The sequence below is a fragment of the Fodinibius sp. GM108 genome, from assembly GCF_058386985.1.
In genome coordinates, this window is sequence record NZ_JBYEIR010000007.1 from 115,344 (window position 1) to 173,014 (window position 57,671).

At 44.4% G+C, this 57,671-nt stretch carries 50 protein-coding genes (2 of these 50 cut by a window edge); 30 read left to right on the forward strand and 20 right to left on the reverse strand.

From position 1 onward, the window contains the following. A protein-coding gene (locus ACT3ID_RS13935; protein WP_491542659.1) for a SusC/RagA family TonB-linked outer membrane protein crosses the window boundary here: on the reverse strand, positions 1 to 1,992 show its 5' portion. Its footprint begins 1,263 nt before the window's first position; 1,992 of the gene's 3,255 nt are visible here — the first part of the coding sequence; its start codon is at positions 1,990 to 1,992; its stop codon lies off the left edge, out of view. Between the two features lie 397 nt (positions 1,993 to 2,389). Here ACT3ID_RS13935 and priA point away from each other — a divergent pair, with 397 nt between their 5' ends. The 9 genes from priA (at position 2,390) to ACT3ID_RS13980 (ending at position 16,663) form a co-directional block, all read left to right on the forward strand. Then, a complete protein-coding gene (gene priA, locus ACT3ID_RS13940) occupies positions 2,390 to 4,819 on the forward strand; it encodes a replication restart helicase PriA (RefSeq protein ID WP_491542660.1) in 2,430 nt (809 codons plus the stop codon). 223 nt (positions 4,820 to 5,042) lie between these two features. Continuing rightward, on the forward strand, positions 5,043 to 7,001 hold the full coding sequence (locus tag ACT3ID_RS13945; protein WP_491542661.1) for a CBS domain-containing protein: 1,959 nt from the start codon (positions 5,043 to 5,045) through the stop codon (positions 6,999 to 7,001). Further along, positions 6,979 to 7,932: a succinylglutamate desuccinylase/aspartoacylase family protein gene (locus ACT3ID_RS13950; RefSeq protein WP_491542662.1), complete on the forward strand. Its 954-nt coding sequence runs from the start codon at positions 6,979 to 6,981 to the stop codon at positions 7,930 to 7,932. Before ACT3ID_RS13945 ends, ACT3ID_RS13950 begins: the two co-directional genes overlap by 23 nt. Before the next feature lie 72 nt (positions 7,933 to 8,004). Then, positions 8,005 to 8,853: an SMC-Scp complex subunit ScpB gene (gene scpB / locus ACT3ID_RS13955; RefSeq protein WP_491542663.1), complete on the forward strand. Its 849-nt coding sequence runs from the start codon at positions 8,005 to 8,007 to the stop codon at positions 8,851 to 8,853. Next, complete coding sequence (locus ACT3ID_RS13960; RefSeq protein WP_491542664.1) at positions 8,837 to 9,628, forward strand: pseudouridine synthase; 792 nt, start codon at positions 8,837 to 8,839, stop codon at positions 9,626 to 9,628. Before scpB ends, ACT3ID_RS13960 begins: the two co-directional genes overlap by 17 nt. A 209-nt stretch (positions 9,629 to 9,837) precedes the next feature. Next, positions 9,838 to 10,713 (forward strand): alpha/beta hydrolase family protein, encoded by an 876-nt coding sequence (locus ACT3ID_RS13965; protein ID WP_491542665.1) that lies wholly within the window; start codon positions 9,838 to 9,840, stop codon positions 10,711 to 10,713. Positions 10,714 to 10,744: 31 nt separating this feature from the next. Then, on the forward strand, positions 10,745 to 11,908 hold the full coding sequence (locus ACT3ID_RS13970) for a tetratricopeptide repeat protein (protein ID WP_491542666.1): 1,164 nt from the start codon (positions 10,745 to 10,747) through the stop codon (positions 11,906 to 11,908). Positions 11,909 to 12,138: 230 nt separating this feature from the next. After that, on the forward strand, positions 12,139 to 15,252 hold the full coding sequence (locus ACT3ID_RS13975) for a SusC/RagA family TonB-linked outer membrane protein (RefSeq protein ID WP_491542667.1): 3,114 nt from the start codon (positions 12,139 to 12,141) through the stop codon (positions 15,250 to 15,252). Between the two features lie 22 nt (positions 15,253 to 15,274). After that, on the forward strand, positions 15,275 to 16,663 hold the full coding sequence (locus tag ACT3ID_RS13980) for a RagB/SusD family nutrient uptake outer membrane protein (protein WP_491542668.1): 1,389 nt from the start codon (positions 15,275 to 15,277) through the stop codon (positions 16,661 to 16,663). A 108-nt stretch (positions 16,664 to 16,771) separates the two neighbouring features. Here the strand turns inward: ACT3ID_RS13980 and ACT3ID_RS13985 are convergent, their stop codons facing one another. Then, the gene (locus tag ACT3ID_RS13985; protein ID WP_491542669.1) at positions 16,772 to 17,476 is read right to left on the reverse strand and encodes a DUF4412 domain-containing protein; all 705 of its coding nucleotides are present in this window, start codon (positions 17,474 to 17,476) and stop codon (positions 16,772 to 16,774) included. A 197-nt stretch (positions 17,477 to 17,673) separates the two neighbouring features. On the opposite strand from ACT3ID_RS13985, the gene ACT3ID_RS13990 reads away from it, so the two are divergent. Next, on the forward strand, positions 17,674 to 20,808 hold the full coding sequence (locus ACT3ID_RS13990) for a VPS10 domain-containing protein (protein WP_491542670.1): 3,135 nt from the start codon (positions 17,674 to 17,676) through the stop codon (positions 20,806 to 20,808). A 74-nt stretch (positions 20,809 to 20,882) separates the two neighbouring features. Beyond that, complete coding sequence (locus ACT3ID_RS13995) at positions 20,883 to 21,371, forward strand: metallophosphoesterase (RefSeq protein ID WP_491542671.1); 489 nt, start codon at positions 20,883 to 20,885, stop codon at positions 21,369 to 21,371. Positions 21,372 to 21,411: 40 nt separating this feature from the next. On the opposite strand, the gene ACT3ID_RS14000 is transcribed toward ACT3ID_RS13995, so the two are convergent. The 9 genes from ACT3ID_RS14000 to ACT3ID_RS14040 all read right to left on the reverse strand — a co-directional run bounded on the left by ACT3ID_RS14000 (position 21,412) and on the right by ACT3ID_RS14040 (position 29,658). After that, positions 21,412 to 22,410, reverse strand: coding sequence for an isocitrate/isopropylmalate dehydrogenase family protein (locus tag ACT3ID_RS14000; RefSeq protein ID WP_491542672.1), 999 nt, complete (start codon positions 22,408 to 22,410; stop codon positions 21,412 to 21,414). A 589-nt stretch (positions 22,411 to 22,999) separates the two neighbouring features. Next, entirely contained in the window at positions 23,000 to 23,992 is a 993-nt protein-coding gene (locus tag ACT3ID_RS14005) for a zinc-dependent alcohol dehydrogenase family protein (protein ID WP_491542673.1), read from the reverse strand. 6 nt (positions 23,993 to 23,998) lie between these two features. Continuing rightward, positions 23,999 to 24,997, reverse strand: coding sequence for a YncE family protein (locus tag ACT3ID_RS14010; RefSeq protein ID WP_491542674.1), 999 nt, complete (start codon positions 24,995 to 24,997; stop codon positions 23,999 to 24,001). 20 nt (positions 24,998 to 25,017) lie between these two features. After that, positions 25,018 to 25,455: a DoxX family protein gene (locus ACT3ID_RS14015; protein WP_491542675.1), complete on the reverse strand. Its 438-nt coding sequence runs from the start codon at positions 25,453 to 25,455 to the stop codon at positions 25,018 to 25,020. 11 nt (positions 25,456 to 25,466) lie between these two features. Further along, positions 25,467 to 26,606 (reverse strand): PQQ-dependent sugar dehydrogenase, encoded by a 1,140-nt coding sequence (locus ACT3ID_RS14020; protein ID WP_491542676.1) that lies wholly within the window; start codon positions 26,604 to 26,606, stop codon positions 25,467 to 25,469. 206 nt (positions 26,607 to 26,812) lie between these two features. Continuing rightward, positions 26,813 to 27,412 (reverse strand): DJ-1/PfpI family protein, encoded by a 600-nt coding sequence (locus ACT3ID_RS14025; RefSeq protein ID WP_491542677.1) that lies wholly within the window; start codon positions 27,410 to 27,412, stop codon positions 26,813 to 26,815. 57 nt (positions 27,413 to 27,469) lie between these two features. Then, positions 27,470 to 27,940 (reverse strand): NUDIX hydrolase, encoded by a 471-nt coding sequence (locus tag ACT3ID_RS14030; RefSeq protein WP_491542678.1) that lies wholly within the window; start codon positions 27,938 to 27,940, stop codon positions 27,470 to 27,472. Positions 27,941 to 27,995: 55 nt separating this feature from the next. Further along, on the reverse strand, positions 27,996 to 28,718 hold the full coding sequence (locus tag ACT3ID_RS14035; RefSeq protein WP_491542679.1) for an SDR family NAD(P)-dependent oxidoreductase: 723 nt from the start codon (positions 28,716 to 28,718) through the stop codon (positions 27,996 to 27,998). Further along, positions 28,711 to 29,658 carry a cobalamin-binding protein gene (locus tag ACT3ID_RS14040; RefSeq protein ID WP_491542680.1) on the reverse strand — a complete coding sequence of 316 codons (948 nt, stop codon included), beginning with the start codon at positions 29,656 to 29,658 and terminating at the stop codon, positions 28,711 to 28,713. The genes ACT3ID_RS14035 and ACT3ID_RS14040 overlap by 8 nt, the downstream gene beginning before the upstream one ends. Positions 29,659 to 29,851: 193 nt before the next feature. Here ACT3ID_RS14040 and ACT3ID_RS14045 point away from each other — a divergent pair, with 193 nt between their 5' ends. Next, entirely contained in the window at positions 29,852 to 30,349 is a 498-nt protein-coding gene (locus tag ACT3ID_RS14045; protein ID WP_491542681.1) for a DUF4168 domain-containing protein, read from the forward strand. Positions 30,350 to 30,409: 60 nt separating this feature from the next. Here ACT3ID_RS14045 and ACT3ID_RS14050 read toward each other — a convergent pair whose 3' ends face one another. Continuing rightward, the gene (locus ACT3ID_RS14050) at positions 30,410 to 31,018 is read right to left on the reverse strand and encodes a DNA-3-methyladenine glycosylase (protein ID WP_491542682.1); all 609 of its coding nucleotides are present in this window, start codon (positions 31,016 to 31,018) and stop codon (positions 30,410 to 30,412) included. Positions 31,019 to 31,024: 6 nt separating this feature from the next. Further along, positions 31,025 to 31,930, reverse strand: coding sequence for a YihY/virulence factor BrkB family protein (locus ACT3ID_RS14055; RefSeq protein ID WP_491542683.1), 906 nt, complete (start codon positions 31,928 to 31,930; stop codon positions 31,025 to 31,027). Positions 31,931 to 32,061: 131 nt separating this feature from the next. On the opposite strand from ACT3ID_RS14055, the gene mutS reads away from it, so the two are divergent. Then, the gene (gene mutS, locus ACT3ID_RS14060; protein WP_491542684.1) at positions 32,062 to 34,746 is read left to right on the forward strand and encodes a DNA mismatch repair protein MutS; all 2,685 of its coding nucleotides are present in this window, start codon (positions 32,062 to 32,064) and stop codon (positions 34,744 to 34,746) included. Between the two features lie 59 nt (positions 34,747 to 34,805). Here the strand turns inward: mutS and ACT3ID_RS14065 are convergent, their stop codons facing one another. Then, positions 34,806 to 35,600 carry a phytanoyl-CoA dioxygenase family protein gene (locus ACT3ID_RS14065; RefSeq protein ID WP_491542685.1) on the reverse strand — a complete coding sequence of 265 codons (795 nt, stop codon included), beginning with the start codon at positions 35,598 to 35,600 and terminating at the stop codon, positions 34,806 to 34,808. A gap of 107 nt (positions 35,601 to 35,707) precedes the next feature. Here ACT3ID_RS14065 and ACT3ID_RS14070 point away from each other — a divergent pair, with 107 nt between their 5' ends. Genes ACT3ID_RS14070 through ACT3ID_RS14080 form a run of 3 tightly spaced genes read left to right on the forward strand, consistent with a single transcriptional unit; the run spans position 35,708 to position 36,586 of the window. Further along, a complete protein-coding gene (locus ACT3ID_RS14070; protein ID WP_491542686.1) occupies positions 35,708 to 35,950 on the forward strand; it encodes a hypothetical protein in 243 nt (80 codons plus the stop codon). Positions 35,951 to 35,987: 37 nt separating this feature from the next. Further along, positions 35,988 to 36,284, forward strand: a complete 297-nt coding sequence (locus ACT3ID_RS14075; protein ID WP_491542687.1) for a hypothetical protein — start codon at positions 35,988 to 35,990, stop codon at positions 36,282 to 36,284. Positions 36,285 to 36,304: 20 nt separating this feature from the next. Then, positions 36,305 to 36,586, forward strand: a complete 282-nt coding sequence (locus ACT3ID_RS14080; protein ID WP_491542837.1) for a helix-turn-helix domain-containing protein — start codon at positions 36,305 to 36,307, stop codon at positions 36,584 to 36,586. A gap of 135 nt (positions 36,587 to 36,721) precedes the next feature. On the opposite strand, the gene ACT3ID_RS14085 is transcribed toward ACT3ID_RS14080, so the two are convergent. Then, positions 36,722 to 37,066, reverse strand: a complete 345-nt coding sequence (locus tag ACT3ID_RS14085; protein WP_491542688.1) for a peroxiredoxin family protein — start codon at positions 37,064 to 37,066, stop codon at positions 36,722 to 36,724. A gap of 302 nt (positions 37,067 to 37,368) precedes the next feature. Between ACT3ID_RS14085 and ACT3ID_RS14090 the strand changes: the two genes are divergently transcribed. The 3 genes from ACT3ID_RS14090 to ACT3ID_RS14100 all read left to right on the forward strand — a co-directional run bounded on the left by ACT3ID_RS14090 (position 37,369) and on the right by ACT3ID_RS14100 (position 41,216). Beyond that, on the forward strand, positions 37,369 to 38,262 hold the full coding sequence (locus ACT3ID_RS14090; protein ID WP_491542689.1) for a GntR family transcriptional regulator: 894 nt from the start codon (positions 37,369 to 37,371) through the stop codon (positions 38,260 to 38,262). A gap of 137 nt (positions 38,263 to 38,399) precedes the next feature. After that, on the forward strand, positions 38,400 to 39,164 hold the full coding sequence (locus ACT3ID_RS14095) for a creatininase family protein (RefSeq protein ID WP_491542690.1): 765 nt from the start codon (positions 38,400 to 38,402) through the stop codon (positions 39,162 to 39,164). Between the two features lie 69 nt (positions 39,165 to 39,233). Then, positions 39,234 to 41,216, forward strand: a complete 1,983-nt coding sequence (locus ACT3ID_RS14100) for a DEAD/DEAH box helicase (protein WP_491542691.1) — start codon at positions 39,234 to 39,236, stop codon at positions 41,214 to 41,216. Between the two features lie 433 nt (positions 41,217 to 41,649). Here the strand turns inward: ACT3ID_RS14100 and mnmC2 are convergent, their stop codons facing one another. Both mnmC2 and ACT3ID_RS14110 read right to left on the reverse strand, forming a co-directional pair. Then, a complete protein-coding gene (mnmC2, locus tag ACT3ID_RS14105) occupies positions 41,650 to 42,432 on the reverse strand; it encodes a tRNA (5-methylaminomethyl-2-thiouridine)(34)-methyltransferase MnmC2 (RefSeq protein ID WP_491542692.1) in 783 nt (260 codons plus the stop codon). Then, positions 42,432 to 43,739 carry a DUF4097 family beta strand repeat-containing protein gene (locus ACT3ID_RS14110; protein WP_491542693.1) on the reverse strand — a complete coding sequence of 436 codons (1,308 nt, stop codon included), beginning with the start codon at positions 43,737 to 43,739 and terminating at the stop codon, positions 42,432 to 42,434. Before ACT3ID_RS14110 ends, mnmC2 begins: the two co-directional genes overlap by 1 nt. Positions 43,740 to 43,890: 151 nt before the next feature. On the opposite strand from ACT3ID_RS14110, the gene ACT3ID_RS14115 reads away from it, so the two are divergent. The 3 genes from ACT3ID_RS14115 (at position 43,891) to ACT3ID_RS14125 (ending at position 47,273) form a co-directional block, all read left to right on the forward strand. After that, complete coding sequence (locus ACT3ID_RS14115) at positions 43,891 to 45,084, forward strand: M20 metallopeptidase family protein (protein WP_491542694.1); 1,194 nt, start codon at positions 43,891 to 43,893, stop codon at positions 45,082 to 45,084. Between the two features lie 62 nt (positions 45,085 to 45,146). Beyond that, complete coding sequence (locus ACT3ID_RS14120; RefSeq protein WP_491542695.1) at positions 45,147 to 46,241, forward strand: NAD(P)/FAD-dependent oxidoreductase; 1,095 nt, start codon at positions 45,147 to 45,149, stop codon at positions 46,239 to 46,241. A gap of 63 nt (positions 46,242 to 46,304) precedes the next feature. Further along, on the forward strand, positions 46,305 to 47,273 hold the full coding sequence (locus ACT3ID_RS14125; RefSeq protein WP_491542696.1) for an isoaspartyl peptidase/L-asparaginase family protein: 969 nt from the start codon (positions 46,305 to 46,307) through the stop codon (positions 47,271 to 47,273). Positions 47,274 to 47,302: 29 nt separating this feature from the next. Here the strand turns inward: ACT3ID_RS14125 and ACT3ID_RS14130 are convergent, their stop codons facing one another. After that, entirely contained in the window at positions 47,303 to 47,974 is a 672-nt protein-coding gene (locus tag ACT3ID_RS14130) for a sulfite exporter TauE/SafE family protein (RefSeq protein WP_491542697.1), read from the reverse strand. Positions 47,975 to 48,108: 134 nt separating this feature from the next. Here ACT3ID_RS14130 and ACT3ID_RS14135 point away from each other — a divergent pair, with 134 nt between their 5' ends. The 4 genes from ACT3ID_RS14135 to ACT3ID_RS14150 all read left to right on the forward strand — a co-directional run bounded on the left by ACT3ID_RS14135 (position 48,109) and on the right by ACT3ID_RS14150 (position 51,220). Further along, on the forward strand, positions 48,109 to 48,324 hold the full coding sequence (locus ACT3ID_RS14135; protein WP_491542698.1) for a hypothetical protein: 216 nt from the start codon (positions 48,109 to 48,111) through the stop codon (positions 48,322 to 48,324). 20 nt (positions 48,325 to 48,344) lie between these two features. Further along, positions 48,345 to 48,863, forward strand: a complete 519-nt coding sequence (locus tag ACT3ID_RS14140) for a cupredoxin domain-containing protein (RefSeq protein ID WP_491542699.1) — start codon at positions 48,345 to 48,347, stop codon at positions 48,861 to 48,863. Further along, a complete protein-coding gene (locus tag ACT3ID_RS14145) occupies positions 48,860 to 50,536 on the forward strand; it encodes a b(o/a)3-type cytochrome-c oxidase subunit 1 (protein ID WP_491542700.1) in 1,677 nt (558 codons plus the stop codon). The genes ACT3ID_RS14140 and ACT3ID_RS14145 overlap by 4 nt, the downstream gene beginning before the upstream one ends. Before the next feature lie 99 nt (positions 50,537 to 50,635). Further along, positions 50,636 to 51,220 (forward strand): hypothetical protein, encoded by a 585-nt coding sequence (locus tag ACT3ID_RS14150; protein WP_491542701.1) that lies wholly within the window; start codon positions 50,636 to 50,638, stop codon positions 51,218 to 51,220. Between the two features lie 197 nt (positions 51,221 to 51,417). Here the strand turns inward: ACT3ID_RS14150 and ACT3ID_RS14155 are convergent, their stop codons facing one another. Continuing rightward, positions 51,418 to 53,802, reverse strand: a complete 2,385-nt coding sequence (locus ACT3ID_RS14155; protein WP_491542702.1) for a heavy metal translocating P-type ATPase — start codon at positions 53,800 to 53,802, stop codon at positions 51,418 to 51,420. Continuing rightward, positions 53,789 to 54,448 carry an NUDIX hydrolase gene (locus tag ACT3ID_RS14160; RefSeq protein ID WP_491542703.1) on the reverse strand — a complete coding sequence of 220 codons (660 nt, stop codon included), beginning with the start codon at positions 54,446 to 54,448 and terminating at the stop codon, positions 53,789 to 53,791. Before ACT3ID_RS14160 ends, ACT3ID_RS14155 begins: the two co-directional genes overlap by 14 nt. A 137-nt stretch (positions 54,449 to 54,585) precedes the next feature. On the opposite strand from ACT3ID_RS14160, the gene ACT3ID_RS14165 reads away from it, so the two are divergent. The 4 genes from ACT3ID_RS14165 to ACT3ID_RS14180 all read left to right on the forward strand — a co-directional run. Further along, a complete protein-coding gene (locus ACT3ID_RS14165; protein WP_491542704.1) occupies positions 54,586 to 55,590 on the forward strand; it encodes an adenosine kinase in 1,005 nt (334 codons plus the stop codon). Positions 55,591 to 55,658: 68 nt separating this feature from the next. Continuing rightward, the gene (rdgB, locus tag ACT3ID_RS14170; RefSeq protein WP_491542705.1) at positions 55,659 to 56,255 is read left to right on the forward strand and encodes an RdgB/HAM1 family non-canonical purine NTP pyrophosphatase; all 597 of its coding nucleotides are present in this window, start codon (positions 55,659 to 55,661) and stop codon (positions 56,253 to 56,255) included. Positions 56,256 to 56,391: 136 nt separating this feature from the next. After that, the gene (locus tag ACT3ID_RS14175; RefSeq protein ID WP_491542706.1) at positions 56,392 to 57,372 is read left to right on the forward strand and encodes an ROK family protein; all 981 of its coding nucleotides are present in this window, start codon (positions 56,392 to 56,394) and stop codon (positions 57,370 to 57,372) included. A gap of 9 nt (positions 57,373 to 57,381) precedes the next feature. Then, positions 57,382 to 57,671, forward strand: partial view of a carbohydrate-binding family 9-like protein gene (locus ACT3ID_RS14180; protein ID WP_491542707.1) — the start only. The gene runs 829 nt beyond the window's last position; 290 of the gene's 1,119 nt are visible here — the first part of the coding sequence; it begins with the start codon at positions 57,382 to 57,384; its stop codon lies off the right edge, out of view.

Genomic DNA, 57,671 nt, shown 5'->3' on the forward strand with positions numbered 1-57,671 from the left:
AACATTTTCGTCTTGCGGCAGACTGGAAGATTTATCCCTCCGGCCGGTAGCTTCAATATTAATGAAGTCATTATAATTAATCGTCAGACTGGCGAAATATCCATTAACGCCTAGCTGTTGGTCTGTTTCCTCAGGATACTCAATAGAGTTGATTGAATTACTTAATGAGTATAATCCTGGAACAACCAATCCTCCATTGGTGCTGGCCGTAAAACCCTGGGTATGATTACGACGGATGTTCATACCAACTACACCACTTAAACGGATACTTTCAGTCAGTTGCTGATTATAGTTCGCGAGTACATCATAGTTAAATTCTGTAAAGTTTTGTTGTTGCTTCTCGTACTGCGAAATCTCAATGCTGGTTTTGTTTATACGCTCCTCGATGAGCTGATTATAACTATCAATACTGATGCGTCCCGTCAAATTCAACCAGTCAAATACCTCGAACTCTGCTTCTACATTACCGAAATAACGATCACGCTCATCAGTAGAGAAGTTTTCATATCGAGTCCAGTAAATATTATCCCAGTAGATAGGACTTTCACCGAGACCACCTTGTGTCCAGTTCCAGGTTTCATTGGTGCGATTGCGGAAGTAAGCTTCTCGCTGTTTCTCAATATCAACATTGGTAGCCCACCATTGTCGAAACTGGCTGAACATTGTTCCGTAACCGGTAGCCGGACGTGCACGGCCCTCAGTTTTAGTGTACTGTATTTTACCGGAAACCGTAAATCGGTCGCTTACATCATAGGCAGCTGAGAAATCCAACCTATTTTTATCAAGTTGACTATTGGGCAGAATACCCGTGGTGTTATTATTATTATAACTCATCGAGTAAGTACCTCTGTCGAAGCCACCGTTAATTTGGATACTGTTGCTAAATTCAGTACCGGTTTCCAGAAAATCTATCGGCGTGTTTTCAGGAGCAACGTATGGGGTTTTTTGCATGAAGTTGGGTCCTCCATCAACAAAAGCATCCCATTGATAAACTTCTTGGCCCTCAAAACGGGGACCATAAGAGGCGTCATCCCATGGATTAGCGATCAGATCTTCGGTACCGTCACCGTCAATATCTTGTCGGGTAAATCCACTGATGCTGTAAATATAGTTCTCTGCTCCGTAATAACCGCTTCCGTATTCCATCTGATGGTCAACGAAGGTGCTTTCATCGACTAGGCTGGCGGTAGCGCTGGAATTAAAAGTGACTTGTACAGGACCTCCTCTTTGTCCGCTTTTGGTTTCAATCACAACAGCACCGTTTGAAGCCCGCGATCCATACAAAGCAGCGGCGGCCGGTCCTTTCAGGACGTTAACGGATGCAATATTATCGGGATTGATATCGACGCCCGTATTACCATAGTCATAGCCGGCAAATCCTGCTTCCACACTGGCGTCATTGAACTCTTGGTTGGCGTAAGGTACTCCATCGACAACGAAAAGCACCTGGTTATCACCGGAAATAGATTTATATCCACGCATTACAATATTGGTGGATCCGCCCATTCCGTTGGTCTGGCTGACTTTCAGTCCGGCTACCCGTCCACTCAAGGAAGTCATAAAGTTATCATTTCGACTATCCGCGATAATATCACCATCTACCTGCTGAGCAGAATACGGCAGCTGATTTAGTTGTTGCTCAACACCGTATGCGGTTACAACAACATCATCAAGTTGTTGCATGGTGGTAGACAGCGAGATGTCAAGCGTTGTTGTAGGTTCATTTATAGTAACTTCTTGTTCAAATGTGTCATACCCAACAAAGCTGGCACGTATGGTATAGGTCCCATACTCAACATCTTCAATTGTAAACTCTCCACTGGCATCTGTAGCGGTTCCCCGATCCAGATCAACAATGAATACATTTACACTGGGCAATGTTTCACCCGTACTTTCATCGGTTACTGTACCTGTTATTGTACCCGTCTGTGCTAATGCGACAGAGGTAAAAAACAGGCATACTGTACATAAAGATAGTAGCTTTTTCACCATAGCCCTGGAGTTTTGATTATGATTGGTCTTAATGAGTATCAAGTGCTGAACCTTGATGTATTTATTTTCATTAAATCGCGCAAATATTCAAATCATACAAATTGTTATTAATGGGTAGCAGATGTTTAAAGAAGCTTGAGATAATATGGTGATAAAAATTTTTCGGAATGCCTGTGTCGCCTTTGTAAGGCAGGTTTTCTTTAGAAAAGGATCTTATAAAATTAATTCGTCGTCTTATTCTAAAACCTTCCAATGTGCGAAAAGCTTTTCCAGATAGGTTTAGGTCAAGAGTTGATGTGACTTTTCTGATTTATTGAAATCAAAAATTGATTCCATTAGGTAAATTGGATATGCTTTTCAGACCCATTGACATTTTTAACTGATAAGATTTTTTCTTTTGTATACAGATATTGTTTTTCCCACTGCTGTACGGCAACCTTTTACTTATTCTCTGCCTGAAGAACATCGGGGTAAAGCCGCAGTAGGTAAGCGAGTGTGGGTACCGTTACAAAAGCATAATGCCATCGGCTTAATCGTTCGGATTCATAATGACGAACCCGATTTTAATACTCGTGCAGTTAAAAAGATACTTGATGAAGAACCAGTTCTTTCTGATGAACTGTTACAGTTAACCCGCTGGATACATCGTTTTTATTATTGTGGATGGGGAGAAACAATACAGGCAGCTCTGCCTGTGGGGCTTAACTTCCGCTCCGAAAAACATCTGAAAGTGATCGGAGAGAGCATTCCGAAGCATTTTGATGAATCAGCGCGGGAAATTATTGAGGATATCCGCCAGGAAAACTCTTATCCCCTGAAAGAAGCCCAGAAAAGATGGGGCGATGAAATAGTAGAGAAACTGATCGGTCAGAAAGTAGTTGAGGTCTGGGAAAAGCCCGTTACAAAAATGGATCCCAGTACAGAAAATTTGTGGCAGTGGACCGAAGAAGATGCTCCTCTAAAAGCACAAGAGATTATTGCTGATCATGAGAAAGCAAATAACAGTTATAAATGGATTCGTGCCCTCAAATTATTGACTGCACTTGAGCTCCCGGAGTTTCAAAGTGAACTAACCAAACACGACCTGCTCGAATATTATACGCTTCAGCGAATTGCTAAAGAGGGACTTATCAAATCCGAAGAAGTAGAGTCAACAAATTTGAGTATGAAGCTGGAGCATGATCCTTCCCAGTTAAAGTCATTAAATGAAGAGCAGGAAGCAGCCTTTGAAGAAATAAATAATGCATTAGATGAGGAGAGATTTAGTAATTTTCTGCTCTATGGTGTTACGGGCAGTGGAAAAACAGAGATCTATATACATGCTCTGAAAAAAGTATTGGAGCAGGGTAAGGGGGGACTCGTGTTAGTACCCGAAATTGGTCTCACGCCTCAGATTGTCAGGCGTTTTCATATGATTTTCGGGGATGATATTGCCGTATTGCACAGTCGGCTGACCGATCGCGAGCGCTATGATGCATGGCGGGCCTTGCAAAAAGGCGAAAAACGTGTTGCTATCGGCGCACGATCGGCGGTTTTTGCTCCTATCCAAAATCTGGGATTAGTCGTAATTGATGAGGAGCACGATACTTCCTACAAGCAAGAAGACCCGGCACCGCGTTATCATGGACGCGATGTGGCGATCATGCGGGCACATATTAATGATGCTACTGTAATTATGGGTTCGGCTACTCCCAGTATGGTATCGCTCTATGGTGCCCGAAATGGGAAAAGTGAGTTTTTGTCGCTTACTCAGCGCCCTTTTGGTGCAAAACTTCCGAAAGTAAATATTTTGGACATGAAACAGTACCGGTCTGCAATGAAGGGACCTATTGCGGTGCCGCTGTTTGAGTCGATACAGGAGGCGCTAAGCAACGACGAACAGGTTATTTTACTGTACAACAGAAGAGGATTCTCCTCATACTTACAGTGTGCCAATTGCGGAGAAATTCCCGAATGCCCCAACTGCTCGGTGAGTTTGACATTTCACAAAGCCAAGAAACAACTGCGTTGTCATTACTGCGGATACTCGGAACGTCAGCCACGGCACTGTAAAGAGTGTGGAGCCAGTGCCGTTGCACCAAGAGGGAGCGGCACGCAACAGCTTGAAGAAGAAATTTCAGACCTTTTTCCCGATGCCGAAACATTGCGCATGGATTTTGATACGACCTCAGGCAAAAGCGCCCACGCCGATATTCTCAAAGCTTTTGGGCGCAAAGAAGCTGATATCCTGGTAGGTACTCAAATTGTAGGTAAGGGACTGGATTTTCCTGATGTCACAGTTGTGGGAGTAATTGATGCGGATACGGAATTAGCTTTTCCTTCTTTCCGGTCGGGGGAACGAATGTATCAGCTGTTAAGCCAGGTGGCGGGACGTTCGGGTCGCTCAGAGAAAGAAGGGAAGGTTTTCTTCCAGACGTGGCAGCCCGATCATCCCGCCGTAAAGATGGCGCGCGAACATGATTACAAGTCATTTGCCCGACAGGAGCTGGCCTACCGGAAAATGCTTCAGTATCCCCCATACTCCCGGATTATACGTTTTATATTTAAAGGGAAACAAGAGAGCAGGGTTCGCAAAGTGGCCGAAGCATATACGTCTTCAATTACCGAAGTGTTAGGCAAATTTGATTCGGTGCTGGGACCGTCGCCGGCAGCTATCGCCAAGATGCAGAATTTTTATCGCTGGGAAAGTTTTATAAAAATAGATCCGGGTAATGGGGCAGGAGCTATTGAAAAGATGCTTGATACAACATTCGAACATTACGACCAGCGAAAGCCAAAAGGAGCCAGTTCAGTACGAATAAATGTGAACGTAGATGCTCTGGAATGACGCGTAATACGTAATGCGTAAGAATTGCTCTTTATCATGAATTTTTTGTTAAGTGATAAAAATAAGAGCAAATATGCATTGATAGGTTCTCATCTGGTAATGGGCAATGAAATTTACATTACGAATTACGCATCACGAATTAATACAGCTTGCATTCTGTTGAATAAATTCGATTATTATATCGGTATAGTTCACCATTATTATTAATCATAAAAAGATTTTTATGGGTGAATCCCGGGTAAAATTAGCCGACAGCCAGGAAGAAGTTCAACGCTTCATGAAGTATGTCTTAAAGGACCTCCGGGCTCTTGATCGGATGCTCAAAGAAGGCGATTGGTTTGAAACTGATCCTATCCGGATTGGAGCCGAACAGGAGCTTTGTCTGGTTGATCAGCAGGCAAAGGCGTGGCCTCATAATATGGAAGTGTTGGAAAAGCTCCAGGAGAGCGATAATGGTTCTTTTACAACGGAGTACGCAAAATATAATCTCGAGATAAATATGGAACCGCTGGAGTTCCATGGAGATTGCCTTTCAAGAATGGAACAAAGTCTGCAGGAGCAGGTCGATAAAGTTCGTTCTGTGACTGAAGAGTTGGGAGGGGAGATCGTTCTGACGGGGATTTTGCCTACCATTCGAAAAGTTGATATCGACCTGAAAAACCAGACCCCGTTGCAGCGCTATCGCGCTCTTACACAGGCTATAAACAAACTGCGCGGCAGTGATTACGATTTGCGTATCCAGGGAATGGATGAACTCCTGATGAAATTTGATTCTCCACTGCTTGAGGCATGTAATACAGGTTTTCAGGTACATCTGCAGGTAGGACCAGACGAATTTGTTCCCAAATACAATATTGCTCAGCTGGTGACGGCTCCGGTGCTTGCTGCTACGGTTGGTTCCCCCATCCTTTTTGGCAAGCGTCTCTGGAGTGAAACGCGTATCGCATTATTCCAGCAATCGGTGGATACCCGCACGGTGGGCGATCATCTTCGCGAAAGCAGCCCGCGCGTGACGTTTGGTAATAAATGGGTGGACGAAAGTATTCTTGAAATCTTCCAGGAAGATACTGCTCGTTACCGCGTGATGCTGAGCTCTGAAGTTACCGAGGATGTTGAAAAGTTGCTGGATGAAGGTACACCTCCGGCCTTAAAAGCGTTGCAGGTTCATAATGGAACGGTATATCGATGGAACCGGCCTTGTTACGGCATAACGGATGGTGAGGCGCATCTGCGTATCGAAAACAGAGTTTGCCCTGCAGGTCCTACGGTTACTGATGAGGTGGCAAATTCAGCATTTTGGTTGGGATTGATGAATAAGATGGAGGATTATCATCCCAATATATCTGAGGAGATGGATTTTGATGATGCTCGGATGAATTTTGTTGCGGCCTCAAAAATGGGACTCGATACCAAGTTTCGTTGGTTTGACGATCAGCGCGTAAATGCGGTTGAGCTGATCACCGAGGAGCTGCTTCCGATTGCGCGGGAGGGGTTGGAGAAAGCAGATGTCGATACCGGAGATATTGATGAATATCTCGGTATTATCCGGCAGCGGGTTGATATTGGACAGACTCCTTCTAACTGGATTATCAGCAACTATTCTGCTCTGATGAAGGAAAGTGAGTCGAAAGAACAGACGTTGGCAGCCATTACCACGGCGATGATTAAAAATCAGAAAAAAGGGGAGCCGATCCATAAATGGGGACGCGTTCGCATGGAAGATCTGGACCACTGGGAGCCGTCGAGTCTGATCGTCGAGGAATTTATGACGACTGATCTGTTTACGGTGCAAAAAGATGATATCCTTGAGTTTGTTGCCGATTTGATGGATTGGCGACGCATACAGTATGTTCCGGTTGAGGATGAAAAAAATCACCTTGTGGGATTGGTGACAATGCGTATGATGTTTAATGAGTACGCTCAGGCAGTTAATCATGATGAGGACGTTGATAAAACGGTGGAAGAGATCATGATCAAAAATCCTATTACTATTCATCCGGAGGCATCGATAATGGAGGCAATGGACATTATGGCCAGCCAACAGATCGGCTGTCTGCCTGTCGTTAAAAATAATCAGTTGGTGGGAATTATTACGGAGCAAAATTACATGAAGACAGTAGCCCGACTGTTGAAGGTTTTGGATTTGAATAAAAGTACGAATGAGCAATCTGGCAACAGCTAAATCACAGACATTAAAATCTTCTGAAAGGATAATCGGATTGCTGGAAGGTGATCCGGACGGCCCTTCTGTAGCTATTCTGGCTGGTATACATGGCAACGAACCTGCCGGTGTTAAGGCTGCCAGAAACATTATAGGGATGCTTCGCAATGCTCCCCGTCCAATCAGTGGCAAGTTAACAGCTATTCGGGCTAATATGCGGGCACTGAGAGAAAGAGTCCGTTTTGTTGATGAGGATATGAACAGGCTGTGGTTTCCGTCGATAATAGAAAAAATACAGGGAACTCCCGAGAGCCGTATAGAGTCGAGTGAACGGCTGGAGATTAAGCGTATTCTGCCGATTCTGGATGAGATTGATGATAGAGCGGATCAGCCTGTGGTTTTGGTTGATCTGCATACTTTTTCAGCAGACGGTTATATGTTTACTATAACCAGCAGCGATCCGAAGCAGCGCAAGCTGCTATCGAATTTACATATACCCATGGTTTTTGGGATTGAAAAGTCATTGCGCGGTACAGCGTTGAGGTATTTTCAAAATAAAGGCTTTACATCATTTGGTTTGGAAGGCGGTCAGCATTTCGATGAGCTAACGGAATATAATATTACCTCGGCCCTGATCATTCTTCTTAAGACGTTGGGATGTATTGAAGAGCAGTATGTGCCTGAAGTCAATGAGTACGAACAGGATTTGAAATCCCAAACCAGTCATTTGCCCATTGAAACTGAGTTGGTTTACCAGCATATGATTGAACCGGGCGACGATTTCAGAATGCGGCCGGGCTATCAAAATTTTCAACCTGTAAAAAAAGGCGAATGGCTTGCCACAGACAAAGATGGAAAAATCATGGCAGTGTGCGACGGATATATTTTGATGCCGCTGTATCAAAGTCAGGGCGATGATGGATTTTTCATAATCAAAGAGCACGAGAGTTAACAAATTTTGTTATTTTAACTTTTTGCGAATTTTTGCAATCCAGAAGCTGAATTCCCATCAATTGTTTTATCTATGCAAGATTACCAATTTGTAGATGGCACACGCCTTTCATCGGTGATAGAAGCACTGATTTTTGCCAGCCCGGAGCCGATTTCGAAAGAAAAGATCTGCGAAATTATTGCCAAAGGCGAAGAAAATCTGGGACTTGAGACCGATGCCATCGAACCGTTTGTGGAAAAGTTGAATCAGCGCTATGAAGAAAATGGATTGGCTTTTAATATTGAATTTGTAGCCGGCGGATATACGTTTTCCACAAAAAAGCGGTATGAGCCGTGGCTGAGCATTTTTCAGCATGAAAGTGCGTATCGAAAACTCTCACAGTCGGCGATCGAAACATTGGCTATTGTGGCGTATAAACAGCCTGTTACCAAACCCGAAGTGGACGATATTCGTGGTGTGGACTCCGGATATATGCTTCGTCAGCTGTTGGAAAAAGTGCTTATTGAAGTGTCGGGACGATTGGATGCGCCGGGGAAGCCGCTGTTGTATCGAACGACCAAACATTTTTTAAAACACTTTGGCATTAACTCTATTGATGAGCTCCCCAAACCTCGTGAAATTGATGAAATCCTTAAAGATGATGATATGGCCGAGCACCGTCAGTTCCTTTTTGACCGCCAGCTGGAGCTGAAAGAACTACAGGAAAAGGTGGATGATGAAGATGCAAAAGACACCGCTCTTTCCCTTATTGAGGCTGTTGAAAAAATTGATGAAGATAATGTCCCCGATCTGGATGAGTACACTGCGGAAGAGTTACAACTGGAGGATGATGATCAAGAAGAAGAAAATGAAGAAACTGAATCAGAAGAATTGGAAAATGAACAGGATCAAAAAGATATTATAAATGGCGAAGAAGAATAGAGGTAGTAAGGAACCGCTGCACGAAGTTGAGCAGGATTACAGAGAAGATGAGGAGATCCGTCTGAATAAATATATTGCCCACTGCGGATTTACCTCCCGCCGAAAAGCAGACGATTATATTGCGGCAGGAAAAGTAAAGGTGAATGGAGAGGTCGTAACACAAATGGGTGTTAAGGTCCAGCGTACCGATAAGGTAGAAGTTGAGGGGCAAACGCTAAGCCTGGAAAAGTTTGTCTACATCCTGCTGAATAAGCCGAAAGATACCATTACAACAACCGATGATCCCCGTGATCGAGATACGGTTATGGATAAGATTGAGGATGCTACTGGTAAGCGGGTATATCCCGTGGGACGGCTTGACCGCCATACGATGGGCTTGCTTATCCTGACCAACGATGGCGATCTGGCGAATCGGCTGATGCATCCCAGTTATGAAGTGCGCAAAACGTATGAAGTAGAAACTGAACGACGGCTTAAAGATGATGAGTTGCAGAAATTAGCTCAGGGTATCGAACTTGAGGATGGTCCTGCCCAGGCGCACAACCTTTCTCGTACACAAGATGGATTTGTGCTCTCTATTTTTGAAGGGCGGAACCGGCTGGTCCGGCGCATGGTAGAATATTTTGATACGGAAGTGACGAAACTTAAACGTATTGAGTACGCCGGCTTGACTTTGCAAGGTGTTAAGATGGGCCGGTGGAGATATCTCCGGAAAGGAGAAATCAACGGTCTGCGCAAGCTGGTAAAATTAGATCCGCTCGATTTTAACAAATGATAATACGATAGCTAAGTGTGATTACCACAAACGTCATCCCGGACTTGATCCGGGATCTCGCGCAGCAGGAACCTTTGATATCGGCACGTGATTCAATCAGCGGTTCTTGCAATCCTAATAGCTTTGACGATGACCCGCGGACTAAGTGGTACAGGTATTTGATCGTTAAACACGTTAAAAAGTTTTAGTAAAGAAAGAGATTGAAGATCATGAAGACAACATCTGTTAATAAGATTTCAGGTTCCATTCCATCATCCGAAGGTCTGCCAATTTATTACGATCTCTATTATCCCGAAGATCAAGCGACACGAAAGCTGCCTGTCATAATTTTTCTGCATGGATTCAAAGGATTTAAAGACTGGGGCGCCTTTCCGGATGCCTGTGCCGAATTGAGTACTGCCGGTTTTGCTGTGATAGCTATAAACTTTTCGCTTAACGGCGTCGGCGAAAGTATGACAGAATTTGATCAACTGGATCTGTTTGCCCGTGAAACGCTAAGTCAGGATCTTGAGGATGTTGGATCGGTTATTAATGGTTTGCAAGAGGGAGAAATCTCAGCTCATGACCTCTCACTGGATACGAACTCCATTGGAATTTTAGGGCACTCCCGCGGCGGACATACGGCCGTTGCGGCAGCGGCAGAGTATGATGAGATTGTCTGTCTGGTAACATGGTCGGCGGTGGCTGATTATAACGAGCGATGGAGCAATGATATGATTTCCGACTGGAAAGAAAAGGGCGTTACTGAAATCAAAAACGGACGTACCGGACAGATGATGCCGGTAAAGAAAGTGGTCTATGACGACGCTCTCGAAAATGCAGGTCGGCTGATGGCCGCCACGCGGGCTGAAGAGTTAGATATTCCGAGCCTTTTCATCCATTCAAAAGGGGATGAAGCCGTTCCATTTTTTGAAGCAGAAAAGTTGTATGACAGCTGTGCATCAAAAGAAAAAGAGATAATGCTGGTTCCCGATTCGGGCCATACCTTCGGAACAGCTCACCCGTTTAATGAAGAAACATTTCCGGGTCCATTTAGTCAGGTAGTTGACAAAACTAGAGAGTGGTTTACCTCTCATCTGCAATAACAGATATTTTAAGCAGTTATGAGGTAAAAACGTGAATATTGGACGACATATCTTACTTTATTTATCCTTGCTGGTTTTTGCATTTTCTGCAGAAGCCCAGGTACCGGAACTGATTAACAATGAACAGTTTCGTCCCGATGCAAAAGCGGCGGTAGACTCTGTCTATAACTTCAATTTCGAGGGAGCCGAAACGGCTGTAGCATCCTGGAAAGATAAATATCCTGACCACCCCCTGTGGAATCTGTTTGAGGGTATACAGTTTTGGTGGCAGGTGCTTTCTGACCTGCAGGATACCTCACAGGATGAGCAGTTTTTCGAGATAATGAAAAAAGTAGATTACCAGGCAGGAAAGCTGCTTCATGAACATTCTGATCATGTCGACGGGCTTATTATTCGGGCCATTGCCAATGGCTATCTGGCGCGTCAGTATGCCAACAGGAATGAATGGATTACAAGTATTAATTACGGGCGAAAAGCTATGAATGCCTATGAGCGCTTGATGGAGATACATCCTGAGCTTCCGGATTTAAAGCTTGCAGAAGGATTGAAAAGCTATTACCTGGCTCACATTCCGCAAGAGTATCCGGTGGTAAAAACAGTAAGCTGGGCGCTACCGAAGGGAGATAAAGAAGAAGGATTAAGGCTGATCCGAGAAGCTTCAGAAAAAGCTATTTTCGCTCGTGCCGAGGCACATTATTTTCTCGGCAATATAAATTATCACTATGAAAAAGAGTTCGATATTGCGGTTGAAAATTTTGAAAAGTTGTATGCCGATTATCCGCGAAACAATTATTATGCGCGGGTGCTGGTTAAAAGCTACTTTCGGCAGTATCAAAATGATAAGGCACTGAGTTTTATAGATCAGACATTACAGAGATGGCAGGAGAATGAGATCCCGTTTCAGAATGTGATGAAGGAAGAGTTATGGACATGGAAAGGTCGTATCCTGGAGAGACAGGGCCAAAAGGAAAAGGCATTGAAATATTTTCAAAAAGCTTTTGAAATCAGCAATGAATTTCCCGATGCAGATCAACGGGCATTTTATGCCGTTTCGGGCTTTTTTGCCGGAAAAGTATTGTATGAGCTGCAGAAGCCGGAAGAGGCAAAGTCATATCTTGAGAAAGCCAGCCGTGCAAATGCTGATAATGTCTTCTCCGACCGCGCAGATGATTTGTTATCCCAAATCAATTCTTAGTCTGCACTTTTTTGCCATTCTTGAAGTTCATTAAAAAAAAGAAAATTATTGTTCTTTTGTACTTTTTTTACTCCTATATTATCTGCAATAAAACAGAAATAGTAACAAATAGTATAAGAGGCGTTGCGGCTTAAAGCGAGAATGTTTGAATGTTAATTCATTCAAGAAGCATATCTAATCTAAGCCAGCCCCTATAAACAGAATAACCACTTCTAACAATTGAGGCTTACATGAATACAAAAGCTACAGCAATTACTATGCTGTTCGTTTTATTGTTTTTTTCAGGTTTTATGTCTGATGCCCAGGCACAGGATCGGAGAATTACTGGTAAAGTAACAGCAGAAAGCAATAACGAACCATTACCGGGTGTAACGGTCATGGTAAAAGAAGCATCAGGAAGAGGTACTGCTACTGATACCCAGGGAAATTATTCTCTTAACGTTCCTGAAGAATATGATGTACTTGTTTTTTCGTACGTTGGATATACGACCCAAGAAGTCACTATCGGGGATCAGACCGAAATTAACGTGCAGCTCAGTGAAGATGTACAACAGCTTGGGGATGTACTGGTTGTCGGGTACGGATCACAGATAAAAGAAGAATTAACGGGAAATATATCTTCGATATCGGGAGATGAAATTTCGCAAGTGCCTGTGAACAGCTTTGAGTCTGCAATTCAAGGGCAGGCTGCTGGCGTTTTTGTAAATGCCAGCAACGGTAAACTAGGACAGGGGATACAGATGCGTATTCGCGGGTCATCATCTATTTCGGCTAGTAATGAGCCGCTGTATGTTATTGATGGTGTACCGATGGTATCATCTAATGAGTCGTTCAATGGAGCTCCTACCAATCCGATGGCGGATTTGAACTATAATGACATCGAGTCGATTAATATCCTGAAAGATGCTTCTGCTTCCGCTATTTATGGATCAAGAGCTTCTAACGGTGTTGTCATTATCACTACAAAAAGCGGAAAAGCAGGACAGACAGAGTTTAATTTAAACTACCAAACTGGTTTCAGCAATCCCACGAGAACCAAGGATTGGTTAAATGCCGAAGAGTATGTGGAGTTATTTACCGAAGCCGCTGAAAATTCTCCCTTTGGAGATCTTTCTGGCAGCTACCTTGAAGGGCAATTTGATGGGTTTTCCGGCGGAACGGATTGGGCAAATGGAGCGGTAGATTCTGACTGGCAGAGCGAAGCTTTTCAGGATGCTACATTAAATAAAATGGACCTAAGTGCTGCCGGCGGGAATGATAAAACCACCTTTTACGTCTCCGGATCTTACAGTGATGAAGAAGGTATCTTGATTCGCAATAGCTTTGAGCGCATAAGCGGTCGGTTGAATCTTGATCATAACGTAAATGATGATCTTAGATTGGGAGCAAACCTGTCTCTGGCGCGCTCGATAAACAATCGGGTTTCTAACGATAATGGCTTTGCTACGCCGATTCAGTTGGTGGCTCTGCCTCCGATTACACCCATATATGAGCCCAATGCGGATGCGCTACCAGAATATCAGAAAACAAATGATCTATATACCGGCACTTTGTACTTCAATAATTTGCTGTACAAAGACAACGTAAAATACGAAGTCACAAACTACCGAAATGTCGGTAACGCTTATGCCGAATATGACCTCCTGAATAACCTGGCTTGGAGATCAGAGTTTGGTATCGATCTTCTGGAACTAAACGGAGAAGAGTATTACAACAGCAAAGTGTCACGAAATACAGGAGCTCCGTTGGGTCTCGGATACAACAGGTTTGTCCGAAGAGGCAACTATAATACGAATCATTATCTAACGCTTGATACTAATCTGTCGCAAAGACAATCTCTGGAAGTTGTTGGTGGTTTTGAATACCAGTATACCCAGCGCGATGAAACGTGGGTACAGGGTGAAAACTTCCCCAATGATGATTTCCAGCAGGTTGAAAATGCAGCGTTGTTAACGGGTGGTACTGCTAATGAAACGGCGTATTCGTTCTTGTCATACTTTACGCGTGCAAACTATGATTACGATGGCAGGTATCTGCTTACTTTAAGTGCGCGTGTAGACGGTTCTTCACGTTTTTCGGATGATAATCGATACGGTTTTTTCCCCGCGGCTTCGGTTGGCTGGATATTGACGGAGGAGCCATTCTTGTCGGATAACAAGTTCCTGAGCTTTTTAAAGCTCCGCAGCAGTTACGGTATTACCGGTAATGCGGAAATAGGAAATTTCCCGTCACAAGGTCTTTTCGGATCTGGTACTTACTCTCGCATAGCGGGAATACAGCCCACACAGATAGAAAATCAAGACCTGAAATGGGAGCAGACCGCTCAATTAGACTTTGGTATTGATTTTGGATTATTCGATGACCGGATCACTGGAGAAATAGATTACTATATCAAAAATACCGATGATCTATTATTGGATGTAAATGTTCCGGGATCAAGTGGATACACCTCACAAACACAGAACCTGGGTAAACTCGAAAACAAAGGATTTGAGTTTCTGATTAATACCGTAAATGTAGTACACAGCGATTTTTCCTGGAATACCAGCTTTAACTTTGCTCTGAACCGAAATGAGGTGACTGATATAGATGGTCAGATTATTGAAGGCGGATATATTAACCGCGCGGTTGAAGGAGAGCCGATAGGCGTATTTTATGCCCGCGAGTTCGCCGGAGCAAACCCAGAAAATGGTGACGCCATTTACTTCCTGAATCGTGATCCATCGCAGGATGAAATCGATAATGGTACAGCATTTCAGGTCGAAGAGATGCATGGTGATCGTTATGTAACATCGAGTTTTAATACTGCAGAACGTGTAGTCATTGGTAATCCCAACCCTGACTTTACGGGTGGATTGAGCAACCGTGTTAATTATAAAGGCTTCGATCTGAACGTGTTACTGCAATTTGTCTACGGTAATGATATATATAATGGCGGGGGACGATTCCAATCTGCCAGCGCCGATTATTTCGATAATCAAACCAGAGATCAGCTCGATCGATGGCAAGAGCCCGGAGATATTACCTATGTGCCGGAAGCTCGCTTATTCGGAGCAAACGGCACAGGCGATTCTTCGCGATATCTTTCCGACGGTTCTTACCTGAGACTTAAAAAGGTAACGTTTGGATATAGTATCCCGAACGAGATCCTGGGAAGAGTGGGATTGTCAAAAGCCAGAGTTTTCGCCTCCGGAGTTAACCTGCTGACCTTTACCGATTATAATGGATGGGATCCTGAGGTAAATACTGATTATCTGGCCGATGGTAATTTGAGTCTGGGTAACGATTTTTATTCTGCACCGCAAGCTCGCACCATCACGCTTGGCGTAAACATTGGGTTTTAAATAAATTTTTAGGATTACTACTATGAGATACAAAATATTAGTTAGCATTTTTGCTATAAGTATGCTGGTTCTTACATCGTGTGATGATCTGCTCGATGTGGATCCAAAGCAGTCTATTAGTGCTGATGAGGCGCTGAATACAGCACAAAAAGTTGAAGCGGCAGTCATTGGAGCATACGACAATTTAAGTGATACGGATCTGCTGGGCGGAACTGTAATTTATGGTTCCGACCTTCTTGGAGATGACGGAACAGTCAGCTGGTTTGGTACATTTTCACAGCCCGATGAGCTCTGGCAAAAAAATATTTTAACGGATAACAGTTTTGTCAGGGATGTTTGGTTGGAAGGATACCAGACTATTGATATCGTTAATAATGCTTTGGCATCACTGGATGTTATTGAAGATCCAGCCGAAAGAGATCGAATTGAAGGTCAGGCAAAATTAATTCGTGGGATCGTCTACTTCGAACTGGTACGTTTCTTTGGAAAAGACTGGGCTGACGGGAATCCAAGTCAAAATCCGGGAGTTCCGATTGTCTTGGATCCCACCAGAGATTTCGAAAATGCACAGGTGCCGCGTAATAGCGTAGAAGAAGTATACAACCAAATCATTTCTGATCTGTCGGATGCCAAAGACTTATTACCCGAAAGTATCGAGATAGATAACACTGTATTAGGCAACACTTATGTAGCTTCTGGTTATCTGTCACGTGTTTATCTTCAGCAGCGAGATTATGAGAATGCTGGTCTAGAGGCTAGTCGAGTGATTGAAAGCAATAATTACTCTTTGACCCCACTGGTTTCGGGTGCATTTAATAATCCCACGAATTCTACTGAGGATATCTTTGCTATTCAGCGGTCTGATCAGGATGGTGACAACGATATGAATACGTTCTATGCCGGATCGCAGTATTCAGGTCGTGAAGATATCGAACTTACAGGGTATTCCGACCTGTTTGAAGGATTATTTGATGCCGCCAGTGATACCCGTGATGACTTCATTCATTTTGGTGCTTCCTTTGGCGGAGCGCTAACCAATAAGTGGATCAATTTCAGAAATGGGAACATCAATATCATCCGACTGGCAGAAATGTATCTAACCCGTGGAGAGGCTAGCTTCCGGACTGGGACAGATATTGCCGGTGTTTCTCCCGAAAATGATTTCAATGTGGTAAGAGCACGTGCCGGGCAGCCGGATATAGGTGCAGCAGATATCGACTTAGATTATATTTTTACTGAACGATATATTGAGCTCGCATTTGAAGGACATATACTGCATGATCGGAAAAGATTCGAACGATCGGCCAGTGGTTATGCCTGGAATGCTCCTCAGCTGATCTTTCCTATACCGCAACGTGAAATTGACGCCAGTGGCGGAAAACTAGAACAAAATGCGAACTACGGTTCATAAAAACTGAGAACTATAGAAGCAAAAAAGGCGTCTTCCTCTTCGGGTGACGCCTTTTTTGTTAATAGCTAGTGGAAGATCGATTAAGAAATCCTGTTTCTGTTGGATAGTTTAATTCCTGTTTTGCATCTGTTGTAGCATACCGCTCATATCATTATAGCCTTCAGGAATTTCAAACAGCTCCGCCGATAATGACTCTTCCTCGATTCGAGTAGCTCTCATCTGTATTGTGCGGTTGCCGTTTTCTATCTCGATCACTTCAAGCGGCATAGCTCCCTGCTCCATAAGTTCTTTAGCCCATTCAGGAGTGTTGTCTTGTTGCATTGGACTTTCGGGTAGCATAAAGGTACCCATTCCAGATGCCATGCATGCTTCAATATTATCGTCTTCAGAAGTAATTTCCCATACTGCACATTCTTTACCGGCAATGGTTTTTGTTTCTCCTGTTTTAGTTGCTTCTGCTTCAGAAAAATCATCCTGTTCATCAGCCGACTGGTCCATATCCATACTCATATATCCTTTCATCGCATCCATAATGATAACCATGCGGGACTCTTCAGGCAGTAACAGCATTGCACCTTTTTGTTGGCCCTGTCCAAATTCAATACGTGCTTTCGATCCCTTAATCATGTACGGCAGCTCATCGACTCCCTGTTTGGCTAAATCTGAAACCTCAAAATAGATTGTACCCTCAAAATCTTGTGCCACAGATTGAGCGGGAAAGCAGCTGATAGCCAAGACGGATAAAAACAAGATTGATAGTATATTTTTCATAATTTTTGCGTCTCCGTTAGAAATTATTGTCAGAAATTTCATAATAGAAATTACTGGTTTGTAAAGCTAATAATATTGATTACGGTTAACCATATTTCAAAGATTGGTAGTAATAACTTTTTACAAGATCCTTCTATATAAGATTTGTTATTTAATAAAGAGATAACAAATTATCCTTTTTACAAAATCATGTCCTTGAGATCCAGATTGCTAAAAACCAGTAAATAAATATTCATTTTATGAAATACCCACTATCACGCCTGTTAGGTTTCATTGTTATATTCCTTTTTTTACTACCATTTTTGACAGAGGCTCAGCCTGCTGATGCAAATCAAGTGGTTGATCCTTCTTTTCTGGAAGGATTAGAATATCGGTCAATAGGTCCCTACCGTGGCGGACGGGTGACAGCAGTAGAAGGGGTAGCTTCTAAACCTTATACATTTTATATGGGATCTACTGGCGGAGGTGTCTGGAAAACGGATGATGCCGGAGAAACGTGGACGAATATTACAGATGATTATTTTGAGGTTGGTTCTATTGGTTCAATTGAGGTGGCAGGATCTGATCCAAATGTGATATATGTTGGTACTGGCTCTGATGCCCCACGAGGGAATATATCAACAGGTCGGGGAATTTATAAAAGTACCGACAGTGGAAAAACATGGAAGCATGTAGGTTTGGGAGAGGACGGACTCATTGGTGAAATTAGAGTTCACCCTTCAAATCCTGATTTAGTATATGCAGCAGTTTTAGGAAATATTTTTGGACCTAATTCACAGCGTGGAATTTTCCGATCCAGAGATGGAGGGGAGACTTGGGAGAAGATTCTGTATATCAGTGATAAAACTGGTGCAATCGATGTAGAGATCGATCCTAGCAATCCGCGAATTTTATATGCCGGTTTTTGGAGAGCCGAGCGAAAACCGTGGACACTTATTGATGGTGCTGTGGAAGGGGGTGTCTATAAATCGAAAGATGGCGGTGATTCCTGGGAGCGCCTGGAAGGAGGACTCCCGACTGATGAGTTTCTGGGTAAAGTGGATATTGCGGTTTCTCCGGTAAATTCAGACCGGGTCTGGGTTATGCAACAGGCTAAAAAGGAAGAATCTGGCGGCTTATATCGCTCTGATGATGCAGGTAAAAGCTGGAAGCGCATCAACCGAGAGCATAAGCTGCGGCAGCGACAATATTATTACACACACCTGTATGCGGATCCCCAAGATGAGGAAACAGTTTATGTACTGAATACAGGATTCTACAAGTCGACCGACGGTGGAGAAGATTTCGAGCGCATTTCAGTACCTCACGGAGATGTTCATGATCTCTGGCTTAATCCCGATAATCCGAAGATTATGGTAAATAGTAATGATGGCGGGGCTAATGTAACGCTTAACGGAGGTGAATCCTGGACAACACAGCTAAATCAGCCAACCTCCGAATTTTATCGCGTCGAAGTGGATAATCAGTTTCCCTATCAAGTGTATGGTGCTCAACAGGATAATACGACGATCTCCGTACCATATAAAATGCCAGGTGATGTAAATCCCAAGCAATATTGGTATTCGGTTGGTGGAGGTGAAAGCGGTCATATTGCTGTCCATCCTGATAATCCTGATATAGTATATGCAGGTACCTACAGTGGTGAAATAACCCGCTTTAACAAAGAGACAGGCCAGACGTTACAGATGACGCCCTATCCGCATTACACAGAAGGGACTAATATGACAGAGCTGAAATATCGTTTCCAATGGAACTTCCCGATAGTTATTTCAGAACATGCTCCAGATACAATGTATGTGACTTCCCAATATGTCCATCGATCAACAGATGGAGGATTTACATGGGAGATTATCAGCCCGGATTTAACTACCAATAATCCGGAATATTTGGATCGTATTCCCGGTGGACCCATACAGCATGATGCTACGGGAGTAGAGGTTTACTGTAGTATCTTTGCATTTGAGGAATCTCCTCACCAGCAGGGAGAACTGTGGGCAGGTACTGATGATGGTTTGATCCATATCTCCCGAGACGGAGGCGAATCGTGGCAAAATATTACTCCGGGCAATATGCCTGACGGAGGGACTGTCAATGCTATTGAGATCTCAAATCATCAGCCGGGTACAGCTTATATCGCCGTCTATAAATATCGGGAGGCAGATTTCCAGCCTTATATTTTTAAAACCGAAAATTATGGAAAGAGCTGGCAGAAACTTACTGACAACAATGGTATACCACAGGACCATTTCGTACGCGTGGTACGTGAAGATCCCGATCGTGAAGGTTTGCTTTATGCTGGAACAGAGTTCGGTATGTATATTTCCTTTGATGATGGCGAACACTGGCAGCCGTTCCAGATGAACTTACCCCGCACTCCCATCACAGATATGAAAGTACATAATAAAGATTTGGTATTAAGCACTCAGGGTAGGTCGTTTTGGATTCTTGATGATTTGTCTCCGTTGCATCAGCTTGATGAGGAAGCTCAAGAAGTTGATGCTCATCTCTTTAAACCGAGAGATGCTTATCGGACACAGTTTCGGGGATATGCGGGCAGTCCCGGTCCTGATCCTTATCCAACGGGAGCCCTTATTTACTTTTACCTTAATGAAGATGTCGATAGTAAAGAAATAAAACTGGAGATCCTTGATGAGAAGGAGAACGTTGTTCGCAGCTATTCAACAGATGCTGAAGGCGAGGATGCCCTGGAGGTAAAGGAAGGATTGAATCGATTCGAATGGGATTTAAATTTTGATGGTCCGTTTGCCGTTGAAGATCTGGTAACGATGGTTGTGAGAAATCCTATTCGCGGTCCAGAGGCCGTCCCGGGAAAATATCAAGTGCGGTTGCATGTTGAAGAAGAGCAACAAGTGCAGTCTTTTATAATAAAAGCGGATCCGCGATGGGAAACAACTACTGAAGACTTGCAACAAACCCATGAGTTGGCCACGAATATTGCAGAGATGATTACCAACTTTCAGCGTGCTATCAAACAGCTCCGTTCTGCAAGAGAACAGGTTAAATCATTTTCCGAGAAGACTGCTCCAAAGAATGATGAAGAAATATCAAAAGTAGCTGATGAGTTAAGTAAGAAGTTTACAAAATTGGAAGATAAGTTGATCAACAACAGAATTGAGAGCGGGCAAGATCCTATTGGAATGGTTCGCAGATTAAGTAACCGAATGGGACGTTTATATCAGGTTGTCCGCGGTCATGATGCAAAACCCACGGCCGGTATGAAGGAACGATATGATGACCTCAAAGATGTTTATGAAGGGTATATGGCAGAATATGAGAGGCTAATAAAAGAAGGTTTAACAGAATTTAATGATCTGTTAAAAGAAAAAAATATCCAACATATAATCACGGAATAATTGTTGAGGCTTCAGTGGCAAGAAAATAACTTACACGTCGAGAATGTATTAATGGCAGGAAACCACATTACGCTATGTTAATAGGATTGATTTCAGACAGCCACGATCACGTGCCCCATATAGAACAGGCGGTAAATTTATTTAAGGAACGAGAGGTGGATTTGGTACTTCATGCTGGTGACTTTTGCAGTCCCTTTACGGTACCTCCGTTCGAGGGATTATCAATGAAGGGAGTATTTGGCAACAACGACGGCGATCACTATCTGCTGATGAAAAAATTCCGTGACATAGGAGCCGAGCATCTTGGTACGTTTGGTGATATAGAAGTCGGCAGTCGCAGGATTGCTCTTTACCACGGTACCGATGCACCGATTACCGATGCTCTCGAAATATGTGGAAATTATGATGTGGTTGTATCAGGCCACACTCATGAAAAACGTGCCGAAATGAAAGAGGAGACGTTAGCCATTAATCCTGGTACAGCACATGGTTTTGGAGATACAGCAACGATAGCCCTGCTGGATACAACATCCCTGGATGTGAAATTTAAAGAAATAGGATAGAAGTAGAGGCGTATAGCGATACACCTCTACTAAAAATTCACTATAAATTATCACACACGGCTTCGGTAAATGTTTCGGTTGAACCGCTTCCTCCGATATCCGGAGTGCACACCGATTTATCTCTTAGTGTGTAATAAACCGCCTGGCGTATCCGGTTAGCCAGCCGTTCCTCATCAACATATTCGAGCATCATCAGAGCAGATAGCAGAAAAGCGATTGGATTGGCTTTGTTCTGTCCGGCGATATCGGGAGCCGAGCCGTGGACAGCCTCAAACATTGCAGCATCATCGCCGATATTGGCAGCGCCTGTGAGACCCAATCCACCAACCAGGCCGGATGCAAGATCAGAAAGTATATCACCAAACAAATTTGTGGTGACAATCACATCAAACTCTTCAGGACGCAGAACCATCTGCATAGCCATATTGTCAACAATGAGATCCTCATACTCGATCTCGGGATAATCTTCGGCTATCTCTTCGCCCACTTCCAAAAATAATCCGCTGGTAAACTTGAGAATATTGGCTTTGTGAGTAAGGGTTACCTTTTTACGGTTGTTCTTTTTAGCGTATTCAAATGCCGCACGAATAATTTTCTCACTGGCCTCTCTTGTTACAACAGCAATACTTTCCGCATGTTTATTCTCTTCGACCCATTTTTCTTTGCCGATATAAAGTCCCTCTGTATTTTCACGGAACATAACCAGATCCACATCGTCAAAACGACTCTTAATATAGGGCAGTGTCTTAGCCGGACGAATGTTGCTGTAGAGTTCAAACTTTTTTCGCATAGCTACATTCACTGATCGGAATCCTGAACCTACAGGAGTAGTCAACGGCCCCTTCAGGGCTATGCGATATTTATCAATAGCTTCAAGAGTTTCATCGGGCAGGGGATTTCCCAGCTCTTCATGAGCTTTGAGTCCGGCCGTACAGCGAATCCAGTTGATGTCGGCACCGGCTTCATCCAGAATAGTAGTTACAGACTTAGTAATTTCAGAGCCGATACCATCGCCGGGAATCAGTACAATATCATGCATGATGAGAAGTGATTTAAAGTCAAATATGAAATTAAAATTATCCGCTTATAGTGAGCGGCAAAGATACAAAGAATAGCATAACTTATCATAAAGAGGTTACGCTTAATTATGTTTGGTGGAAACAGTCAAAAAGTTTAGTGGTATACCTTTTGACTTGATCACGCCGGTAGGCGGACAGGCTCCAAAAGGTATTAAAAGATCAAGGTCCTTCGTGGAATCCTCCGATTTATCGGAGGGCTACTTTGTAGCATCCACAGGACGGGCTGAAAGAATTGTGAAATTAGCTTCACCTTCAGGATGCGAGCATTTTAATGGTCCTTCTACTATTATTTTTGTTTATGAAAACATCGCCGGTACAAAATGCACAATCGCATCCTTTGGGCTCAGCACACAATTCTAAGGCCGGGGCTAAAACCCGGAATGTCTATCAAATGGTATAGCTAACATCTCATTTTTTGGTGGCTTTGTACTACCACCCCATCCGACCGCTGAATTTGCGATCATATGGATCGAATGGGCACATCGGATGGCAAAACAGCTATCTGTGTGTCACAAAGAGGAGGGCGAATTGGGGAGAAGTTTGGCAGAATTAATCATTGCTGATATCCAAAACAGCAGACCCTTCAAAGTTGCCGGCGCGCAGATCCTCGAGTGCCTCGTTGGCTTTTTCCAGTGGATAGGCAGTGACGTTCGTCCGTACCGGCACTTCCGGGGCTAGTTGCATAAAGTCGATACCATCCTGCCGCGTTAAATTAGCGACCGATTCTATTGAACGCTCTTCCCACAAATCGCGGTATGGAAAGCTCGGAATGTCGCTCATGTGAATACCGGCACAAACTACCTTGCCTCCCTTTTTTACAGCTTTTAGCGCCTGAGGGACAAGCTTTCCGACCGGTGCAAAAATGATGGCAGCATCCAGTTTTTCAGGTGGAAGTGTTTCCGATCCGCCGGCCCAGCTGGCGCCAAGTGAACGTGCAAAATTTTGTCCGCTGGTATCGCCGGGACGAGTAAGGGCAAAAACCTCTTTATTTTGATGTAAGGCTACCTGCGTGAGTATATGAGCTGCGGATCCAAATCCATAAAATCCAAGAGTTTGGGAGTCGCCTGTTTTTCGTAGTGAACGATAGCCAATGAGTCCACCGCAAAGAAGTGGCGCGGCTTGACGCGCGGGATATTCATTGGGAATGGGGAAGCAGAAATGAGCATCGGCTACGGTAAATTCCGCAAATCCGCCGTTAATATTATAGCCGGTAAAGCGGGCGTTGTCGCAGAGATTTTCCTGACCATTGCGACAAAATTCACATTCTCCACAGGTGTACCCAAGCCACGGAACACCTACTTTGTCGCCGATTTCAAAATTCGAAACGGCGCTGCCGACTTTGGTGACGGTACCCACTATTTGATGTCCCAATATCAACGGCAAGTTGGGATCTTCGAGCTCACCATCAACAATATGCAGGTCGGTGCGGCAGATTCCGCAGGTATGGACTTTTAGTTGCAGCTGATGTTTATCCGGCTCCGGTTTGGGGATATCCCGAAGTTCCAGCGGCTTACCAACCGAATGCAGTACCATCGCTTTCATAGGCTGTTAATTACTTTCTGATGAAATATAAGCAATGCCGTCCGGCGTGGCGCCTGTTTCAAAGTGAGAAATAACCTGCCAGTTTTTTGTATTGATGACCGCGATTTGATTGCTTTCGCTGTTGGCAGCATACAGCCGGTCACCCTTTGCCGAAAAGGTTATTCCGATCGGCATACCCTGCTTACCTTCTTTAACTGTTGAAATTTTGTGGATCTGCTGACGGTTATTCACATCAAAGACAGAAATCTCGCTCGATTGTGCATTAGAAACAGCAATTAAATCCCCCTGTGGTGATGCTTGTGCACGAATGGGAAATTCACTGCTTTTAAGCGTTTTGATGATTTGATAGTTGGTTCCATCAAGAATAGAAATTGTATTTTCGCTGCGATTGGTGATCCAGACCTCGTTTTTGTCCGGCACTGTAGTGATGCCTTCGGTACCGGCTCCCGTTTTGATTGTCTCGACAGCTTTTTTGGATTTTAGATCAAGCACGCTTACCGATCCTGAACCAAGATTCGTTACGTAAGCGGTCTGTTCATCCGAGCTTAGACACACCATATGCGAAACATCTTGTTCCGTTTCGATGGCAGAAAGAATGTCTTCGCTGTCTATATCTATGGTGATAACAGCCTGTTGCGCTTCGGCTGTAACAATGGCACGTTTTCCATCCGAAAACCACTCCACACCATGCGGACGTTCGTATTCTCCGAGAGAAATAGTTTTGGCTACTTTTTGTTCATTGAGATCGATTACTGTTAGAGAATTGCCTGGCGTTTCAGCGCCGTAATTTGTGATAATGGCGCGGCTCTGATCGGGTGAAACAGCAACTTCGTGGGGACCTTTGTCCGTTTGGTATCCCGCCAGGCGTTCTCCTGTTTCAGCATTTAGCTGCCATGCCGTGTTTCCTGTTTTATTAAGGATGAGAATAGAGTTCCCGTCGTTACTATGGCTGATATTACCCAGTGCAAGCCAGACAGAAATGAAGAAAATGAGTAGTGACTTCATAGTTTCGTCTCTTGGTTGTTTTAATAATTTCTTCTTCGTTTCCGCTGTTTCAGTTTTTCATCCAGGCTATACTTGCCAGCTCCGATAAACATCAGACTTAGAAAAACAACGGCCATCTCAATGCTGTGGGAATAATCGGTAAATGGATCTGCTGCTCCAAAATGATTTAGGGTAGCAACCAGCATTACCAGGAAAAGCAAAACTAAACTGGGAGTGAAAAACAAGCCCAATAGTAAGAAGATCCCGCCAAAAAATTCAGCTACGCCCGCCATGAATCCAAAGAACATAGGAGCAAAATCAATACCGATATACTGCATAGCCATACCTACTTGTTCCCACGTTTCGGGACCGCCAAACATTTTTGGATATCCATGCAAAATAAACATGATACCTAATCCAGCTCGTAAAATTAGAAGTCCGATGTTGCGAAGCTCTTCTTCTTTTCGGGATTTTACCATGGAATAAAAGTTTATTCATTATTATATGTGATGCGATAGATGGTGCCGCTGTGATCGTCAGAAATCAAGACAGAACCATCTTGAAGCTGTAATAGGTCAACGGGTCGCCCCCAAACAGCATCATTATCCTGTAGCCACCCTTCGATGAATGGGTTGTATGAGACGGCTTCATCACCTTGGAGGCTAACCGTAGTTATACGATACCCAATTTTTTCGCTTCGGTTCCAGCTGCCGTGCTCGGCTATTAAAATCTGATTCTGATATTCTTCAGGAAACATGTCACCGGTATAAAATATCATCCCCAGTGGGGCTACATGCGGATCCAGTTCCTGGACCGGAGGTTGAAATGACTGGTCCACCTGCTGACCCTGTTCACCGAATTCGGGATCCCAGATATCACTGCCGTGTTTATAAGGGTATCCGAAATGTTGTCCTGTTTCCGACAGATGATTCAGTTCGCACGGAGGCTGATCGTCTCCCATCCAGTCGCGTCCGTTGTCTGTGAACCACAGTTCATCAGTTTGGGGATGCCAGTCGAATCCGACCGAATTACGTACCCCCCGCGCTATAATTTCGCGGTTGCTTCCATCGGGATTAATTCTGGTTATTGTAGCAAAAATTTCATCTTCGGGATTACAGATATTACAGGGTGCTCCAACTGGTACATACAATTTTCCGTCGGGGCCAAAGGCTATATACTTCCATCCGTGATGACCATCAGTGGGATAGTCATCGGTTATCAATACGGGATCGGGGGGGTCCTGAAGCCGTTTGTCAATATCATCAAAACGTAAAATTTTACTTACTGCAGCCACAAATAGGGAACCGTTGCGATAGGCAATTCCGCTGGGCAGGCGCAGATCCTCGGCAATGGTATAGACGGTATCGGCCTTGTAGTTACTGTTTTCATCGACAACAGCATAAACTTTTCCTTCTTGTCGGCTGCCCACATAAACGATGTGATCGTCTCCCAGAGCCATTTGGCGGGCATTGGGGATATTGTCAGCATAAATTTCTGCAGAAAAACCGTCAGGCAGCTGAAGTTTATCCAGTATGTGTTTCGCGTTATCGGATGCTGAATTACATCCCCATAGCATTGCGGCAAGAATGATCCACAAAAAGGTTTTAAATGATAAGGCAGTATATTTCATGGTTCTTCACTTGCCGTTGAAAGTTGGCCATCCGAACGCAAAACTATTATACAATCCTTTTACTTTAATATCGAACATAGAAGCTGGTTGTTGTTTAAATAATTGTAAAGCCTGGAGATGATACGATCAATTCATTCAATTAATGTATCTATAAGGGAGAGAATAAAATAGCGGGGAAGTGTTTTCCCCGCTTCGGTTAGAAGAAATTAGACTGTTGCCTTTTCCTGGTGGGTTATTTTGGTTCCCAACACATCCAGAAAAGCACTTAGCCATTTCGGATGTCCGGGCCAGGCAGGAGAGGTTACCAGATTCCCATCTGTGACGACTTCGGTAGGTTCGACATCCTTGTAATTAGCTCCGGCCGCTTTCATTTCCGGTCCGCATGCAGGATAAGCGGTTAGCGTTCGTCCATTAATAACATCAGCTGCTGAAAGAATCTGCAGTCCATGGCAAATTGCTGCAACCGGTTTATCATTTTCAAAAAAGTGACGAACCATATCCAGCACACCATCCTCACGCCGAAGGTATTCGGGAGCACGTCCGCCAGCTACTACCAGCGCATCGTAATCAGACGGATTTACCGATTCGAAAGCGGCATTAAGCACAAAATTATGTCCCGGTTTTTCGGTGTACGTTTGATCACCTTCAAAATCGTGGATAGCCGTCTTTACTGTTTCGCCCTGTTTTTTACCGGGACAGACGGCATCTACTTTGTGCCCCACCATCTGCAGGGCCTGGAATGGCACCATGATTTCATAGTCTTCTCCAAAATCGCCGACAAGCATTAATATATTTTTTCCAGCCATAGCAGTTTTCTTTTTTTTGTGATTAGATTGTGTATAACCACAACTTCATCAGGCTGCTCATCGTTCTTGCCTGCTGCAGATATCAATTAGTCGGCTGATAAACTCGCGCTGGGCGGGATTGATCTTTTTACGTGCTTCAAATGGACCAAAATATTCGATGCGATCGATCTCGGGAAAGGTTTCCGTTTCTCCCGAATTAGGCGGCCACTCAATTTCAAACTCATTGGGAGCAAAGACGAAATCATCGGGGATCTGATATTCTACAGCCCAGCCGTGCACAATTTTTCCTCCCTTTTGCTTAATCGATCCCAGCTCGATGTAATCACCTTCGGGAACGAAGCCAAGTTCTTCTTCAAACTCTCGCTTGGCGGCTTTAAGAGACTCTTCATCTTCCTCAATTTCTCCCTTGGGAATCGTCCATGCACCCTCATCTTTATCCCACCAGTAGGGACCGCCGGGATGTGCCAGCAGTAATTCAAGACTTGGTTTTCGGCGAAAAAGGAGTATCCCTGCACTTGTTTTTGGCAAACTAATCCGAGTTTGGTTAGCAAATAATTAAAGCTGATGATATAATAATAGGCAACTACATCCGGTTCCACATCCAGTTGGGAGTGAGTTTAATCAACCATGCTACCAGTCGCCATCGTTTGGTAATATAAGCTTGATTCTTTTTTCGTTCGACGGCGTCGGCTATTTGTCGCGCTGCTTTTTGTTTGGATGCAACCCAAAATAATCCTTTTCTCCCTTCAGTCATTTCTGATTCTACAAAACCGGGAATTATTGTCGTTATCGTGATATCGGCGTCAGAGTGGTTGGCTTTTTGGCGGTAGCCCTGCAAATAGGTATTGACAAATGCTTTGGATGCATTGTACGGACTACTCAATCCCCAGCCAAATAAGCCGGCAATTGAGGAGATACCAACAATATGGCCGGATCCCTGCTGTTCAAACTGCTGAAAACTATAGCTGGTTAAATTGGCAAACCCGCGAATATTGACGTCTACTACCTGCACGTCTATATCCCGATCACCGCTGACCTGTGAAGAAGAGATGCCGGCGTTGAGTACAGTAATATCACAGCCGCCCATATTTTTTTGAAGGGTATCGAATCGTTTTTTGGCTTCATTCAGATTCGTCACGTCCATATACTCGATGTAAATTCTGTCATTGAGTTGGCTGCGGAGCTCTTCCAGCCGTTCTAAACGGCGGCCTGTAGCTCCCACTATATAGCCCCGCCTGTGTAATTCCACAGCCAGAGCCCGTCCTATTCCCGAAGTAGCTCCAATAACTGCTGCTTTTTTAGGCATGTGACCGGATCTGTTGATGAAACTGATGTTTCCAGAGATTAATCCATCGTGTTTGTTGCTGCGATTCTCTGAATACTGATGGATGGAAGATTTCAGCCAATATTTGCACAGAGTCGAGCAGCCGCGGCCCGGGGCGGTTGAAATATTGGTCGCCGTCTAAGATATAAACCTGCTTATTTTGCACTGCCCGCAGATTATTCCAGTTTTTTCGTGAAGTTAATGCAGAAATCTCTGACAATGTTTGCTGCACGGGATATCCACAGGGCATTACTGTAATAATTTCCGGATTATATTCACAGATCTTTTCCCAGTCAATTTCGGGAGAATGTTCGCCGGCAGTAGCTCCCATCGGATTGCCACCGGCAAGCTGCATAAGTTCAGGTACCCAATTGCCGGCAGTCATCATCGGGTCCATCCATTCAATGCCCAGCACGTCGGGCCGGCTGAGATCAGCTGTCTTCTGCTGTATCTGGCTCATTTGGGATTTCATTTCTTCCAGTAACGATTCACCGGCTTTTTCAGCATCAATAGCTTCGGCGATTGTGCGTATAGAATCCACAACGGACGAAAGATCGGTCGGCGACACAGAAATAACCCTGACCTGTTCGCCGAGCCGAGAGCGAACGGCCTGTTTTACTTCATCAACGGAGGCAGCGCAAACTTCGCAGTGATCTTGAGTAATGATAAGATCGGGATTCAGGTCTGTAAGTGTATCTTCATTCACACGATAAACCGAAAGTCCTTCTTGCAGAAGTGCTTTCACACGCTGATCAATTTCATAGCTGTTGCCATCGGGGTTAAATTTGGGTTCTGTGCAAGCGGGTAATTCAGAAATGCCTTCCGGATAGTTGCATTCGTGAGATCGGCCGATAAGTTCATCCTGTTTGCCCAGAGCGGCAACGATTTCAGTAGTACTTGGCAGAAGAGAGACAATGCGCATTTAGCTAAAGATTTATTGAATAGGAATACAAAAACATATAAAGATGTAAAGTAAAACTCGGACCTGCATGGAGATTAATCAAAATAACGGGCAATAATACCCAAACATTAGGGTTTTTTTATCGGAACAAATAATAATTATATTGCTCAAACTACTTCGCGAGCTAATCTAACCTAAAATTACCATTTACTTTATGAAATTTCTTCAACAATCAGCCGCATTTGTATTAGGCTTCTTACTATTAGCCGGTTCGGCGTTTGCACAGGGGCAACAAATGCAACAACAAGCACAACCCGATAGCATTACTGATAAGGAGCTTGAAAAGTTTGTGTTGGTTACCAATGAGATGCAAAAAATTCAACAAGAGTCACAGCAAGAAGTTGAGAATATACTCGCTGACAAAGAGATGGATATGCAGCGATTTCAGCAGATTATGATGAGTCGCCAAAATCCACAAATGTCAGACTCAGTTGAGATAACCGAACAGGAAGAAAAGACGATGCAGGAAATTCAACCTAAGCTGCAAAAGATGCAGCAGCAGTCTCGTCAGGAAATGATGAGTGCTATGCAGGAAAATGGCTTGCAGCCGCAGCGTTTTCAGGCAATAAGCCAAGCCCTGCAATCAGATCCCGATGTGATGAGTCGCTTTAAGGAGATTGCACAAGAAATGGACGAGCAGGAACAGAACTAAGCAGTTCATTACCTATTTCATTTTTTAAAAAGCCTGTCCTGATGTAAGGACAGGCTTTTTCTATTTTTTGCTTATCCATCTGCTTTCTGTGGGATAAAAACGCCACGGAAGATCGGCATCTTCACCGGCATAATCCACGCCCACTCGCTCTGTAGCAGTTAACTCATTATCTGTAAACGCCTGCCCGCGGTCTTCAATCCAGATGGTATCATTAAACAGAGGTTCGGCATCAAAATCGGTCGTGATACCCAGCGCCTGAGTAAGGCGGCCGGGACCTGCAGTAAGTGCCGGTTGAATTTTTTGGGCCTTTCGACGCTGCAGCATGGTCTCTTTACCATCTTCAGGCTGGATGGCTCTGATCAACACCGCATCAGCTTTGTTTTCGGTATTGGTGACGATGTTAAACAGATGATGTATCCCGTAACAAAGGTAAATGTAAGCAATACCACCGGCCTGGTACATTGTTTCGGTACGTTGGGTACGTGTACCATTGTTGGCGTGACAGGCTTTATCGCCACGCCCGCAGTATGCTTCGGTCTCAGTTATAATGCCACTCGTCATTGGCGCATCACCAATTTGAGTGCATAATACTTTGCCTATCAGTTGTCGCGAAATGGCCACAACATCATCTTGTTGATAAAAAGAGAGGGGAAGTTTGTTGTTAGACATAATCACCTAGGAAATCATTGTGTATGGGTTTTCCGGGATTGATTCTTCCTCCAAAAAGGCTACCTGATAAGCTCGGGCGATGATGGTAGTGACCACAAAAAGAGCGGCGGAGTAGAAGGCCCATACGCCGATAATAACTAAAATAGTATATCCTTGGTAAAAATAGCGGTAGGCACCAAGTGCGTAGTCTAAATAATATCCCACGCCGTATTTGGCCAACTCAAATAAGATGGTGTAAACAGCCGAAGCCAGCAACGCCACCCTGCGCTGCATGCGTTTTTCGCTGATAAATCGGAAAATGATGTAAAAAAGGAAGAATGTGAATAGTAAAGGTATAAGAAAGTTCAGCAGTTGATATATCCAGTCGAGCTCCAGTACCACATCAGTATAAGGCAGTGATAGCTGGTTAAAGGAGAGCAGTGAAAGCAGAGAAATAGCCAGACTGAAAAACAGAAATACACCGCCAACTAGACCAAACGTGAAAAAGTTATAAACCATCTCCAGGATGGGATGCCGCCGATCTTCGATCTCAAAGATATCGAAGACCACGTGCTTGAGCGTGTGAAAAAATCCCTGCGCAAAAAATACCAATATGATGAGACCTACAATACCGAAAAGACGACGGGCTCCAATTAAGGGATTCAATAACGTTTCAAGCGTAACGGCACCACGAAATATATCCTCACTGCGAGATTCATAGGTAAAGCTGGGGAATAGTTCGCGTCCGTATCGCAGGATTTCCTCGAAAGCAGCCTCATAGGAAAGGATATACCCGATGATAGAAATCATCAGCAGAATGAACGGGATGGAACAGATAAAAAGGTTGAACGTAATGGCGGAGGCGTTAAAAAAAATATCTTTCTTCTTCACCAAGGTTACGATGAGCCGCCAGAAATCCTTATACTTCTGCACTAATAAATATTCTGTTTACAATGAATATGTGAAAGTTAAACTGATTACTTCTGTAATGCTAGCCTGATTTATGCCGATCAGTTTCTTTTATTTACGAAATGAAACATTAAGCACAAAATAATCGCTTCTCAATGAGTACCAAAACCAAGTCGCTCACCCCGCTGATGCGTCAGTATCACAAAATTAAAGATGAACATGAGGGTGCCATCTTGCTTTTTCGGGTTGGTGATTTTTATGAAACGTTTGCCGATGATGCGGAGCTGGTTAGTAAGGAGCTGGGTATTACACTCACCAAACGTAATAACGGAAGCGATCAAACTCCCTTGGCAGGATTTCCCTACCACGCCCTGGATACCTATCTGCCAAAGTTGGTTAAGAAAGGCTATCGCGTGGCTGTTTGCGAGCAGGTTGAGGAGCCGTCCGAAGCCAAAAATGCCGGACGTAAAGTGGTGAACCGTGAAGTTACGGAGATCACCACACCGGGCGTTACGATGTCGGAGAAACTGCTCGAGCATAAACGCAATAACTATGCTGCCGCCATACATTGGGATGGCGATACTGCAGGGGTTTCATTTGCGGATGTTTCGACGGGTGAGTTTTCGCTGACTGAAGTGTCGAAGCATCAGCTCAGTGACCTGATGCAGTCGATAACGCCGGCCGAACTGCTGCTCCCCCAGGATCTGAAGAATAACGTGCCGGAATACCTGCTGGATTACAATATGACGTTTATTGAGGATTGGGTTTATGAAGGTGATTACGGCTACAACTTATTGACAGATCATTTCGAAACGCATTCACTCAAAGGTTTTGGCGTGGAGGATAAGAAAGTTGCCCACGTAGCAGCCGGCGCGCTGATGCACTATATCCAAGAGACGCAGAAAGCCTCGCTGGGACACATCAAGCGTATACAGAAGTATGAAAATAACGAGTACATGTCGCTGGATGGATCGACTAAGCGAAATCTCGAGTTGACAACCACCATTCAGGAGGGCGAAAGCACCGAGGGTACGCTGATTTCAATTTTGGATAAAACCTGCACGGCTATGGGCGGCAGAATGCTGCGCAAATGGATCATGCGTCCCCTGAAGCGGATGAAGCCTATTCGCCGTCGACTGAATGCTGTCGAAGGATTGAACGTCAACCACGAGGTGCGCGAAAACCTGCGCGAAGAGCTGGAACAAATCGGTGATCTGGAGCGATTGATATCCCGTATTTGTGTTGGGCGCGCGAATCCGCGTGATTTGGTCAGCCTGAAAGATTCTCTGGCGCAGATTCCGCGCGTAAAGATGCAGTTCAACCAACTCGACGAGCCGCTGCTTAATGATATTCTGGATCGGCTCAAACTGCTTATTGAGGTGCAAGAAAAGATCGAGAAGGCGATCGTGGAGGATCCGCCGACGAGCGTGCGCGACGGTGATATCTTTAAGGATGGATTTAACGAAGAGCTTGACGAATTGCGAAATGTGGCACGCAACGGCAAAGATTATATCGCCAAGACAAAAGATGAACTGGCAGCCGAAACCGGCATCGATTCGCTAAAGATCGGCTATAACAAAGTGTATGGGTACTATATCGAGGTAACGAACACGCATGCCGACAAGGTGCCCGAAGAGTTTATTCGCAAGCAGACGCTGGTGAACTCCGAGCGCTATATTACGCCCGAGCTCAAAGAGGTGGAAGAGAAGATTCTCTCGTCTGAAGAACAGAGTAAAACCCTGGAGTATGAACTTTTTGAAGAACTCCGCATTGAGATTGCCGGCTACGCCGAGGAGATTCAGCAGGTGGCCGAGGCGCTGGCCGAGCTCGATTGCCTGCAGAGTTTTGCCGAGGTATCGTATCACAATAACTATTGCAAGCCGGCCATTGCCGACGATCAGAAGATAAATATCAAGAAGGGACGTCATCCCGTAGTTGAAAAAACGCTTCCGCCGGGCGATCCATTTATTCCCAACGACCTGCACGTCGAAAATGAAGATGAGCAGATTTTGATCATTACCGGTCCCAATATGGCCGGAAAAAGTATTATTCTGCGTCAGACGGGACTGATTGTGCTGCTGGCACAGATCGGCTGTTTTGTTCCGGCCGAGGAGGCACATATCGGACTGGTGGACAAAATATTTACCCGCGTAGGGGCTTCCGATAACCTGGCGGCCGGAGAGAGTACATTTCTGGTAGAGATGAACGAAGCGGCAAATATTCTCAACAATGCCACGCGAAATTCACTGATTTTGCTGGATGAAGTTGGGCGGGGGACCAGCACGTTTGACGGACTCAGCATTGCGTGGGCACTGGCTGAATACCTGCACAATCAGCCTTCGGTGGCTGCAAAAACACTGTTTGCTACCCACTACCATGAGCTGAACGAGCTCGAAAATATGTATGATCATATCGTCAACTATAACGTTTCGGTCAAAGAGCACGATGATAAAGTGATCTTTCTGCGCAAGCTGGTTCGCGGCGGTGCCGACCACAGCTACGGAATTCAGGTAGCCGATATGGCGGGTCTGCCTTCGATCGTCATTGAACGGGCAAAAGAGATTCTAGAAAATCTTGAGAGTCACAGTCTGGATCTGACCGACAGCAACGGTACGCTCGAAGAGGGAGCCAAGAAAAAGAAGAAGGCGGTCAAGAAAGCGGCGAAAGAGATGGACAAGCAGGATGAGATCACGCAGCCTTCGCTGTTTCAGACGCAGCTTGATCCTAACACCGAGCAGCTTATCGATAAGCTTGAGGCCTGTGATCCCAACCGGATGACGCCCATCGAATCGCTGATGCTGGTTTCGGAGCTTAAGAAGCTGGTGGAGAAGCGAAGTTAAATGCATTAGCTTTACCAAACTTTAGAAGTTTGGTAAGCTGTTCGATTATTTGTTACTGATTATCCGGTTTTACTGTTTTTCCTTTGTAAGCGTGCCGTACGTTTCTCTTCCAGCCAGGGGAATCGCATCTCCTCTAATCGTTCTATCGGAGCAAGTTCTCCTTTTAAAATGATAGCACGGCGGGGAGTATCCGAAAAGTTTGGAGCGGCATAATGTGGAGTGTAACCACCATGAAAGGTAGCACCGCCGGCCGGAAGCGGGCAGGGTACTGCTTTATTTGAAAGCTCTTCGTGTGTTTCTGGCATAAGTTCTAAACCATGTATGGTAGGATCATCGTTGATGCTTTGATGAGGCATAATATCCTGTCTATCAGTTGTAGGCACAAACTGCATACATCCATTTTCTACAGTTACATCCTGCAGGGGTACCCAAACGCTTATTTTTCGATGGATAACATTGGGATCCCAATATGCCGCATCCTGATGCCACGGAGTTTCGGCCCCGTGTTTTGCGGGTTTGAATATGGCGTGGTAGAATGATGCTTGGACAGGTTCACCAAAAATCTGACTTAATGCATACGAAGCATTTTCTAAAAGATTGGAATCATTAAGTTCAGGAGAATAACGAGCGGGCTCTTTGATTTGCGGGAGCGAAGCTTCTTTCCCGTCTTTGTCTGATCCAGCCAGATCAAATTGATTACCTTCACTTCTTCCCAGCTTTTCCCGAAACATCCGGTCAAAAATTTCCCGGACATAAGCTATGTCCTCAGGCGTTGTTAACTGTTTTGTTATAGTGAAGCCATCGGAATGGTATTTGTGGAGTTCTGTTTCTGATAAGATTGTCTTTTGTGACATTGTACGACCTCCCGTTTTATTTTTAAAAAATTCTGTAACAATATGGAGGGTTCGAACTTTTTTGACTATTAATTTTAGTAACCCCGACAAAATTATACATAGTTGATATGGGTGATCCTGTAGAGCCGGAACGTACCAGCATCGATTTCGACAATCTTGATGTTGATGTCCCGGAGGTTAAGAGGGTTGGACGATACAGATATATCCGGGCGCAGGAGGGTCTGAAGCCCCACCGGCACAGAAACAGTTTAGAAATCTGTTATCTGGCCAAGGAGAAGCAAATTTATGAGGTCGAGGGAGTTGAGTATTCGCTATCAGGGGGTGATGTTTTTATAACTTTTTCCCAATGAGATCCACAGTACTGGTGAATTTCCCGAAGAGAAGGGGATGCTGTATTGGCTTATTTTAGAAATTTCTGATGATCAGGCTGATTTTTTAAATCAGAGCGGGGAACCGGCGGAGAATCTTAAAAAAACGCTCACTTCCATCCCATCCCGCCATTTCAGGGGCACTAAAGTTCTTCAGTATTATTTTGATGAGATTATTTCCTATTGCCTGGATGAGGATCGTCCCCTGCGACAAATAGCAGTAGAAAACCTGGTGATGGCTTTTCTGCTGAAGGTAATATCCTGTTCCCGTAAACAACAAAAGAGCATACCATATCACCTGCAATTCAACGAGTAAAGGAATATGTTGGTGATAATCTGGATCAGGATATTTCGGTGGAGGATATGGCTGAAGTTTCGAAACTTTCAACTTATTGGTTCAAGGAAAAGTTTAAAAAGGAGACTGGTTTGTCACCCGCCGACTATGTATCCAGACGTAAAGTTGAAGAAGCTAAAACATATTTAACAACCAGTGATGAATCTATTACCGATATAGCATTTATGTTGGGATTTTCTTCTTCCCAGTATTTTTCGACCGTCTTTAAGAAATACACCGGCATAACCCCTACTGCTTATCGAGAGAAAGGTGACCAAAGGTGATGGAATGGTTTGTAAAGATTAAATAAGGTTTTCACTTTATTTTACTTATGAGCTCTTCGTGTGAACATTAATGGCTTATTTCAAATAATTCTCAAGCGTGATGATAAGCTGTTCTCCACGCAAGCTGGTTCCACTTTAAAGCACAGTACCGTCGGGTCCAATGAGATATTTTGTTGGATATCCCCGGACCAAAAACATAGTGCTGTATTCGCCTTTATGATCCGCAATTTGTGGCCATGGCAACTCGTATTCTTCCAACGCTTGATCCAGTGATTGCCGGCTTTGGTAGGCAAAACCAACCATTTCAAAATCATGATCTTCAAATTGTTGATATGCTTTTCGCAGGCGCGGGATTTCTTTGATGCACGGTCCGCACCAGCTGCCCCAAAAATCCAGGAGCACGTAATTTTTTTGTCCCAATCCAATTCCCTTATCGCCGGATCCCATTTGTTGAGCGATCCCGCCAAAAAATAGTAGCATTCTCCGGAGTGGATTCCGGTATTATGCTCTATATGCATTAAACCACAGAGTTTCGCTGAGGATAACGCAGAGAATTTCATGTAATCGTATGTCTATCTATGATTCATTAGTGAACAGGATGTTATGAGAGCTTCCTGAAAGATAGAATAATGCTGTGTAACTGTGAGATCCTCTGGTTCCTCCGCGGTTCTGGTTGAGTTCTAAATAACGTTTAGATATCCGTATTTTTATTTCGATTGAAGAATGAGAATCAGTGTTGAATCACCTATCTTTTGGGCATTGAACGCGAACAGATCAACAGTATGAAAACTTCTGCCAAATATATTGCCGACCGCATTCGGTTGATGATTGCCACCAAGCAGTTTCAGGTGGGAGAAACATTGCCCTCGACGCGTGAGCTGGGACGCCAGTTGGAGTCGAGTTTTCACACTGTACGCAAGGCCTACCACATTTTGGCCGATGAAGGATTAATCCGCGGAGAGCGCGGCAAAGGATTTATTGTTGAGCGACAGAATACCAATCTCGACAAGGCCGATCGCCTCGAAGTGGGAGCCGAAAAGATGCGGATGTTGCTCGAAGAGCTGATTGGATACGGACTTGATGAGACTGAGATCGATGAACTTTTTCAGGAGCAGCTTAGCTTTATGGACTGGCCCGACCGCATCGAAACCTGTGCCAGCATCGGAGAAACTGAAGAGATGGGGCGGATGCTAGCTGATGCTATCAAAAAAGAGATCGGCGTTCGCAGCCAGGTACTTAACGCAGATCAATATAACGAAACGGTGAAATATGATGCCCTGTTTGTGCCGATTCAGCTGGTGAATAAGTTCCGCGAATTTGCTGAGAAGGGCCGGCTGCTTCCTATTGTGTACAGCATCAATCCCGATACGTTGCTGTCGATCGTGGATCGCGCGGCCATTGATACGATTGGATTGGTAACTTCGGATGATAAAACCATTCCTAAAATAATTGATGAGCTGAAAGTGAGTATCAAATTTGGCGGCTCGTTTGTGGCGGGAGCAACGTACGGAAGTTCCCTGCCGCTGTTTGTCAGAGAGACGGATCTTATTTTGTATACTTCGGATAGTGCCAAGCTTGTTGAACAGAAGATTCCCGAGCGACGCCGGATCAAGCTGGAGTATCGTATTTCTGAAAAAAGTGCTGAGACAATTCGTGCCGAACTCTGGGATCAGTAAGCAGATGGCAGACATGAGATGGCAAATGTGAAACGGCAAATGTGAGTTTGACTTGAGTGAACAAAATAGAAACTTCCAGTAACCAGTAACCAGTAACCAGTAACCAGTAACCAGTAACCAGTAACCAGTAACCAGATATGCGTCCATATATATTGGCGGAGAGCAATTGGAAAGCGATAAAGGATCAAGAGATAGAATTAGCCGTATTACCATGGGGAGCTACGGAAGCGCACAACTATCACCTGCCGTATGCGACTGATATAATCGAGAGCGAGGGTATTGCTGAGGCGGCCGGGAAAAGAGCCTGGGAGCAAGGAGCAAAGATCATGATTTTGCCTTGCATCCCGTTTGGAGTAAATACTGGTCAGACGGATATCAAGCTGGATATCAACCTGCATCCCAGCACACAGGCGGCTATTTTGGATGATGTGATTGAAGTGTTGAATCGTCAGGGAATACAGAAGCTGCTTATTTTGAACGGTCACGGCGGTAATAATTTTAAGCCGATGATTCGCGAGCTCGGGGTGAAATATCCCGATATGTTCATCAGTTTTTGCAACTGGTTTCAGGCTGTGGATAAAAGCAAGTTCTTTGATCATCCCGAGGGTGATCATGCTGATGAGATGGAAACGAGCCTTGTAATGTATCTGTGTCCGGAGTTAGTGCGTCCGCTGAATGAGGCGGGGGACGGTGATGCCAGGCAGTATCGTATTAAAGCGCTTCGCGAAAATTGGGCCTGGGCAGAGCGCCGATGGTCGGAGGTAACGGAGGACACCGGTGTTGGTAATCCCAAAAAGGCGACTGCCGAAAAAGGAGAAGCTTATTTCGAGTCAGTGGTGGAAAAGGTGAGTCAATTATTTGTGGAATTGGCAGAGGCTGATTTGAATGATTTGTATGAATAGGTGGCAGACGGCAGACGTGAGATGTGAAACGGCAGACTTGAAATTTAGTAAATTAATATTTGAGAATAGATGAGCAGCGACAAGAAAATAAAAAAGCTGATTAACCGGGCGATTGAGGCGGTGGACTCGGAGATTGAAACGGTGCGTGAGAAGCCTGCGCGAGATGTACTTTTTGATGGCAGTCGCCGCGACGATCACCCCCCGAATGCTTTTTACTATGAATTTGAGACAAAGAACAAATCGCTTCGGTTTGCCGAGGTGATAAAAGGGGAGATGGAGGATTATGAGGATGAACTTGAGCTGCATCCGGTAGAGGTTGATGATGATAAAGTGGTGTTGAATTTTCCGCATAATTTCGGTGAATCCCTGCCGAAAGTCCGCTTGGAGTGGGAAAATGATTTTGTGCTGCGCCGGCTGAAGATGGAGCTGGAAAGACTGCTCGACAGCAGCCAAAAAGATGCCCGAAAGCGAATGGGGCGGCTTTTTTATCCCGATTCGGAGAAACATCATACCGAAGATGACAAAACCCGTGTGCTCGATGATAGCAAGCGAAATAAGTCGCAGCACGAATCATTGATTAAGTCGCTGCAAAATGAGGTGCTATATGTTTGGGGACCGCCGGGCACGGGCAAAACATCGACGCTGGGATTTATGATTGCCAACTATCTTATAAAGGGTAAAAGAATTCTTTTTGCATCAAATACTAACCGGGCCGTGGATGTGGGATTGCTTAGCGCTTTGCAGGCACTGCGATCCGTTGAAAAAGAGCATCTCGAAGAAAAAGTGACGCGGTTTGGTGAGATGGCGCTGGACAGCGAGCGACTGGAACAGGTATTATTTGAGCATTACGTTAATCAAAAAGAGAAAAAGCAAAAGGAAGAGGCCGGTAATCTCGATAATCTGCTGGGTGAGTACCAGAAACTGCAGAAAGAGATCGATAACCTGATGAGCCACGGCGAAGAGGTACCCGAGGAGTTGGATCAACAGATTGATATGTTGGGTGACCGTATAGACGAGCACGGTGGCGAAGCTGCACTTGAAGAAAAGATCGATCGGCTTATTACAGTTAATGAGCGGGTGGAGTTGGAACGTATGCAGCTGGTGGCTACGACACTGGCCAAGGTTTGTACCTCGGATCTGTTTGACGGTATGAAGTTTGACGCGGTAGTGATAGACGAAGCGTCGATGGCAAACTTGCCATATCTGATGGTATTGGCGGCCAAGGCGAAATCACACGTAGTGGTTGTGGGAGATCCGATGCAGTTGCCGCCGATTGCATTAACCGACGATGTTCACGCACGAAAATTTTTAGAGGATGATATTTTCACGTTTGCTTCCAATGCGGAGACGACAGAAGACCTGTTTGAGTGGCACGATAAAAATCGCCCGCTTACGACGTTTTATGATACGCAGTATCGCCTGAATGAGGATCTGGCGGAAGTGTTGAGTACAGTGTTTTATGAAGGACGACTGAAAACTGCAAACACGGATGAGAATTTAGATCCGGCGATTACACCGCAAGAGAGCAGCAGTACGACAGTCAATGTGATCGATAGCCAAAAATATGGGCCGGTGCTGACGCAAAAGGATGAGGGCAAGGGATTCAGCCCGGTGAATGAAGTGCACAATCATATTTTAATAAAGATGGTTAAGCGGCTGGTGTTGAAAAATCAGGTTCCGGTTGAGGAGATTGGTATTATTGTTCCATTCCGGAGTACTGTATATGACATCCGTGGTGAATTGTATGAACATGGGTACGGAATGGTTGAGGTCGGCACGATCCATACATTTCAGGGACGTGAAAAGGACGTAATCATTTTCGATACGGTGATGAGTGGAGAGGAGCAGTACGGACGCCGTCGTCATTATTCTGTACGTCCGTTTGATGAAGAGAAAAACGGACTTGCGGTGCCCCGCTTGCTAAACGTAGCATTTTCGCGAAGTAAGGAGCGGCTTGTTTTGCTTGCGGATATGGATCACATCAACAAAGTTTATGCCGATAAATTTCTGGGGCGGCTGCTGCGGCGTTTTCAAAACCAGGAGAAAAAGTAGATTGTTGAGTGTAATAAGCGTGGACGCTTATTACAGCCAGCTAAACCCATCCGAATGCTGAACGTGCCATCGGATGGTGCAGAGGACGCCAATAAGTAAGTAATTCTAACTACTATCCGCTGACATAATATTCGTACAGCTTTTGGTTTTACTTACCGGGGTTTGGGGGAATCGGGGAAAGCTTTTTCAGAATAATGACTACAGTGGAAAAGCAATCTCTGATTTCCGGCTTTAGAAAGTCCAAAATCTACGATTCCCCCAAGACTTTTTTGGTTCGTTTTTTGGTCACAAAAAATGAACAAGGAATCACCTAATGAATCAAAGGTAAATCTACCATCTGAACCTGTATAGAATTCACCGGGACTGTGGTTACAAAGTTATCGTAGGTACAAAAACCCATCCGATGGCACGTACAGCCATCGGATGGGGCTTGCTAATCAAAGTCTCCCTCGGCGTACCGGCGTGCGTAGTGTTTTTCATTTATGCGTTTATAATCTACCAACGGTTTTTCGCTGGGTGAAGCCAAGATCATCTCGCGCTTGCCGAGTGCTCCCTGTGTTTTGGCCACTTTCCATCCCGCCCAGGCCAGTGCTCCCTGCGCTTTGGATGCTGCCGAATAGGTTGAAAGAATAGCATCATTGTTGCTAAGATTTTTGAGGGTTTTAAAAACTTCTCCGGTCCATAAATCGGGATTAACATCGGGTGAAAAGGCGTCGTGGAAAATGAAATCGGCTTTCAAATCTTTAGGGTTAAAATTTGAAAACATTCCATTGAAAAGATGCAAAGATATATATTCGGTGAGCGTAAAGTCATTCATCCCGTTTGAGAGGTTATCAAAGATAGTTGATAGGTGATCGATCAGTTGAGGATGTTCAAGAAACTGCTCATAGTTGAGCTGTTCTGTGACTTCAGGCTGAAGTGGAAATCCCTCTACAGAATAGAAGTGGATCCGGGCAGAACTATTTTGGCTTAGCCAGTAATCCATCAGCAAAAGTAAGTTGAGTCCAGTACCAAAACCCACTTCAAGAAGAGTGATTTGATCACGGTTGGCTAAGGCATTCAGCAATCCCGTTTGTTCAAAAAATACGTACCGACTTTCGGCTACAGCACCATTGGGGTTGTGAAAATGTTGATCAAATCGGGAGGCGTAAACAGTATGGGATCCATCTCTTGTTTCTACAAGTTTCGGGCTATCATCCGAAGCTTCGTCTGACATCAGTCGTTGGTATTGATATTTACATTGCCGTATTCGCAACGCACAACTACAGGCAATCCACCTCCGTTCACAGATCCAGAAATACTTCCGGGTGATTTTGTTCCTTCAAAATTAAAAGTATCCGAGAGTTTCACTGTTGATCCCGAAATATCGAAATCAGCTGCAATATCCTTTGGCAAATTGAGATTAACATTGCCGGCAGAGGTCACAAATTTTAGCGATCCATCGGGTTGATAGACGCTAGCCGAAATATTACCGCCTGAAGTTTTGGCTGAAATACTTCCTGTAGCATCCTGAATCTCAATATGTCCGCCACCGGTTTTTATTGTCAGCGATCCGGAGGAGTTATCAATTTTAATATGTCCACCACCGGTGCTAACCGAGGTTTTTCCCGCAATATTATCGCCGGTAATATGTCCGCCATCTGTTTTTGCTACAGTATTTCCTTCCAGTGAATGAAGGGAAATGTGCCCCCCCGATGTTTGCAAATGCTGATCGTTAGTCATATTACTGGCGTTGATATGTCCCCCCGATGTATTGGCTATGACTTTTATATTTTTGGGGATGGTCAGCGTTGCTTCAAGATTAATTTTGTCAGAAATATTACTTGATTCTACAGGCATAATCCGAAAGCTGGCATTGGGTGCGTTGATGTTTTTGTTAATTCTTAATTGTTCTGAAAATTGTGCAGGGTCATTAAAATTGCCTGTAGCACGCAGTATTATTTCACTTTGTCCATTATCAGTACCCACAACATTTAAGTTGCCGAAACCAAGTTTTAAATCCATCGATTCCAGATCTGATACAGCTAAGGATTCCCGGAAAACATATACTCCGGGATTGACTTCTGTCCATTGAGCCTCACTAACATCATAATCTTTGTTGATGTATATTTTTTGGTCGCGCAGCCTAACTTTGAAATCAGCATTCTCAATCTTTTGCAGCTCAGCTTCTAATTGCTGGAGACTTTGATCGAGGCTTTCCCCGATAACATCCTGGTTGGCGTGCTTTTCGATAATCTTATCAAGATTCTGAAGCTCTATTTCCAAATCTTTTAGTTGTTCCAGATTTTTCAGGTTGCGCAGATTCTTAAGATTTTCCAGGTTCTTTAAATTCTCGAGGTCAATGACAATTGCACCAGGCAGATTGGAATCATCAAAAGAAAAGGATGGTGCTTCGGGCGGAGAATGCCAGGCAGCAGCATTTGAAGAATCCGAAGTTGAATTTTGATTTAACAGATAAATACCGATCCCGATAAATGCGATGCCGGCTAGGACGATTTCCCAGGATGTTCTGGCTGTGCTCATGCGATTAGTTCTAAATCATTTCTGTTGAATATTGAACGTTAAAAGAATACGGAATTATCACGGATAAGTTGCAATTATGCTCTTTGTGTTTCCATATAATTTATATCTTAATGCCATTAGCTGAACAAGTTCTTTAAATAATTAATTTGCTATGGATTTTGCGAACATGAAAGAGAAGGCCAAAGCCTGTCAGCCCGATATGGTAGAGATTAGGAGACATCTTCACCGCCATCCTGAATTAAGTTACGAAGAATACGAAACCACAAAATTTATTATTGAGAAATTGGAAGCGCTGGATATTCCTGTGGATCGTCCACTTGAAACCGGATGCGTTGGCATTATTGAAGGAGGAAAGCCTTCGAGTCGGGTGATAGCTCTGCGAGCTGATATTGATGCTCTGCCAATGAAAGAAGAGGGCAATCATAAAGACGAATTTATATCGCAAAATGAGGGGATAGCGCACTGTTGCGGGCACGACGGACATACGGCCAACCTGTTGGGGACTGCTCAAATTTTATCCGATGTACGAGATGAAATTGAAGGGACAGTACTGTTGATCTTTCAGCCGGGTGAAGAAAAACTGCCAGGTGGTGGACGCTTGCTTTGTGAGACAGGATATCTTCAGGAAAAAGGAGTAGATGTGATTTATGGTCTCCATTCCTATCCTGGCTTAGAGCCTGGGAAAATAGCCATAAAAGAGGGACCGGTAATGGCGCGGCCTGATGAATTTAAAATTGAAGTAATTGGGCAGGGCGGACATGCGGCATCACCGCATCAGGCGATAGATCCTATCGTAATGTCCTCGCAGATTGTAAATCAGCTGCAGACGATCGTTAGTCGAAATGTTAATCCTACAGAGCCGGCTGTTGTTACGGTTGGAAAAATAAGCGGGGGGTCGGCCCATAATATTATCCCGGAAAAAGTAGAGATGCTGGGGACAGTGCGCACATTTTCTGCAGAGACAGCTGATATGATTAAAGATCGTATTGAGTCGATTGTAAAGTCTGTAACTGTGGCTTCGGGTGGCCGTTATACCTTTGACTTCGACTATGGATATCCGGCTGTAATCAATTCAGATTGGGCTACGGAAAATGTTATCAATTCAGCAAATGGCCTTTTGGGTGACGAGAATGTGCATATGTTGGAGGATCCGATTATGGCGGGAGAAGACTTTGCCTTTTACCAACAGGAATTTCCCGGAGCATTTTTCTTTTTGGGTAGCGGACGTGATGAGACAGGGTCGACTTACAGTTGGCATCACTCCAAGTATAATATTGATGAAGAGTGTTTTATCACCGGCGCGGCATTGATGGCCTCTCTGGTATTTCAGGATGTTCAAAATTAGTTATTTGTTACTTGTTATTTGTTTTCCTATTAACAAATAACCGATAATTAATGACCAAAGATATGGCAAATACATCCTTTTGGGAACAGGATTCTTTTCTTAAACCTTATGATCTGGTAATCGTCGGCGCCGGAATAGTGGGTCTGTCATCGGCCTTATTTTATAAGCAAGAATATCCCAAAGCAAGAGTAGCCGTACTTGAACGTGGATTTTTGCCACAGGGAGCCAGTACGCGCAATGCCGGTTTTGCTTGCGTGGGATCAATCGGGGAGCATATTGCTGATATCGAAAAAGAGTCCGAGGAAGGTATTAAAAAGCGAATAAAACGACGATATGAGGGATTGGAATTGCTCAAAAGAACCTTAGGGGAAGAAGCAATTGGATATGAGCACTGTGGCGGCTATGAGTTTTTTACATCCGGAGATGCTTTTAAAAAAGTAGCTCCCGAAGTTGAGCGGTTTAACGGCTGGATGAAGGGTTTAACAGGCGAAGATGAGGTCTATTCAACGGATGAACTGCAGGGATATCCCGTTATTCGAAATCGGCTTGAGGGAGCACTGCATCCGGGAAAGATGATGCATCAGCTGGCAGAGAAAGTTAGTGAGGCTGGTGTGGAAATAAAATGGAACAGTGAGGTAGAGCAGGTCTCGAAAGATGGAGAAATATTTCTTGGCAGCGGATTAGAACTAAAGGCGGAGAAGGTACTTTTCGCAGCAAATGGCTTTTTACGACGATTAATACCAGAATTGGATATCCAGCCTGCGCGGGGATTTGTTATGGTTACGAATGAACAAAAGAACCTGCCGTGGAAAGGGATCTTTCACCATGATCGTGGTTATATCTATTTTCGGAATGTTGGAGATAGATTATTAATTGGCGGAGCCCGTAATCTCGATAAAAAAGGTGAGGAGACCGATCAATTTGGGACGAATATGAAGATCAAGAATTATTTGACCAATTTTGTGTCGGATAGGCTGCAGTTGTCAGATAGTTGGGAGATCGAACACGAATGGTCGGGCATTATGGGATTTACGCCTACTAAAACGCCTATTATCCGACAGCTCGATCGACGAAGATTTGTAGCGGCAGGACTCAGTGGAATGGGCATTGCTATCGGTATGGAAGTGGGCCGCAGCACCGCCGAAATGATAAAGTGAATTACCTAGTGCACAAAGTATCTTAGTGGTAAAACATTCAATTTAGAAACAAATTTTTCTGTTATGATTAGCCGTAAAAATTTTTTGAAACTAACAGCCTTAAGTGGCCTTTTGCCAGCCCAAAAATTGGCAAGAGGATTCTCGTCCGGACACGGGAAAATTAGTGCCCCGCTCATTATTTCCACATGGGGATTTGGTATATCAGCCAATGAAGAGGCCTGGAAGATATTATCAGAGGGCGGTTCGGCGCTGGATGCCGTTGAAGCAGGAGTACGAGTACCGGAAGGTGATCCCGAGGTGAGAACCGTTGGCTATGGCGGACGTCCCGACCGCGATGGAATTGTAACACTGGATGCTTGTATCATGGATGAGCAGAATCGTTGTGGATCTGTGGCAGCACTTCGTAATATTAAACATCCGATATCAGTAGCGCGCAAAGTAAAAGAGGAGACGCCGCACGTGATGCTGGTCGGGGACGGAGCTCTGAACTTTGCTGTGGATCAGGGGTTTGAGGAGGAAGATCTGCTTACGGAAGAATCCCGAAAAGACTGGGAGGAGTGGAAAGAGAATGCCGAATATCAGCCTGAAATCAATATTGAAAATCACGACACCATCGGAATGCTGGCGCTTGATGAAAATGGCAATTTGTCGGGAGCTTGCACCACCAGCGGAACGGCCTGGAAGATGCATGGCCGGGTTGGTGACTCTCCGCTAATTGGTTCGGGACTTTTTGTTGATAATGAAGTTGGAGCCGCTGTCGGTACGGGATTGGGTGAAGAAATCATCCGCGTTGCCGGTAGTCATACCGTGGTTGAATATATGCGGCGCGGCTGTGACCCCGAAACGGCATGCCAAAAAACCGTTGAGCGTATTGTCCATAAGAACGAGTCAGTCGAAAATATACAGGTTGGATTTATTGCTGTAGACAAGCAGGGAAAGTTCGGGGGCTACAGTATCCAGAAAGGATTTAACTTTGCCGTACATGATTCTTCAGAAAACAGAAAGGTCGACTCTTCTTATCTAGTAGATTGATTTTGCTTGATGGCTGGATATAATTGAGCCTAAATAGAGGGACTGATAAGTGGAATCCCAATATTTAATCCACGGAGTATAAGTATGATGCCCACCACAGCAATAAAGTAGGGAGAGAGTTTTTGAATTCTGCGCCGGAATGCAGCCGGGATCAGCGATCCTGTTAAACTTATGCCCAGCATAGCCGGCACAGTTCCCATCCCGAATCCAGCCATAAAAAGAGCGCTGCTTTCGACTGTACCAAACGTAAGAGCTGTTGCAAGAGCCATATAAACAAACCCACATGGTAGAAATCCATTAAGTAGCCCGATCAAAAACAAAGCCCCTGAACTACCATTGGTGAATAAATTTTTGATGAAGCGGCTGGTTTTACTGATAAATTTAACGGGAAGGGATTCCATTTTTTGAAACTGTTTCCGCAGCTTTTTCCAACCTAAAGCCAGTAAGAGTATTATTCCCACTGCTATCGAAAGTCCCTGTTGATAACCGCTGAATGCGACCATTCGACTGAAGAATCCAATTATAACACCCAACAAAACATATGTTACAATTCGCCCAATGTTATATAATATTCTAGATAAGATGAAGCGAAGATACAACGAGGATTTTCGAGGTAAAGAAAGGGCGATCGGGCCGCACATGCCTATACAGTGAAAACTACCTAAAAAACCAAAAGTAAGTCCGGCGATAATCCAGTCCATATTTATGTAGGGGAATCCTGGTTTTTTGCAAAAAATTGGATTAAATGAAGAAGATATTTGAACTTCACAGCTGTAAATATTTTCTTGTTTATTCCGATTAAATAGTATTTACTCTTAAAATATAAAAATCATCTATGACAGGTGAAGATAATAACACATCAGATGAAAAAAATGTCCACAACAAGTGGGAAGATCGAAATCCCGAAATTGAGCGGGAAATTACCATCGAAGAGTATCAGCCTTATGGTACACTTACCTTGACATTGCTTTATCTCGCTATCGTAGTGTTAATGTGGATTTTTATGTTTTTCATAGAATTCGGCGGGAATGCGCCTTCCATCATTGAATAATAATCCAACCGATATTAAAAATGCATATACACAAGTTTGAACGGTTTTGGATCAACCTGTCCTACGTTCTGATTGCTTTTTTTATTGCTACCGTGGTATATGGTTTTGTGGCCATGGACCTTAAAGTAATTGGAGATTATCAGACGATTGATCCGCAGAATTTAGCAGAGACAGAATTTGGAACTCCGGGTGTTAGAGAGGTAACGAAGAACGGAGTTACGGAGTATGAAGTATATGTGCAGACGCTTCAATTTGCTTTTGCTCCTGGTACAGCACAACCTATCACCGTTCCGGCTGATACGAGAGTTACCTTCTATATAACCAGCCCTGATGTGTTGCATGGTTTCGAAGTTCCGGGTACGAATTTGAATACGATGGCCATACCCGGCCAAGTGGCTAAGTTTACAACTATATTTCCCGAAGCCAGAGAGTACGGGATTGTCTGCAACGAGTATTGTGGTCCTGCACATCATATAATGGAAGGTAAAATAAACGTTGTTCCTAAATCTGAGTTTGATAAAAGTAATCTTATAGAATGACATTTTTAAATCAATATCCGAAGGCGGCAAAAGTAGCAAAATCAAATTTTATTGTAGCATTTATAGCGTTGGCTATAGGGGGCTTTTTTGGATTTGTGCAAGCCCTGCATCGTACTGATGTATTCCGGGGATTTTTCGATTCGGGCGAATATTATACTCTGCTTACAGGTCACGGTGTATTGCTGGCTTTAGTTTTTACCACCTTCTTTATTGCGGGTTTATTTGTCTGGGGAGTAACGCGCAGTCTTGAGCGCGAGCCGGAAAATATGATCTTTACTTGGTCATGGTTTTGGCTGATGACGATTGGTCTGATAATGACAGCTGTTGCCATTCTCGGCGGACTGGTTCCGGATAGTTCTATTCGTGCTGCTGTGCTTTACACTTTTTATCCACCGCTGCAAGCACACCCGATGTTTTACATCGGATTGGCTCTGGTTTTGGTAGGCTCATGGATGGCAGGTTACGACTGGTTCAAATCATACTGGCAGTGGAGCAAAGAAAATCCGAATGAGCGCATTCCCATCCTTACGTATATGGCGCTCTTTACCATGTTAATGTGGTACGTGTGTACGATAGGATTGGCAATTGAGGTGGTTGGTTTACTAATCCCGTGGTCGCTGGGATGGGTCGTTGATATTGAACCACTATTACCCCGGACGCTCTTTTGGTTTTTTGGTCATGCAGTAGTCTATTTTTGGCTATTGCCGGCTTATTACGTCTGGTATGCCATTCTGCCAAAGTTATCGGGCGGGCGTTTATTCAGCGATGCCATGACACGTATTGTGTTTGTCATATTTCTCCTGTTGTCAACGCCTGTTGGTTATCATCACCAGTATGCCGATGCAGGTATTTCAGTAGGATTTAAGTTCTATGCCATGGCCACCACCATGCTTTTGCTGTTGCCCAGCTTAATGACCTTGTTTACTGTCGTAGCCAGCATGGAGCATGGAGCGCGTCAGCGTGGAGGTACGGGATATTTGAAGTGGATTGGAAAACTCCCTTGGAATAATCCCGCTTTTGCAGGAGTGGCACTGGCCGGAATCATGTTTGCCGCTGGCGGGTTCAGTGGAATGATAAATGCAGGAATGAATATAAATTTGCTGATTCATAATACCATTTGGGTACCCGGACATTTCCATCTTACCGTAGGCACGGCCGTAGCCCTTACCTTTATGGCGATTAGTTATTGGCTGATTCCCCAGTTAACCGGACGAGAGCTTAAATTTAAAAAACTGGCGTTAATTCAGCCCTATGCTTGGTTCTTGGGAATGACCTTGATGTCAAATGCCATGCATCGAGCCGGTTTAGCCGGGGTGCCGCGACGAACATCCGAACCGCAATATTCCGGATTTGACTTTGAGCCAATATTCGGCACGATGGCCGAAATGGATTGGCAGATCGCTATCGGCGGTACTATTCTCACTATTTCGTTAATTTTGTTTCTTTGGGTGATAATCGCCAGCTGGATGGCCGGATCCAAATCAGATCAGCCGGTCGATGATTTTATTCCCGAACCACTTTCTGGCGTGGAGCATACGCCTGCCATACTTGATAACATGAAACTTTGGTTTGGTCTTGCACTTATTCTTGTTCTACTTGCTTATGGTTTTCCCCTGTGGGAAATGGTACAGGATGGTATTTTTGAACCTGGAGCCGCACCCCGTCCTTCTTAAAGAACAATGCTATTGAAATGAGGTAAGCCCTTGTTCTGTTGTCAATAAGACAAGGGCTTTTTTCTTGGCCATGATGGCTCCTATAGATCTGGAAATTATATGAACTCAGACAATCAGGATAGCTCCCAATCTTCGGAGGAATCCACAAATCGGCTGCTTAAAATTTTGATCGCTGTAGGTATAGGAATTCCCGTTTTGGTAGAGCTTTTGACGCTTTTTAACCTGATTAATGTTCAGATTTTCGGGAATGAGAATGAGCAAGTGATGCAACAGGAGCAAAATGTTGTCGAAGAACAGCGATTTGCCGAAGGAGATACGCTCTTTTTGGATTCTGATTCACCATTGCTGATTGACGAGATGAAGGCTAAAGTAGATGCGCATCAGTGGCGTTTTGCTCTTCGATTGATAAGTCTGGATACCTCAGCTATCGAGCGGATGGTTAGTATCGATAGCCTACAACTTCAGAGCGGACAGATGATGGATGTGCAAAAAACATATCAATGGAATAAAACAGATGGAAAATTCTATCTATCAGATGAATGGACTCTGCCTTCCGGCGACATCCCGGTAGTTATGTACATCAGTTCTGATCCGCTGGTTTCTGATGATACAGATTCAAAGGAGCAGATCCAGCAGGAAGTAAAACTGGATAATTTGCCGGTGCGGTATAATGTTGATGAATAGCCACTAGCGGAACCGCTGAATATAGAGCAAGGAACTGCAGAATGTTGAAGGCTTTCTTGCATTTATAATTCTTTATTCCGTGATCGGTGTTCGATATTCTGTACTGCAGTAAAGCAGTATAATATGTTTACCGATACCTAATCTCGCGGCAAAAGGTTTATCTTTCTTTAGCTACTCTGTGGTCTGTATTGTTGAAGTTAGGATTCTAAATCCATCCCACGGGATGAATTTCCAACCACCAGTAAGCTGCTTGTGGCCATGGCAACTGCGGCAAACAGCGGATTAATGGTCCCTGCAATAGCCAGTGGAATAGTTATGATATTATACAGAAACGCCCATCCCAGGTTTTGGCGGATACGATTTTTTGTCAATTTAATCGCCCTAAATACCGATGGAATAAGCCACAGCCGATCGTTGGGGATTACAATATGAGCCGACTCGGCTGCAATGCCGGTAAGGTCGCCAAAAGCAATGCCGAGATCAGCCTCGGCCAGTGCCGGCGCGTCGTTGGTTCCGTCACCGGCCATAGTCACTTGTCCTAAATGGCGCAGCTCTTTAATAATAGCTGATTTTGATTCAGGGCGCACCTCAGAAAAAATGAAATCAGGATTCAGTTTTTTCCGAAGTGTTTGCGCGGCCTCATCACTATCACCGGTAATAAGTGCAATTTTCTTTCCTTTCTCCTTTAATGAGGATATCACAGCAACCGCTTCATCTCGTAATAAATCACCGACGATCAGAATGCTTTGTACGGTATCATCCCAGCCAACAGCGACGGGTATATTGCCTGTGGATTTAGCTCTGTCTATGGTTTCAACTTGCTCAGTATTAATCTGAAATCCCTTCTGTCTAAGCCATTCGGCCTTACCCACAAGAATAAGTTTTTTATCAATTTTCCCACTTATGCCATTGGAATAGCTTTTGAAATTCTGGACCCTTTTTGAAGCCTCATCATCAGTTGCTAAATCGGCTATGGGTTTGGCGATCGGATGAGATGAATAGCGCTCAAGAAGTGCGGCATATTTCAGAGCCTGCTCATGATTTCCTTTATCGATAAGGTGCATTTGTCCAGTGGTAAGTGTACCGGTTTTGTCGAAGGCGATAATATCGGCATCTGCCCGATCCTCGAATACGGCGGCCGTCTTAAAAATAATTTCTTGTTCCAGGGCGCTGCGGATGCCGGCCGATATAGCCAGTGGAGTAGCCAACCCAAGAGCGCAGGGGCACGAAACAATAAGCACAGCCAGTGCAGAGAGCATGGCACCGGTAGTCGACGTGCCGCTTAACAGATGATAGGCAAAGGTTGCAATCCCTAAAATAAGAACAGTGGGCACAAAATAGGCGGCAATACGATCAGCCAGACGTTGTCTGCCCGGACGCGAGGATTGAATATTCCACATCAGTTGCAGTAGTTCATCGATAGTACTCTGTACTTCTTCTCCGGCTTGAATCGTAAGTGCATTTTGAGTGAGGATAGTGCCGCTAAGTACACGGTCACCAGTTTTTTTGCTAACAGGAATAGATTCGCCGGTCATCAGTGCTTCATTGATAACTCCTTCGCCCTCTATGATTGTTCCGTCGATGGGAATACGTTCTCCGGCCCTGATTATGACTTGATCGCCGGCTTGAATTTCTGATACCGGTATTTCTTTATAGTGGCCATTGCGCCGAACCCGTGCCGAGTCGATTTTTTTCTCATATAGGTTGGAAAGGAGATTTTGTCTTCCGGACTTGATCCTCATCTCATAATAATTGCCGATGGAGACGACTAGTATAATGGCCATTGTAACATCAAAATAAACTTCAGCCGATCCGGTAAACATTGCACCTACGCTGTACAGATAGGCGCTGACAGCAGCAATAGAGATGAGAAGATCCATGTTTGGTTTTAGTACCGAAAGCGAAACCCATGCTCCGCGCAAAATTGGAAACCCAGTGTACAGCAGTACAAATGTGGTCATTACAAAAATATTGGAGACGAAAAAAAGCTCCTCAATAGTTGTCAGCGGAACGAGACCTTTTCCACCCAGGTAAGTGGGATAAAGAAAAAGGATATAGAGCATCAATCCGATGATGCCGAAAAATCCGCCTATTAAGATCCGTATAAGATCATTCCCCTGATCATCACTGGCTTGTGCATCTGCATCTATGTCCTGAACCGAATATCCCATTCGACTCAGCAGTTGGGTTAGTTCTGATTTTTCATATTGCTCCGCGTCGTAATAAATTTTTACCATCTCCGATGCATAGCTGGCCTCACTTTTATATATCCCCTCTTGACGATTGGCAAGTGACTCTATAAATGATTCACACGTTGAACAATGCATGCCTTCCACCTTAAAAAAAGCTTCTTCACAGGTATCAGGTAGGATCTTTGTTTCGCTATGTCTTTGGTTGATCGTCTGTTTTCGTAACTGTTCGGCTTGTTCATCATTAAGCTCCTGTAAAAGTTTATAGACGTGCAGGCATCCGGTGCAGCAAAATGCACCGTCGGTATCTTCATCCGTTACGGGCGGGTCGGGAAGTTCGAGATCACAAAGAGTGCAGTGTTTATATTGATCGCTCATTTCATTGGTCGTCATGGTTCTTTAAATATTCCCGAGCCAGTTCCAGCAGTTCATTCAGCATCATGGCCGTTGCTCCCCACAGCGGTACTTGGTGGATATCCCAGTATGGAACCTTATATGTATGTGATCGGAGATCCCAGTCTTCGACGGTGAGGTTCTTTTTATGGAGCAGAGAGTGGAGCTCTACAGCGAATACTTCTTTTACTTCATTAGGATTAATTCGGAAATCAGGTCGTTCTTCCATAAATCCTACTACCGGTGTTACCAGATTGTTGGAATGACTTACATACAGATCGGTGAGCTGTCCGATCGGTTGTACTTTATCAGGGTCGATGCCGATTTCTTCTTTTGCCTCCCGAAGTGCGGTTTCGACAGGTGATTCCTCCTCATGTGCGCCCCCGCCGGGAAAGCTGATCTGACCGCCGTGATTAATATCATCAGTCCGAAGCGTGAGTGTCAGCTCTAGTTCCTCATCTTTATTGGGGAACAGCAGCACCAGTACACTGCTATGCTTGACGTTATCGGGCGGCTCCATCTCCCGCCTTTCTCCTTCGGAGACAGGCTTGGGTGCCATCTTTACTTGGGCATCCCGACCGGGCAGAGGTTTTTCCAGGCGATCAGAAAGGAACTGTATTAAACCGTGCATCTTCTTAATTGGCATTTAATATTTCGTTGATCAATATAAAGCGAAAAAAGGAACTGTTTTAGTGATTTCCTTTTCCAATAGTAGTTCTTTATTCACCCGCTCATAGTTCGTATTTTCCGTCCTTCATTTTTAACTCTAGTACATACAAGTATATGAATAGGAAGTACGATGTCTATGGTATCGGCAATGCATTGGTGGATATGGAATTTGAAATATCTGATCAGTTTCTTGAAAAGCATGATGTCGAAAAAGGAGTAATGACACTGGTTGATGAGGAGACACAATTTAAATTGATAGATGATATAAATCGTGCTGAGACGGTAGAAAAACCGGGTGGATCGGCGGCCAATACCATATTCGCTGTTAGTCAGTTCGGAGGTAAAGCCTTCTACTCGTGCAAAGTGGCTGATGATGAATTCGGGGACCAGTATCTGGAGGAGATGAACGAAGCCGGCATTGATACCAACTATATCCGACAGGAACGCGAAGACGGTATAACCGGCAAATGTCTGGTAATGATTACCGATGATGCCGAGCGGACGTTGAATACCTATCTGGGCATTACAGCCGATCTCTCTACCAAAGAGATTGATGAGCTTGCGATTAAAGATTCGAAGTATGTTTATCTGGAGGGATACCTGGTTGCATCAGAAAAAGGACATCGGGCAATGAAGGAGGCAAAGAAAATCGCTGAGAATAGTGACGTCAAGACCGCTCTTACCCTTTCCGATCCTGCAATTGTTGAGGGGTTTAAAGAACGGTTTGAGGATGTAATCGGAGCATCGGTCGATCTGCTGTTTTGTAACGAAAAAGAGGCAAAGATTTATACTGGAAAGGATGACCTAACCGAAGCACGTGAGGCGCTTAAAAAAGAGGCCCAGCGTTTTGTTATCACCCAGGGAAAAAATGGGGCGATGATCTATGACGGTGATACCTTTATCGATATCGAGCCCTATCCTGTCGATGCTGTGGATACCAATGGTGCCGGTGATATGTATGCGGGAGCATTTTTGTACGGCATTACCAATGGCCTGGGATATGCAGGAGCAGGAAAGCTGGCAAGCCTGGCTGGATCGAAGATTGTTTCGCAATTTGGTCCGCGACTCAAATGGCACCAAGTGCAGGAGATCCGCAAACAGTCAACAGCTGCAGAATAAAAATAGTTTTCTTACTTGTCGGACGATTCCAATTCGTCCGATGAGTATATTAGCTAAAAATATTTTATATGCTAATGAATAAAATAGTACTGGGATCACGCAACAAGCATAAGATCGAAGAACTTCGCGCGACACTAGCTCCTTTGAGTATTGAACTAAAATCGTCATATGATTATCCCGACCTCGAAGAAGTTATCGAAGATGCCCCTACCTTAAAGGGAAATGCCCTTAAAAAAGCGCGCTATTTTTATGCAGAGACAGGATTGCCAGCACTTTCTGATGATACAGGACTAGAAGTGGACGCTCTCGACGGGCGTCCGGGCGTCTACTCAGCGCGCTATGCGGGGGAATCAGCAACGTATCAGGATAACACTGATAAGCTACTTGATGAGATGTCGGGAGTGAATATAGAAGATCGCGGGGCACAATTCCGAACGGTGATTGCTCTTGTTACTGATGCTGGTGAATACACTTTCGAAGGTGTCTGCCGCGGTACTATTTTACAGGAAGAACACGGTGATCAAGGGTTCGGCTATGATCCTGTTTTTCGTCCTGATGGATATGATAAAACCTTCGCGGAGCTTGACCCAAAAATCAAAAATACCATTAGCCACCGGGCAAAAGCAGTCAAAAAGTTTCTGAATTTCTTAAAAGAACGGCAGTGATGTACCGGACATCAAATTTGGAACCGTTTCCATGCCTTTATCCGTCAGTAATCATGAAAGAAAGTTGTATCACACCTTTTTTTTCATGATTTATATAGGCACTGCTGATACCAATGAAAATACAGTATTATTGTAAATGAATTATGCCGTAGTCGGGATTGATCTGGGTGGTACCTGTACCAAATTCGGACTTGTTACAAGAGGTGGAAAACTTTTGGCATCTGATGCTATACCAACGGATTCCCAAATCACCTATCAGGATTTTTTTAAGCACCTTTATGAACATATTGTAAGGCTCAAAGAATCGCTGAACGATACGATTACCATTAAGGGAATCGGTGTTGGAGCACCTACCGGAAACCATTTAACAGGAACCATAGACAATGCCTCTAATTTGGATTGGCCGAGTCACGTGCCGGTGACCGAGATATTAGCTTCGTACTCAAACTTGCCTACCGTATTAACCAATGATGCTAATGCGGCTACAATGGGAGAGATGTTGTATGGAGCCGGTCGTAATATGGAAAATTTTATTGCTATTACACTGGGAACCGGACTAGGTTGCGGTCTTGTGATAAATAATAAACTGGTGATGGGGCAGAACGGTCATGCCGGTGAAATAGGCCACATTCCTGTTTCTTATGATGGCAGAACCTGCAAATGTGGCCGCAATGGTTGTCTCGAAACCTATGTTTCAGCTCCCGGATTGATCAAAACCGTGCAGGAGTTGATGGATACAAGTGAGCTCGAAAGCAATTTAAGAAAGATTCCCGAATCCAAGCTCGATGCAAAAAAAATTACAGATGCAGCTCGTGAACAAGACCCGCTGGCATTGGAAGCTTTTGAATACACAGGCAAAATTTTGGGGTTAAAGCTAGCTGATATTGTTGCCTGTATTAATCCGGAGGCTATTATTGTGTCCGGGGGATTATCAAAGGCCGGTTCGTTGATTTTAGATCCCACGAAACAGAATATGGAAGCACAATTGTTAGATATATTTAAAGGTCAGGTCGACATTACTCTTTCTAGTTTGACAGAAAAAAATGCGGCCATTTTGGGTGCTGCGGCTTTTGTTTGGAGGGAATTAGAAGAAACAGAACTCACCAAGAGTGATTAAATGACTGCTATGATCCAAACATTAAAGATAGGAAATAAGATAAGTTGCATAGCAGTTGTCGTATTCTGTATTTCTGCTTTTTTCTCCATGGGTTACGCCCAGGATATGGCGCCATCGATAGAATTCAATCCCAGAAGCTATGTCAGTGTTAAAATTTCCGATTCTTTGAATATTGATGGCAAGCTGAATGAGTCAGATTGGGAACAAGCCGCTTGGACAGAGTCTTTTCTGGATATTGAAGGGGAAGGGAAGGCGGAGCCTCGTTTCGATACCAGGGCTAAAATGTTATGGGACGAGCA

What these genes read in the sequence shown, in the direction of transcription:
- ACT3ID_RS13945 (WP_491542661.1), top strand. Translation starts at nt 5,043, where the DNA reads ATGGGTGAATCCCGGGTAAAATTAGCCGACAGCCAGGAAGAAGTTCAA.
- ACT3ID_RS13950 (WP_491542662.1), top strand. Translation starts at nt 6,979, where the DNA reads ATGAGCAATCTGGCAACAGCTAAATCACAGACATTAAAATCTTCTGAA.
- scpB (WP_491542663.1), top strand. Translation starts at nt 8,005, where the DNA reads ATGCAAGATTACCAATTTGTAGATGGCACACGCCTTTCATCGGTGATA.
- ACT3ID_RS13960 (WP_491542664.1), top strand. Translation starts at nt 8,837, where the DNA reads ATGGCGAAGAAGAATAGAGGTAGTAAGGAACCGCTGCACGAAGTTGAG.
- ACT3ID_RS13965 (WP_491542665.1), top strand. Translation starts at nt 9,838, where the DNA reads ATGAAGACAACATCTGTTAATAAGATTTCAGGTTCCATTCCATCATCC.
- ACT3ID_RS13975 (WP_491542667.1), top strand. Translation starts at nt 12,139, where the DNA reads ATGAATACAAAAGCTACAGCAATTACTATGCTGTTCGTTTTATTGTTT.
- ACT3ID_RS13980 (WP_491542668.1), top strand. Translation starts at nt 15,275, where the DNA reads ATGAGATACAAAATATTAGTTAGCATTTTTGCTATAAGTATGCTGGTT.
- ACT3ID_RS13985 (WP_491542669.1), bottom strand. Translation starts at nt 17,476, where the DNA reads ATGAAATTTCTGACAATAATTTCTAACGGAGACGCAAAAATTATGAAA.
- ACT3ID_RS13990 (WP_491542670.1), top strand. Translation starts at nt 17,674, where the DNA reads ATGAAATACCCACTATCACGCCTGTTAGGTTTCATTGTTATATTCCTT.
- ACT3ID_RS13995 (WP_491542671.1), top strand. Translation starts at nt 20,883, where the DNA reads ATGTTAATAGGATTGATTTCAGACAGCCACGATCACGTGCCCCATATA.
- ACT3ID_RS14000 (WP_491542672.1), bottom strand. Translation starts at nt 22,410, where the DNA reads ATGCATGATATTGTACTGATTCCCGGCGATGGTATCGGCTCTGAAATT.
- ACT3ID_RS14005 (WP_491542673.1), bottom strand. Translation starts at nt 23,992, where the DNA reads ATGAAAGCGATGGTACTGCATTCGGTTGGTAAGCCGCTGGAACTTCGG.
- ACT3ID_RS14010 (WP_491542674.1), bottom strand. Translation starts at nt 24,997, where the DNA reads ATGAAGTCACTACTCATTTTCTTCATTTCTGTCTGGCTTGCACTGGGT.
- ACT3ID_RS14015 (WP_491542675.1), bottom strand. Translation starts at nt 25,455, where the DNA reads ATGGTAAAATCCCGAAAAGAAGAAGAGCTTCGCAACATCGGACTTCTA.
- ACT3ID_RS14020 (WP_491542676.1), bottom strand. Translation starts at nt 26,606, where the DNA reads ATGAAATATACTGCCTTATCATTTAAAACCTTTTTGTGGATCATTCTT.
- ACT3ID_RS14025 (WP_491542677.1), bottom strand. Translation starts at nt 27,412, where the DNA reads ATGGCTGGAAAAAATATATTAATGCTTGTCGGCGATTTTGGAGAAGAC.
- ACT3ID_RS14035 (WP_491542679.1), bottom strand. Translation starts at nt 28,718, where the DNA reads ATGCCTAAAAAAGCAGCAGTTATTGGAGCTACTTCGGGAATAGGACGG.
- ACT3ID_RS14040 (WP_491542680.1), bottom strand. Translation starts at nt 29,658, where the DNA reads ATGCGCATTGTCTCTCTTCTGCCAAGTACTACTGAAATCGTTGCCGCT.
- ACT3ID_RS14045 (WP_491542681.1), top strand. Translation starts at nt 29,852, where the DNA reads ATGAAATTTCTTCAACAATCAGCCGCATTTGTATTAGGCTTCTTACTA.
- ACT3ID_RS14050 (WP_491542682.1), bottom strand. Translation starts at nt 31,018, where the DNA reads ATGTCTAACAACAAACTTCCCCTCTCTTTTTATCAACAAGATGATGTT.
- mutS (WP_491542684.1), top strand. Translation starts at nt 32,062, where the DNA reads ATGAGTACCAAAACCAAGTCGCTCACCCCGCTGATGCGTCAGTATCAC.
- ACT3ID_RS14065 (WP_491542685.1), bottom strand. Translation starts at nt 35,600, where the DNA reads ATGTCACAAAAGACAATCTTATCAGAAACAGAACTCCACAAATACCAT.
- ACT3ID_RS14070 (WP_491542686.1), top strand. Translation starts at nt 35,708, where the DNA reads ATGGGTGATCCTGTAGAGCCGGAACGTACCAGCATCGATTTCGACAAT.
- ACT3ID_RS14075 (WP_491542687.1), top strand. Translation starts at nt 35,988, where the DNA reads ATGCTGTATTGGCTTATTTTAGAAATTTCTGATGATCAGGCTGATTTT.
- ACT3ID_RS14085 (WP_491542688.1), bottom strand. Translation starts at nt 37,066, where the DNA reads ATGCTACTATTTTTTGGCGGGATCGCTCAACAAATGGGATCCGGCGAT.
- ACT3ID_RS14090 (WP_491542689.1), top strand. Translation starts at nt 37,369, where the DNA reads ATGAAAACTTCTGCCAAATATATTGCCGACCGCATTCGGTTGATGATT.
- ACT3ID_RS14095 (WP_491542690.1), top strand. Translation starts at nt 38,400, where the DNA reads ATGCGTCCATATATATTGGCGGAGAGCAATTGGAAAGCGATAAAGGAT.
- ACT3ID_RS14100 (WP_491542691.1), top strand. Translation starts at nt 39,234, where the DNA reads ATGAGCAGCGACAAGAAAATAAAAAAGCTGATTAACCGGGCGATTGAG.
- mnmC2 (WP_491542692.1), bottom strand. Translation starts at nt 42,432, where the DNA reads ATGTCAGACGAAGCTTCGGATGATAGCCCGAAACTTGTAGAAACAAGA.
- ACT3ID_RS14110 (WP_491542693.1), bottom strand. Translation starts at nt 43,739, where the DNA reads ATGAGCACAGCCAGAACATCCTGGGAAATCGTCCTAGCCGGCATCGCA.
- ACT3ID_RS14115 (WP_491542694.1), top strand. Translation starts at nt 43,891, where the DNA reads ATGGATTTTGCGAACATGAAAGAGAAGGCCAAAGCCTGTCAGCCCGAT.
- ACT3ID_RS14120 (WP_491542695.1), top strand. Translation starts at nt 45,147, where the DNA reads ATGGCAAATACATCCTTTTGGGAACAGGATTCTTTTCTTAAACCTTAT.
- ACT3ID_RS14125 (WP_491542696.1), top strand. Translation starts at nt 46,305, where the DNA reads ATGATTAGCCGTAAAAATTTTTTGAAACTAACAGCCTTAAGTGGCCTT.
- ACT3ID_RS14130 (WP_491542697.1), bottom strand. Translation starts at nt 47,974, where the DNA reads ATGGACTGGATTATCGCCGGACTTACTTTTGGTTTTTTAGGTAGTTTT.
- ACT3ID_RS14135 (WP_491542698.1), top strand. Translation starts at nt 48,109, where the DNA reads ATGACAGGTGAAGATAATAACACATCAGATGAAAAAAATGTCCACAAC.
- ACT3ID_RS14140 (WP_491542699.1), top strand. Translation starts at nt 48,345, where the DNA reads ATGCATATACACAAGTTTGAACGGTTTTGGATCAACCTGTCCTACGTT.
- ACT3ID_RS14145 (WP_491542700.1), top strand. Translation starts at nt 48,860, where the DNA reads ATGACATTTTTAAATCAATATCCGAAGGCGGCAAAAGTAGCAAAATCA.
- ACT3ID_RS14150 (WP_491542701.1), top strand. Translation starts at nt 50,636, where the DNA reads ATGAACTCAGACAATCAGGATAGCTCCCAATCTTCGGAGGAATCCACA.
- ACT3ID_RS14155 (WP_491542702.1), bottom strand. Translation starts at nt 53,802, where the DNA reads ATGACGACCAATGAAATGAGCGATCAATATAAACACTGCACTCTTTGT.
- ACT3ID_RS14160 (WP_491542703.1), bottom strand. Translation starts at nt 54,448, where the DNA reads ATGCCAATTAAGAAGATGCACGGTTTAATACAGTTCCTTTCTGATCGC.
- ACT3ID_RS14165 (WP_491542704.1), top strand. Translation starts at nt 54,586, where the DNA reads ATGAATAGGAAGTACGATGTCTATGGTATCGGCAATGCATTGGTGGAT.
- rdgB (WP_491542705.1), top strand. Translation starts at nt 55,659, where the DNA reads ATGCTAATGAATAAAATAGTACTGGGATCACGCAACAAGCATAAGATC.
- ACT3ID_RS14175 (WP_491542706.1), top strand. Translation starts at nt 56,392, where the DNA reads ATGAATTATGCCGTAGTCGGGATTGATCTGGGTGGTACCTGTACCAAA.